Raw genomic sequence first — 55,312 nt, 5'->3', positions numbered from 1 at the left:
ATGCCCAGTTCAAGGACGCCTGGTCGCCCAGACGCGTCGGTCGCCTGGACGATTATGAGATCAAGCTTGCCAAGGCGGAAGGGGCATTCGACTGGCATGCACATGCCGAGGAGGACGAGTTTTTCCTCGTGACGCGCGGCGTTCTGAAAATCGAGATCGAGGGTGAGGATGCGGTCGTGCTGGGGCCGGGCGAGTTCTGCGTCATTCCCAGGGGCGTGCGTCACAGACCGGTCGCACAGACCGAGAAGGTTCACATGATGCTGATCGAGCGCGCCGGCGTCATGAATACCGGTGACAATCCCCCTAGCGATCTGACCAATCCGGTACAGGATCTCTAGCGCGCCGCAGGACCGGCCGCCATTGATATGCGGGCGGCGCACTGCTATCTGGCGAGTCTGCGCACGCTGTAAATTTCGCATGTGAATGAAAGGGGTTTCCATGGCCGCCAGAAATTTCGACGTCATCGTGATCGGCGGCGGCCCCGGCGGTTATGTCGCGGCCATCCGCGCGGCCCAGCTGGGTTTCAAGACGGCGGTTGTCGAGCGCGAGCATCTCGGCGGCATCTGCCTCAACTGGGGCTGTATTCCCACCAAGGCGCTGCTGCGCACGGCCGAGGTCTATCACCTCATGCAGCATGCCAGGGATTTCGGCCTGTCCGCCGACAAGATCGGCTATGACGTCGAGGCCATCGTCAAGCGTTCGCGCGATGTCTCCAAACGCCTGACGAACGGTATCGGCGGGCTGATGAAAAAGCACAAGATCACGGTGATCGAAGGCGAGGCGACGCTGGAAAAGGGCGCAGAGGCGCCGGCCGTCGTGGTGGGCAAGGACAAGTACACGGCCAAGCATGTCATCCTCGCGACCGGCGCACGCGCCCGCACGATTCCCCAGGCCGGTCTGGAACCCGATGGCGACAAGGTGTGGACCTATCGCGAGGCCATGGTGCCCAAGACCATGCCGAAATCCGTCCTGGTCATCGGCTCGGGTGCGATCGGTATCGAATTCGCAAGCTTCTACAACACGATGGGCGCCGATGTGACCGTTGTGGAGATGATGGACCGCGTCCTGCCGGTCGAGGACGAGGAAATCTCCGCCCTTGCCGCCCGGAGCTTCAAGAAGCAGGGCATGAAACTCATCACCTCGGCTCAGGTGGAAAAGCTGGAGAAGTCGGCCAGGTCGGTGAAGGTCCACATCAAGGACGCCAAGGGAAAGACCCAGACCGTCGAGGTGGAAAAGGTAATCCTGGCCGTCGGCATTGTCGGCAATGTGGAGAATCTCGGCCTGGAAGCGCTGGGCGTGAAGATCGATCGCGGGCATGTCGTCAATGACGGGTTCGGCCGTACCAATGTGAAGGGGCTCTACGCGATCGGTGACGTCGCCGGCCCGCCCTGGCTGGCACACAAGGCCAGTCATGAAGGCGTGGTCTGTGTCGAGAAGATCTCCGGCCAGGATGTGCACGCCTTCGAGACCGGCAATATCCCCGGCTGTACCTATTGTCATCCGCAGATCGCCTCCGTGGGCCTGACCGAAGCGAAGGCGAAGGAGGCCGGCCACGAGGTAAAGGTCGGCCGCTTCCCCTTCGTGGGCAATGGCAAGGCCATCGCGCTGGGCGACGATCAGGGCTTGGTGAAAACGGTGTTCGACGCCAAAACGGGCGAATTCTTGGGCGCACACATGGTCGGTGCGGAAGTCACCGAACTGATCCAGGGCTATGCCATCGCGCGCCAGCTCGAAACCACCGAGGCCGAACTGATGCACACCGTTTTCCCGCATCCGACCCTGTCGGAAATGATGCATGAGAGCGTGCTCGACGCCTACGGACGCGTGCTGCACATCTAATCCAGCGGGATTGCATCCAATCGCACGGCGCCGTGCATCATGAGGTCAAAGCCAACCTCGTGAGGACGCCATGCTGAAATCTTCCCTCCTGGCCGCCGGTGCGGCTGTCTTGTTGTCGGCCTGTACCTATAACGTCTCCGGCCAGGGAGAGAACCGGTCGGTGGAGAGCGCCGGACTCGTCGCGTCGCGAAATGTGGATGTTCCCGGCGATGCCGAGTTCTCCGGCATGATGGTCGGCGCGGACGGCGATGTCGGCCGCGATCTGGCCCTGGCAGGCGCCACGGTGCGATCCAATGCCCGCGTCGGCCGGAATTTGACCGCCGAGGGGGGCCGGGTGCGCTTTTCCGGCACGGTCGGCGGCAATGCCGAGATTGCCGCAGGCACAGCCTATATCGATGCCGTTATAGACGGCGATGCCGAGATTGCGGCGGGCCGTGTGACCCTGCGCGGCGAGGTGCGCGGGCGGCTGGAAATGGATGCCGGCCATATGAATCTGCACGCCGATGTGAATGGCCCGGTCGAGATCCGCGGACAGGGCAATCGCGACGGCAATGGCCGGGTGGAGGTATCCGGCCGGCTCGCCCGGGGCGGCACGATCTGTGCGGCCGAAGTGGAATTCCGGCGCGGCTCGCGGATCGAAGGCGACCTTCTGGTAATCTCGGAAAACCGGCCGCGCGGCAACGGTTTCCGCTACGAGCCGCTGGCCGGCCGCGATTGCGACCGGATCTAGCCGGAACAGAACCCGGGGCCCGGAAACCCATACGTCTCCCCAGACGCCGTCGGCCGTCTCCCTCCAGTGCCGAAGGCCCTGTTTCCGGGTTCCGGCCCCTCTGCGGTTTGCCGCTATTCGGCGGGTTCGGGAGCGGGTTTGAGTTCCTCCGCCATCATCGCTTCGACCGTCTTCTGCACCGAACCGTAGTCGGTCTTGCCGGTACCCAGCACCGGAATGCTGCCGACATGGATGATCTTGCGCGGGATGGCGAGTTCGGAAATGCCGTGATTGCGGGCGAAGGCGACAAGGTCGGCGCGGTCGGCCTTGGGATAGTCGGTCAACAGGATGACCTGTTCGCCCTTGCGCTTGTCCGGAATGGCCGCAGCGGCATGCATATTGTCGGGCCATAGCGAGGTGGCGCAATTTTCCACCACGGCCAGCGAGACCATTTCCCCGCCGAGTTTGGCGAAGCGCTTCACCCGGCCGCGGATACGCAGGAAACCGTCCTCGTCGATTGAAACGATGTCGCCGGTATCGTGCCAGCCGTCCTCGGGAGTTTCCAGGACCAGCGGCGCGGAGGGGCGAATATAGCCCTTCATGATGTTGGGGCCCTTGATGTGCAATTGCCCGCCATCCTCGATGCCCTCGACAGGCACCAGCTTTGCCTGGCAGCCCGGCATCAGCTGTCCGACCGTGCCCGGCCGGTTGTTTTCCGGCTGATTGACCGAGAGCACCGGCGCGGCTTCGGTGAGGCCATAGCCCTCGACGATTTCCAGATTGAAGCGCCGTCGCAGCGAAGATCGCGTCTCGTCCTTCACCCGTTCGGCGCCACACACGGCAAAGCGCAGCGAGGAGAGATCGCCTTCGTCGGCCGCTCGGGCATACTGGTTCATGAAGGTGTCGGTGGCGAACAGGATGGTCGCCTTCGTCTCGGCGATGCGCTTGACGATGGTCTTGGCCTGCAGCGGTGTGGGATGACAGATCGCCGGTACGCCTAGCCCGATCGGCACCAGCACGCCGCCCGTGAGGCCGAAACAGTGAAAGGTCGGCAGCGGATTGAACAGCGTATCGGTGGGCAGGATCTTGATGTGGTCGCGCACCTGCTCGACATTGGCAAGGAGATTGGCATGGCTGAGCACCACGCCTTTCGGATCGCCTTCCGTGCCCGAGGTGAAGAGATAGACGGCCGGACTGTCCGGATCCGGATGGGCCCGCACGGCGAAGGGCAGGAGCGTGCCGATCGCCGCAAAGGCCTTGTCCATCAGCGACAGGTTCTCGCGCACATCCTCCAGATAGACCAGCTCGTGATCCTTCTTGAGCTCCGCTTCGAGATCCCGCAGCTCGCCCAGTTCGATGAAACGGTGGGCGGTGACGATCTTCCTTGCCTTGCAGGCGGTGCAGGCGGCCTTGAGGGCACGCTCGCCGGCGGTGAAGTTGAGCATGGCCGGTACGCGGCCATAGGCCGAGATGGCGTAGAATGAGATGATCGCGCCTACGCCCGTGGGCAGCAGCACTCCGACGGCTTCGCCGCGCTCGGTGCCGGCCTTGAGGGCATGACCCAGGGCGAACATGGCCTTCGTCAGATCGTTGAAGGAAACCTCCCGCCCGTCCGCATCGACGGCGGCAATCTTCTTGCCGCCGTACCGGCGTTTCGAGTCGAGCATGGACGCGACGACCGATTTGCGAATGCGGTTCAGATTGAACGGCGCGCCCTCATGAATCGTATCGGATGCGGCCCGGGGGCCGCGGGCCGGGGCATTCCCGGCGGCTGAAAGGTCAGCCATGAAATCCTCCCAACTGCGCCTTCTTGTGCAGGCGCTTGTATTACCGCCGATACTAGCCTTCGCTGACGTATAGGGAAGGGGCGAGTGTAGATCGGGCACCCAAAGCGAGTCGGCCTTCTCGTAAATCAGAAAATATTTATCGAAAAACGAGAAAAATATCTTGATATCGTTTTTCGATAATGTATGGTCATATCCGACGCTGGGGAGCGTAGACCCGATCCTGCAACACGCCGGTGGGCGGCGGGGTCTGTCGTTACGGGAGTATAGAATGACCAAGCTCTGGCTTGCCGCCACCGCCCTGACAGCCTCGCTGGCGACGTCGGGATGTGTCATCGTCGTGGCCGATGATGACAGTGACGGGAAAATGCTGCGCGACCGGCGCGCGTCCGACGGCTATATCGTGCTGGACCGGGACGGGGATTACAGCCGGCTGAGCGGCGATCTCAATCTGCGCGGCCGGGTCGGCGGCGATCTCAGCCTGGTTTCCGGCGATGTCGACATGGACGATCTGAACGTTGGCGGCGAGATGTCGATCGCAGCCGGCGATGTCCGCTTTTCCGGCACGGTATCCGGCGAGGCCTCCATCGCGGGCGGCGACGTTACCTGGAACGGCGAGGCCATGGACGAGCTGGGCATCGCTTCTGGCGATCTGGACGTCTCCGGCCGCATTGCCGGCGAGGCCTCTCTGGCTGCGGGCGAGATGAGGGTGGATGCGACTTTCCTGAACGGCCTTAGTGCGCATGCCGGTTCGATCGTGTTCAACGGCGAAGTGTCCGGCCCCGTGAAGTTCGTGGCCATCAGGGAGATGCGCCGCAATCGCGACTATCGTGGCAATCAGGGCCGTATCGAAATCGGCGGACGGTTGCACAATGGCGGGCAGGTCTGTGCGGTTTCGGTCGTATTCGCGGATACGGCCCGCATCGATGGCCCGCTGGAAGTCTATGCCGAAAGCGAACCGCGAACGGAAAGCGGCGCCCGTGTGCCGGGCCTTGAATATATGCCGCGCAATCGCCGCGACTGCGACGATCTGATCGACGACTAGAGCACATACCCATTATGTACAACGACCTGATTGCCGGGGGGCGCAGGGAGAAGAGAGTTATGACGATCAAACACATGATCATGGCCATGGGGCTGGCCATCTCCATCGCGACCGGGGCTGCCGGAGCCCAGGTCATCGGCGGCGAAGTCGAAATCGACGGCAGCCGCGACGACGTGATTTTCCTGGGCGGCGACATGTCCGTGCGCGGCGAGATCCTGGGCGATATTTCCGCTGTTGCCGGAGACGGGCAGGTCGATGCCAATGTGCACGGCTCAGTGCACTTCTTCGGCGGCGATGTGCGTATCCGCGGCACCGTCGCCGAAGAGGTCGAGATTGCCGGCGGGGATATCGAGATCGATGCCGATGTCGGGGGTGAAGTCAGTGCCGCCGGTGGCGATGTGTCGGTGCGCGGTTCGGTCGGCGGGCAATTGTCCGCAGCCGGCGGCAATGTCGAAATCAGCGCGACGGTGCAGGATCGTGTGCATCTGGCCGGCGGATATGTCGGCGTCTATCCGGAAAGCATGTTCCACAATGGCGCAGAGATCGCCGGCGGCGAAGTCGAACTGCATGGCACGATCGACGGCGAGGTCGAGATCGAGGGCGGCGAGGTCACGCTGGCAGGCACGATCCGCGGCGATGTCGAAGTGCTGGCTGAGGAAGTCTACATCCTGGAGACCGCCCGCATCGAAGGGCGGCTGGATGTGCGGGGCCCGGCCGAGCCGGTCATTGCCGATGGCGCCCAGACCGGCGAGTACAACTATACCTACCAGTCCTTCAATTTCGGCGCCAAGCACTGGGACGATATCCATTTCGATATCGACGGGCCGTGGGAGTTGATCGGCGCGCCGTTCGCCTTCTTCGGCATTGCGGTGCCCGGCGCGGCGCTGCTGCTAGGCCTTCTGGCCGTGCTGATGACGCCGCGCGGCGTGAGCCGCATTGCCCGCACCTTCCGGCGCAAGCCGCTGGTCTCGGGCTTTCTGGGCTTTATCAGTTTCGCGCTTTCGCCTGTGGTTATGGTGATCCTGACTGTCCTGCTGGCGATCACGGTGATCGGAATCGTACTGATTCCCTTCATGTGGGTTCTGTTCTGGCCCTTCCTGCTCCTGTGCCTGGCGCTCGGCGCTTTCGCGGTCGGCGATCTGGTTTTCAACCGCAGGCCCGAAGAGCCGCTGGGACTGGGCATGCGTCTGCTCTCTCTGCTGGTTGTGTTGGCGGTGTCGGTGGCCCTTGGAGCGATCCCCGGCCTGGGCGCTATCCTGGGGCTGGTCCTGGTCTTTATCGGTCTTGGCGCCTGGCTGATGTCGGGTGGCGAGGGCAGGCAGTCCGGCCCCGTTCCCGCCGATACATCCGTGCAGGATGACAATTCCGTAAGCCAGGGGTGACGCCTTTCGTACCGCACGCTAAATCTCTGCCTTCATAAGACCCGACAATTGGGGCGAGGGGTACATAGAGATGCGTCGTTTCAACCTGATCGTTCTGGCGACGGCGGCTGCGGCATTCAATGTCGCAGCCGCGCAGCCTGTCCAGCAGACCACCAATGACTGGCGCGATGCTTTTCGCCAGCTCGAGGACGAGGACTGGCCCTCGCCGAACCGTGAGCGCCGCGCCACGGGCGCTCCCGGTCCGGACTACTGGCAGCAACAGGTCGACTACGACATCGATATCCGTCTCGATGAAGAGGAAAAACACCTCTACGGGACCGAGACGGTCACCTACACCAACAATGCCCCGGACACTCTGGATTTCCTCTGGTTTTTGCTGGACCAGAACCGGTTCCGCGACGATTCCATTGCCGTGATGACCGAGACGGTCGGCGGAGGCGGGCGTTCCTCTTCCCGCACGGGCGGGGCCGATCCCGAAGGTGTGTCGGCGTCCTCCGTGCGGAGGCGCCAGCGCATTGCCCAGGACAGCTACGGATTCAATATCACCGGTGTGACCGATGCCGACGGAAATCCGATGGACTTTACCATCGTCGACACGCTGATGCGCATCGACCTCGATGACATGCTCGAGACGGGCGAGAGCGCTACCTTCACGATCGAATGGGACTACCGCCTGATCGAGACCGGGGCCATTGGCGGGCGCGCCGGCTGGGAGTGTTTTGAGGAAACTACCGATACCGGGGGTGATTGCATCTATCAGATCGCGCAGTGGTTCCCGCGAGCGGCCGTGTTCTCGGACTATGAGGGGTGGCACAACAAGGCCTTCCTGGGCCGCGGTGAATTCGGCCTGGAATTTGGCGATTACGACGTTTCGATCACCGTGCCGCAGGATTTCATCGTTGCGGCCACCGGCGAGCTGCAGAATGCCGGCGAGGTGCTCAACCAGGTCCAGCGCGACCGTCTGGAAGAGGCGCGCACGGCGGACGAGCCGGTTTTTATCGTTACCCCGTCGGAAGCCCGCGCCAATGAGCGCCGGGGCACTCGTTCCGAAGCGACCTGGGAATTCCATGCCCACAATGTCCGCGATTTCGCCTGGGCTGGTTCGCGCAAATTCATCTGGGACGCCCTGGGCGTTGAACAGGACGGGCAGGGCGAAGCCCCCGACCTGATCATGGCGATGTCTTTCTATCCCAATGAAAGCGAGCCCTTGTGGTCGACCTTCTCGACCCGCGCGGTCGAGCACACGCTGGATGTCTATTCCGGCTTCTCCTTCCCCTATCCCTATCCCACCGCACAGTCGATCGCCGGCCCCCAGGGCGGGATGGAGTATCCGATGATCACCTTCAATGGCGGCACCTATGGCCGTCCGGTGGTCGATGACGACGGCAATCTGACCTATTCGCTGACCGCCAAGCGCGGTCTGATCGGCGTGATCATCCACGAGATCGGCCATATCTACTTCCCGATGACCGTGAATTCGGACGAGCGCCAGTGGACCTGGATGGACGAGGGGCTGAACTCCTTCCTGCAATTCCAGGCCGAACGCTTGTGGGAAGAGGATTTCCCGGTCCGCCGAGGCGATCCTCATTCGATCACCTCGTATATGGTGTCGACCAACCAGATGCCGATCATGACGCAGTCGGATTCGATCGTGCAGTTCGGCCCCAACGCCTATTCCAAGCCGACCATCGCCCTGGTTATCCTGCGCGAGACCATTCTGGGCCGCGAACTCTTCGACGACGCCTTCCGTACCTATGCCGAGCGCTGGCGCTTCCGCCGGCCGACGCCCTATGACTTCTTCCGCACGATGGAGGAAGTCTCCGGTGTCGATCTGGACTGGTTCTGGCGCGGCTGGTTCTATTCCACCGACCATGTCGACATCTCGCTCGACCGGGTGATCGAAGGCTCGTTCGACACGGAAAACCCCGAGATCGAGAATGCACGTGAGCGCGCCGAAGAGGCCGAGCGTCCGGAAAGCCTGACCCAGGTGTCCAATCGCGAGGCCGGCATCGCCACCTATGCCGAGCGCAATCCGGAAGTGGTCGAGTTTTATTCGCAGAACGACCGGCACACGATTACCAACCGTCAGCGCGAAACTTACGAGGCCCTGCAGGAGGGGCTCGAAGAGTGGGAAGCGGAGATTCTGGAGAGCGACGAGCGCATCTACTATCTCGACTTCACCAATGAAGGCGGGGTGGTGATGCCGATCATCCTGGAATTCACCTTCGCCGACGGGTCCACGGAAATTGTGCGCATCCCGGCCGAGGTCTGGCGCTACGACCCGCAGCACGTGACCTGGACCTACATGACGGATCGCGAAGTGGTTCAGGTCGAACTCGACCCGCTCTGGGAAACGGCCGATGCCGACCGCACGGACAATTACTATCCGCCGCGCATCGAGCCGACCCGCCTGGAAGTCTACCGCTCTTCCTCGGACAACGATACGATGATGGACGACATGGACCTGCGGGTCACGCGCGATTCGGTCCGTACGCGTCCGCAATAGTTTCGAGGATACACCGCGAATGCCGCGGCTTCGCCCATTCCTGATTGTCCTGGCGGGTCTGCTCCTGACGGCAGCGCCCGCCAGCGCGCACCGTGTGCATGCCGGGGTCACCGAGATCGCCGTCAATCCGCGCACAGGCGAACTGGAAGTGGTTCACCGCGTCTTCGCCCATGACCTCCTCGACGCGCTCGATCGCACCGATGTCGAGGCCGCGGACTTCCTCGCGTCGCAGGAAGGTCTGGAAACCGTTGGCCGCTACACGCTGGCGCGGTTTCGCATGGCCAACGGCGAGGGCGAGCTGATACCGCTCGACTATGTCGGCGCGGAGGTCGAGGGCGAGTTTGCCTGGATCTATTTCGCGGCCCCGGAACCAGATCAGACCAGCGCCTTCATCGTCGACAACGATTTGCTGGCCGGGCATTTCGACGACCAGGTGATGATGACCAATCTGCGTTTCGATTCCCGTGTCCGCACGGCCATGCAGGGGCCCGGACGCCGGGCGCCGGTCCGGGTGAGTTTCGAGCGCTAGACCTTGTGCCGCTCGGCAGGGCAGAGACAGGCGAAACTGCCGGCCAGTTCGCCTTCAGTGGCGGTATAGTCGAATGTAATCTCCTCGCCCGGCTCCAGTGCACGTCGAGCCCTCAGCGCAGGCCGGCCGTCAGGCCGGTAGACGATCTCGCAACTGGGCTCGCAGGCGTGATTGACGAAATGCCCGTAACCGGTCGGTTCCACATGCCGGTCGTCGGCGGTGCGAAAGGAATAGGGGGTCTGGGTGTCGCCGATGGGGCCGCGGATGACCAGCATTTCGCTTCCCTTGGCCACGGTGGCAACTGCGACCGTCCCCCACCCGTGGGTGGGGCTGGGATCGAGCCTGACTGCCGGGGCCTCTTCCAGCACATAGGCAAGGGCCGTGTCATCGCCGGTGCGGACGAGCGAGCCGAGGAAACAGGCCTCGACGTCGGGTGTTTCCGCACTCAGCGTCAGGCGTTCGTGGCAGCCGTCATGCGCGAGGTCGAGAACAAATCCGCCGTCCCTCGACACACCGGTAATCGAATAGCGTTCCGGTTCGCTGCGGCCTGAAATCAGCCGGAGACCTTCTCCGGTCCATGCCTCGCCCGCCGGACTCAATCGCACGCGATCAAAGAACCGGGCGCCATCCGGCGCCGCGAAGAAACCCAGGAAATAACGCACACCCGACAACCCGTTCACACCAATTCCTCAATCCGGCCAATGGTATCGGGACGCAGGTTAGGGGGCTTGTGCTGCAGCGCAAGAAAAACCGTAGCGCGTGGTGCGGATTCTATGAAACCGGTCTAGGCGACAGGCTCGGCCGTTTGGCGCTGATCGCTGCGCACCAGCACATTCCGGCCCGGTGCATCGCGCAGGGGTTTCAGCTGACCGTCACCGGGCTGGCGCGCCGGCACGTCGCCGCCCGCGCGTTCATAGAGCCAATCGCGCCAATCCAGCCACCAGGAGCCGGGATGTTCCGCGGCGCCCTTGAGCCAGTCCTCGACCGTGCCGGGAAGGTCGTCATTGGTCCAGTGCTGGTATTTCCCGGCGTCGGGATGATTGATCACACCGGCGATATGGCCCGAACCCGCCATCAGGAAACGCACCGGTCCGCCGAACAGTCTGGCGCCGCGATAAACCGACGGGTAGGGCGCGATATGGTCCTCGCGGGAGGCTTGCATGTAGACGGGAGTCTTGACCTTTTTCAGGTCGAGCACGTGTCCGTCCAGCTCCAGTTCGCTCTTCGCCAGGCGGTTGTTCCTGTAGAGATTGTCCAGATACCAAAGGTGCAGCGCCTTGGGCATCCGCGTCTGGTCGGCATTCCAGAACAGAAGGTCGAAGGCCTGTGGCTGGCGGCCCAGGAGATAATTGTTCACCACGAAGGACCAGATCAGGTCGTTCGAGCGCAACAGGTTGAACGTGTCGGCCATGGACCGCCCGTCCAGCACGCCGCCCTGGGCGTCCATGATGCGTTCGATTTCCCTGAGCCAGTGCTCGTCGATGAAGAGCAGAAGATCGCCGGCCAGCTTGAAATCGGTCTGGGCAGCGAAGAAGGTCGCCGAGGCGATGCGGTCGGCCTGACCCTCTGCTTCCAGCCAGGCCAGAGCGGATGCCAGCAAGGTGCCGCCGACGCAATAGCCTACGGCGCTGACCGAGGTTTCGCCGGTGGCCGCCTCGATCGCGTGCAGTGCGGCGAACAGGCCTTCGTGCATGTAGTCGGCGAAACTCTTGTCCTTCAGTTCCGGGCCCGGATTGACCCAGGAAATCAGGAAGACAGTGAAACCCTGTTTGACCAGCCAGCGGATCATGGAGTTCTTTTCCCGCAGATCCATGATGTAGAACTTGTTGATCCAGGGCGGCGCGATCAGCAGCGGGCGCTGTTTGACCGTGTCCGTTGCCGGGGCGTACTGGATCAGTTCCATGATCTCGTTTTCGAAGATCACCTTGCCCGGGGTTGTCGCTAGGTCCTTGCCGACTTCGAAACCCTCCATGTCGGTCTGGCGGAGCGCGAGCCGGCCATGTCCCGTTTCCAGGTCCTGCATGAGATTTTGCAGGCCGCGCGTGAGGTTTTCGCCCTTCGATTGCCAGGTTTCGCGGATCACATCCGGATTGGTCATGGCGAAATTGGTCGGCGACAGCGCATCCGTCATCTGCCGGGTGAGGAATTCGACCTTGCGTTTGGTCTTCTCGTCGACGCCCTCGACCGAATTGACCAGCCCCATCAGGAAATGCTGGTTCAAAAGGTAGGACTGCTTGATCGCGTCAAAGACGGGATTGGCGGTCCAGTCCTCGCCCCGCCAGCGCTTGTCGCCCTTTTCCGGCTCGATCGCGGATGCCGTTTCGCCGGCCATGACGCGTCTGGTCGTGTTCGACCAGAGGTCGATATAGCCTTTGAGGAGGTCCGCCTGGGCGCGCATCATCAGTTCTGGCTGATTGACGATCTTGCCCCAGACCTCGCCGAATTCGGGCGCGGAATGGAACGGATCCGCATTGGGGAAGACCGGATCGCCTTCGAGCGCCTTCTGCATCACCTCGGACATCAGCTTCTGCGACTTCAACGAGGCCTGCATGAGATTGCGCGAGATCTGGTCGAGCGCCTCCAGATCCTTTTCGGAGGGCTTTGTCCAGTCACCGGATTGGCCCTCGCCGGTCCCGTCCTTGGATTGCTTCGCCATGGTGCGTCCTTGTGCTTGGCGGGTGACTCTGACACCGATCAGCGTATAGAAAGCGCGACGCGCGTCCAGCGCGAGGAGTTGCCATGCATCGCTTTGTCACGGCCCTTGTCCTGTCTGCGGGCCCCGTCCTGTCCACGGGTTTGAGTGCCTGCGTGTCCGTCGGCATGCCCGATACCGCCCTTGAGCACCCCGACTGGGTCGAGGAGCGGATAGTGACCGGGGATGGACGCGGTGCGCCACCAATGGTACCGGTAACATCGCTCGGGCCGGGGGAAGAGGCGGCGCTGGACATGTCGGCGCATGACCTGCTTGCGCGGCGGGAGCGGCTGAACGCGGAATCCGGCCGGGTCCTGCGGCCACAGGATCAGGCTGCTCCAAGCGACTTTGTCAGTTCGGGTCAGGCCCGGACGACGCCGCCCGAAACCGGGCAACAGGATTGATGACTTTCAGGGCTCCCCGTTCGGGCGGGGCCCGTACCGGAGACAAGAGATGAGCGATACGCGTGCCCTGACCAATCTGGCCCTCCAGGCCGTTCATGCGGCGGAAATGGCAGCAGTGGCCGCATCCGGCTGGATCGGACGCGGGGAGAAGGAAATGGCTGACCAGGCCGCGGTCGACGCGCTGCGCAGCGGTCTCAACGCGATGCCGATGAAGGGCCGTATCGTGATTGGCGAAGGCGAACGCGACGAGGCCCCCATGCTGTATATCGGCGAGAAAGTCGGAACCGGCGAGGGCCCCGAGATCGACATTGCGCTGGACCCGCTGGAAGGCACGTCGCTGACCGCCAAAGGCCAGCCCAATGCCCTGGCCGTCGTCTCCTTCGCCCTGCGGGGCGGCCTGCTGCATGCGCCGGACACTTATATGGACAAGATCGCCGTGGGTCCGGGCCTGCCTGCCGGGGTGATCGATCTGGACGCCAAACCGGACGAGAATGTGCGCAACCTGGCCAAGGCCAAGGGGGTGAATGCGTCCGACATCACCGTCTGCATCCTGGAGCGGGAGCGGCACCAGTATATCGTCGATGCGGTGAAATCCGCCGGTGCGCGGGTCCGCATGATACCGGACGGCGATGTGGCCGGCGCCATGGGCGCGGCCGGACTCGGTACGAATGTCGACATGTATATCGGCCAGGGCGGTGCCCCCGAAGGCGTTCTGGCGGCCTCTGCGCTGCGCTGTATCGGCGGCCAGATGCAGGCCCGGCTCTTCTTCCGCAATGACGACGAGCGCACCCGGGCTGCCCGGGTGGGTGTGACGGATCTCGACCGCAAATATGATCTGTCCGAGCTGGCCGCGAGCCACTGCCTCTTCGTCGCCACCGGGGTCACTGACGGCGATCTTGTTGAGGGCGTTCGCAAAACAGGCGGCCGCATTCACACGCATACGCTTTTGCTCGACTCAGCCGATCATTCCGTGCGCCGCATCCGGTCCGAACGGCCGGCGGGCTAGCACGGAGACGGGATGGTCACGGACACGCTTGCGCCAACCGCTACGGACGCGCTCCTGGGCGTCGAGCGATCGCTGAGCGGCCGCAAATGGCGGCTGCGTCCCGCCGATGACACGGTCGTCGCCATGATCGCGCGCCAGCATGGTCTTCCCGACGCCTTGGCGCGGGTCATCGCTGCCCGCGGCATTCCGGCCGAAGCCGCCGGGCGCTATGTGATGCCGCGTTTGCGTGACGTGTTTCCCGACCCATCCAGCCTGGCCGACATGGACGTGGCGGCGGGGTTGATCTGGGATGCGCTGGAGGCCGGCCGGCAGATCGCGATTTTTGCGGACTACGATGTCGACGGCGCCACCTCAGCGGCACAGCTTCATGGCTGGCTGAAACATTTCGGCTGCGATGCCGAGATCTACATTCCCGACCGTATCGAGGAAGGCTACGGCCCGACGGCAGCGGCATTTTCAACCCTGCGCGAGCGGGGTGCGGAACTGGTCGTCACGCTCGATTGCGGTGCGGCGGCGCACGAGGCCCTCAAGCATGGCGCCGGGATCGGACTGGATATCATAGTCGTCGACCATCATCTGATGGATGCAGATTTCCCGCCCGCCGCCGCACTGGTAAATCCCAATCGGCCCGACGACACTTCCGGCTGCGGCCATCTGGCGGCGGCCGGGGTGACATTCGTTCTGCTGGCGGCGCTCAACCGAGAGGGCCGGCGGCGCGGCGCCGTGACGCCGGGCAACGAGCCCGACCTCCTGCAATGGATCGATCTGGCGGCGCTGGGCACTGTGTGCGATGTCGTCGCCCTGACCGGGCTCAACCGGGCCCTTGTGGCCCAGGGGCTCCGGGCGATGAGCCAATGGGCCCGCACAGGATTGCGGGCACTGGCCGATGTGGCAGGGGTCGATGGCCCGGCCTCGACCTACCATGCCGGCTTCCTCCTTGGCCCGCGAATCAATGCCGGGGGGCGGGTCGGCCGGTCCGATCTGGGCGCGCGCCTGCTAACCACCGATGATACCGGGCTTGCCGCCCGGCTTGCCGCCGAACTCGATGCGCTGAATGCCGAGCGGCGGGCGATCGAGGCGCAGGTCCAGGAGGCGGCCCTGGCCCAGATCGAGCGCCAGGGCGCGGAGCGGGCAGTTCTCGTGGCCTCGGGCGAGGGCTGGCATCCCGGCGTCATCGGTGTGGTGGCCGGACGCCTGAAGGACCGGTTTTCCAAACCGGTCATCGTCATCGGCGTCGACCGGACGGCCGACAGGCCGGTCGGCAAGGGGTCCGGCCGGTCGGTTCCCGGGGTCAATCTGGGTGCGGCCATCGCGGCGGCGCGAAGCGAGGGCCTGCTCGTCGCCGGCGGGGGTCACGCCATGGCCGGCGGGCTGACCGTCGACCCCGACCGCATCAACGAACTCGTCGCCTATCTGGACGATCGTCTGGGCCCCGAACTGGATCGTGCGACGGACGCCATGGCTTTCGAGGCCGACGGCGTGCTGGCTGCGTCCGGTGTGACCGCGGATCTGGCGGAGATGCTGGAACGCGCAGAACCCTACGGCCAGGGCAATCCGGAGCCGCGTTTCGTACTGCCGCGCATGCGGGTGAGCTTCGCCAAGCGCGTCGGCGCCGACCATGTCCGGTTCTCGCTTCAGGACACGTCCGGAGCGACCGTGCAGGGCATCTCCTTTCGCACGGCGGATACGGCGCTGGGCGAGGCGCTGCTGGCGGCGGGCGAGGGACTGTGGCATGTGGCCGGCCGCATCAAGCTGGATACCTGGCAGGGTAGGCGGCGGGTGCAGCTGCAGCTGGACGACCTGGCAACTGCTCATGAGTGATGATTTTGCGAAATTCCCGCTTGCAAGCCCGCTCAGGCTTTTCTATACGACGGCCCTCATCGCCGCGGGCCCTTCGTCTATCGGTTAGGACGCCAGGTTTTCAACCTGGAAAGAGGGGTTCGATTCCCCTAGGGCCTGCCACGCGATCCTTTCCGGCATTAACGGATAGCCATTGCAGAGGCGGGCTTGCATGGCTGACTGGCTGTTCGCCCGGAGCGGACGCACTGTCCCCGCTATTGCCTTCCAGCACCCGATCCGGTTTCGCCCGGATAACGATGCATTTCTAGTGTCTGTCTTACATGATGATTTGCGATGCACGGGCTTGCAGGCTATAGGCGCACTCCCTGTTCATGGCGGGGCATCATCAAGCGTCGGAGTGCCGGGATATGGCCCATCTTTCCACCAAGACCTATGGCAATGAGCGCGGGCTGTCCTGCTGCTCGCGGCAATGGGCGGCGGACAGTCACTGCCACCTCTTGCACGGCTATTCCTTCGGTTTCCGCTTCGTGTTCGCCGCTGAACAGCTCGACAAGCGTGGGTGGGTGATCGATTTCGGCAAGAGCGGGTTCGGGAAGATCCGCGACTGGCTGCACGACATGTTCGACCACACCCTTCTGGTAGCCGAGGACGATCCCGAACGTCCGGCGCTGGAGGCGCTGGGCGAGCGGGGGCTGGCCCAGGTCCGGATCGTGCCGGGGACGAGCTGCGAGTGGATGGCGCAGATGACCTTCGAGAAAGCCGATGAAATCGTGCGCGAAGCGACGGGCGGACGCTGCTGGGTGGAATCCGTAGAGTGTTCCGAGCACGGTGCCAACAGCGCGATCTACCGCTCGACCACGGCGGTTGAGCGGCTGGCCGAAAGCGACCGGCTGCGTGAACAAATCGGTTGATCCGCAAGCGGATTACCGGGTTATCCACAACTCCGTGAGGCGTGCGAGCTCGAATTCGTCCAATTTCGCGCCGTTGGCGAATTTTCGAACAGAATTCACAGACCGGGCACTCGCCTGTGAGGCGAAAAGTTCAGGTTACAGTCCAGTAACAAAATATGCATCCGGTTGCGGAAACACGCACCCGAACCCACAACATATTGCGGGTTCAGCGTTGAGAATTTCTCGCAATAACTATATTTGGAAGTTGGTCGGTTCCGCTGATTGCGCGATTCATCTTCTCTTAATGAATGAATTTGTGTACAAACCTTCACGTGAGGGTTGTTCAAGCGAGCGAAATCATGGTTCTGGCTCACGAAGTCTTTGAAGACACGGAAGTGCTTCAACTGGAGGGCCGCGTTAAGTGGTATGATCCGGCACGCGGCTACGGTTTCATCGACGCGTCCGACGGGCATGGCGACATTCTGCTTCATGCCAGTTGTCTAAGGCGGTTCGGCCAGGGGCCGGCCCTGCCGAATGCCAAAGTGGTCTGCAAGGCGGTCCGTGGTGACAAGGGCCGTCAAGCCATCGAGATCATCGAGATGAGCGGAGGCGATAGCGATGCGGCGGCACGGCCGCGGCGCTTTCATCCCTATGCCGTTTCGAATGCGCCTTTCTGTCAGGCCGTCGTGAAATGGTTCGACCCGCTTCGCGGCTACGGCTTTGTCAATTGCGCCGAGATCGAAGGGGATGTCTTCCTGCATGCCGCCACTCTGCGGCGCGCCGGCCTTGACGATGTGGCTCCCGGCGATTCGCTGGAAGTGCGCTGCGTGGAGGGTCCCAAGGGCGCCTTGGCGGCCGAGATCAAACCCGTCACGGGCGGCTGAGACAGCGATCGCGGCCCGGGCTGCCTGCGCTTGCGCGAAACCGTTGCGCGCGAGAGGCCGGGCGGCTAGCTTCCGCGCCATGCGTAGATTGATCCTTTCTCTTGTTCTCGGCTTGGCCGCTCCCGCCTGGGCGCAGCCGGCCGAAACCGTTCCCGCCGCGCCGGGCGCGACAGTCCAGGATGTGACCGCCCAGAATGCCGTCGTCGAGTTCGGCGGTCCCGATCCGGTTGTCGTCCACACGCAGGACGGCCGGCATGTGTTCACGGCCGAGCTCGCGACGACGCCCGAACAGATGCAGCGCGGCCTGATGTGGCGCGAGAGTCTCGACTCCGATGCAGGCATGCTCTTCCACTACGATCCGCCGCGGCGGGCTGCGATGTGGATGGACAACACGCTGATCGACCTCGATCTTCTCTACATCGATCCAGATGGCCGGATCGCCAAGATCATCGCCCATGCCCAAGCCGGTTCGCGCCGCAGCCTGCCGGCCAATGCGGTCGTCGCGGGCGTGCTGGAGATTCCCGCTGGGCGCGCGATCGAACTGGGCATTCGCCCGGGCGATACCGTGCACCACGCGATTTTCGGGAATGCCGAGGCGGCAGAGGGCGGCATTTCCGCCGGGGATGCCGGCGAACCGGCTGCTGCGGATGCCCCGGAGGACACCCAGTAGGCTTGCCTAATCGCAAGGGCGCTTACATAAGGGCGATAATTCGGGGTGTGGCGCAGCCTGGTAGCGCATCTGGTTTGGGACCAGAGGGTCGCAGGTTCGAATCCTGCCGCCCCGACCACCGGTCCGGTATCGTCCCCGGGGGCGGAACGGCCGAAGGGAATGATTGGGAGAGGCGCATGTTTGCGAAGATCTATCGTCCGGCGCGCAATGCCATGCAGTCCGGCCGCGGCAAGACCAAGAAATGGGTGCTGGAATTCTCGCCGGAAATGGCGAAGAAGCCCGACCCGCTGATGGGCTGGACGTCTTCCGCCGACATGCGCAGCCAGGTCAGGCTGAAATTCGACAGCCAGGACGATGCGGTCGCCTATGCCAAGCGCCAGGGCATTCCCTTCCAGATCGTCGAACCGCACGAGCCCAAGCGCTACGTGAAGTCCTACGCCGACAATTTCGCCGCCGACCGCAAACAGCCCTGGTCGCACTAGGCGCGGCCTCCAGCCTCCGTAGCTCAACCGGATAGAGCGCCCGCCTTCTAAGCGGATGGTTGCAGGTTCGAGTCCTGCCGGGGGCGCCATTTCTTCATGACTTCCGTGGCGCTCGAGCCCGTAACATGCCGCACCTCCGGCGTCGGGGCGGTGCCCGCGTGACGCGCGCTCAGGGCTGCGAAGATCCTTGCCGGCTCAGTCCCGGTCCCGGGACTTGTCCTTCCGGCTCACATCCGCCGAAAAGGTGAAGGAGAAGGCCAGGCCGACGATCAGGGGGACCCAGATCGGCAATTCTCCCAGGCCGGGCGTCTCGAGTGCTGCAGCGATATGGTCGTCGACCAGCCACCAAAGCAGGAAAATCCACATCGTTCGTCTCCCCGGGGATCGGCTCAGCCGACAGCGGCAAAACCTCTTTCCAGATCCGCAATGAGATCCTCCGGCGCTTCCATGCCGACGGCGAAGCGGATCAGGGCCCCGTCATGGGTGCGGGCGCTCTTGGTGCGCTTCAGTTGCGGATCGCAATGGATGGCCAGGCTTTCATATCCGCCCCAGGAAAAGCCCATGCCGATGATCTCCAGCGCATCGAGGAAACGCTCGCTCGTGGGGATGTCCCAGCCGGGAAATTCCACCGAAAACAGGCCACAGCCTCCGGTGAAGTCGCGCTTGTAGAGTGCGTGATCGGGATGGTCGGCATGGGCGGGGTGAAGGATGCGGCCGACTTCTGGGCGGGACTTCAGCCAGTCGGCGACGGTCATGGCCGAGCTGAAGGAGCGTTCCATGCGGATCGCCATGGTGCGCAGGCCGCGCAGGGCGAGATAGGCATCGTCCGGCGCAGTGTGAAAGCCGAAACTGCGTTCGGTCGTACGCAGGCGGTCGAACAGTTTTTCGTCCCGCGCCACCACGGCCCCCATCAGGAGATCGGAGTGTCCGCCGACATATTTCGTCAGCGCCTGGGCCGCATAGTCGACGCCCAGCTGAAGCGGCTTGAGCGTGAGGCCGGCGCTCCAGGTGTCGTCGATGATGGTGATGACGCCCTTTTGGTGCGCGATCTTGGCGATGGCGGGGATGTCCTGGATTTCCATGGTCAGCGAACCGGGCGATTCCAGGAGGATGGCCTGGACGTTGTCATCAATGAGATCGCCTATCTCTGCGCCCATGCGGGGCGCGAAGAACTCTGTCGTCACGCCGTATTTCGGCAAGGTGTTCAAGAGGAAGCTGCGCACCGGGCCGTAGATGCAATCCGCCGCCAGCACTTTCCCGCCCGCCTCGACCGATGTCATCACCGAAAGCGTGTTGGCCATCAGGCCGGACGAGGTGAGGGCACAGCCCGCCCCGCCCTGCAGTCCGCTGACGGCCTCGCGCAGGGATTGCTGGGCTTCCAGACCGACGCGGCCGTAATGCACCCGCCCCGGCGGAAAATCATAGAGCTCCGCCGCCGAAGGCGCGAGCATGGTGGATCCGCGCGCAACGGCCGGATTGACCAGGCCGCGCTCGTCATGCGGCCGTCCGAGGCGGGTGAGCTTGGTGTCGTCCTTCATGAATTCTCAATCCGTCTCTATCGGCGTGTCGGTGCGGCTGCCCCACTCGGCCCAGGATCCGTCATAGACGGCGGCCGTGCGGCCCTGGCGCTCCAGGGCCAAGGCAAGCATGCAGGCGGTCACACCCGAACCGCAAGTGGTGATGACGGGCCTGTCGGCAGACAGGCCAGCCTGTTCGAACGTGCCGGCGTTGCAATCGAGACAGGCCTGCGCGTCGAGCAGGGCGGTAAAGGGCAGGTTCAGTGCCCCGGGCATATGGCCCGAACGCATGCCGGGCCGCGGCTCGGCGCTGTGGCCGGAATACCGGGCGGCCGGGCGGGCGTCGAGGATCTGGTGCGAGCCGGTCTCGATCGCCTTCATCACGCCGGCCCGGTGCATCACCCGGTCGGGTTGGAAGCGGGCGGTGAAATTCCCCTCGGCCCATGTGCTCGCAGGCATTTTTTCCACGGGCCCGCCTTCCGCGATCCAGCGCGGCAGGCCGCCATCGAGCACGCGCACCCGGTCATGCCCCATCGTGCGGAGCATCCACCAGACCCGCGGGGCCGAGAAGAGACCGATCCGGTCGTAGACCACGATCTCGTCATCGTCCGACAGGCCCAGCGCACGGGCATGGCGTTCGAACATGTCCGGTGGCGGCAGCATGTGGGGCAGGGCGGATGACGTGTCCTTCACCGTGTCGATATCGATCGGACGGGCGTCGGGAATATAGCCCTCCACGCGCGGAGCCGGGCCGCCCTCGAACGTCCAGGTCGCGTCCAGAAAGACCGCTGCGCCAAGCCGTTCACGGGCCTGGACAACCGGGATGACGGGATCGCTCATCGTTCCATCCAGGCCGGGTAGGGCAGGCCCTTTTCCTTGAGGAATTCAGGATTGAAGAGTTTGGACTGATAGCGCTGGCCGTGATCGCAGAGTACGGTCACGATGGTGTGGCCCGGTCCCATCTCCTTCGCCATGCGGATGGCGCCGGCGATATTGACCCCGGACGAGCCGCCCAGGCACAGGCCTTCCTCGGTGACGAGATCGAAGATGATCGGCAGGGCTTCCTCGTCGGAAATGCGATAGGCCCTGTCCACCTTGATGCCCTCGATATTGGCCGTCACACGGCTCTGGCCGATACCTTCGGTGATCGAGGTGCCCTCGGCCTTCAACTCACCATGTGCAAAAAAGCCGTAGAGTGCCGCGCCGCCCGGATCGGCGAGGCCGATCTGCACATCCTCGCGCCTGGCCTTGAGCGCGTTGGAGACGCCGCCCAGCGTACCGCCCGAACCGACCGCGCATATGAAGCCGTCCACCCGGCCCCCGGTCTGGTCCCAGATTTCCTGCGCGGTCGTGGCGGCATGGAAGTCGCGATTGGCGACATTGTCGAACTGATTGGCCCAGATTGCCCCGTTGGGTTCGCTCCGGTTCATCTCGTCGGCCAGCGTGCCGGAATAGCGGGCATAGTGATTGGGATTGGCGTAGGGGACCGCATCCACCTCGATCAGTTCGGCACCGAGAAGCCGGATCGCATCGGCCTTTTCCCGCGACTGGGTGCGCGGGAAGACGATCACGACCCGGTACCCCAGGGCGCGCCCGACCATGGCCAGGCCGATCCCGGTATTGCCGGCCGTGCCTTCCACGATGGTGCCGCCGGGCTTCAGCGCGCCGGACTTCTCCGCTGCGCGGATGATACCCAGCGCGGCGCGGTCCTTGATCGAGCCGCCGGGGTTGAGGAATTCCGCCTTGCCCAGGATTTCGCAGCCGGTGGCGTCGGAGGCCTTGTTCAGGCGCAAAAGCGGGGTGTTGCCTATGAGGTCGATAACGGATTTGGCGGCGGACACGGCACACTCCCTGTTGCGTAACGGATAGGCGCCTATGTCGGCCAGCGTGGCGGAAATATCAATGCGGGGACATCCAATTGGCACTGCAATACGTACAAGAAGGCATGCTGATACGTACACTCGCCGTTGTCCTGCTATTGTTTCCGGCGCTCTGGGCCGGTGTCCCGGACGCCAAGGCCAATCCGGCGCGCGACATTGTCTTCGATGTCTATCGCAATGGCAGCGCGTTCGGGGAACATGCGGTGAGTTTCGACGAGGATGCGGATGGCACGCTGCGAGTGCGGACCGACATCGAATTGCGGGTCGGCCTGGGGCCGATCACGGTGTTTCACTATGAGCACGATGCCGTGGAGGTCTGGCGCGACGGCGAGCTGGTCTCTCTGTCGGCCCAGACGGTGAAGGATGGCGAACGCGAGCGCGTGGCCCTGTCCGGGGCCGAACTGCCCGAATTGCCACCGTCCAGCCATTGGCGGGGCTATGACCCGGAAGTCTCCACCATCCTCAACACAGAGACGGGAGAGCCCATGCCTGTGCGCGTTTCCGATCTCGGCCTCGAAACAATAGAAACCGCAGCCGGTCCCGTCGAAGCCCGCCGCATACGCATGGCGGGCACGCTGACCGTGGACCTCTGGTATGACCGTGACGGCCGCTGGGTCGGCTGCGAGTTCGAGGCCCGCGGCCAGACGATCCGCTACGTACTTCGCAACGTCTAGGGGCTGTGGCAAAGCGTGGCCCGATCACCCGGTGGACGGGTTGGGGCGACGGGCCGTGCGAACCTGGCGTCGCCGGGGTTGACCCTTTCCCACGTCTCGAGGCGAACGCTGTCGCCACGTCAGATGGCGGGCAGACGCCCGCATACCCGGGCCGGCCACGGAGCCTAGTCCGGCACCGTTTCCGCCTTCATCGTGCGATAGGCTTCCAGTGCCCGTTCGCGGCCGGTCTTGAGATCGGCCACCGGGCGCGGATAGCTCGTGCCAAGCTGGATTCCGGCCATCGCCAGTTCGCCGGCGGGCGCCGCCCACGGCGCATGGATATCGCGCGGGGCGAGGCCGTTGACCTCCGGCACCCAGCGCCGCACGTAGTGGCCTTCCGGGTCAAACTTCTTGCCCTGCGCCGCCGGATTGAAAATGCGGAAATAGGGCGCCGCGTCGGCGCCGGAACCGGCGACCCACTGCCAGCTGGCCGCATTCACCAGCGGGTCGGCATCGACCAGAGTATCCTCGAACCAGGCCATGCCCTCACGCCAGTGACAGCCGATATGCTTGACCAGGTAGGATGCAACGATCATGCGGACGCGATTGTGCATCCAGCCTGTCGCCCAGAGTTCGCGCATGGCGGCATCCACCATGGGCACGCCGGTACGGCCTGTTGTCCATGCGGCCAATGCCTCGGGGTCGTCACGCCAGGGAAAACGGTCGAAATCGCGGTTGAAATTGGTGTGGCGCAGGTCGCCGAAATGATGGCCGAGATAATAGGCGAAGTCGCGCCAGCCGATTTCGGCGAGAAACTTGTCTGCGTCCTGGAAGTGCCCGCCCCGTTCCGCGTGAAGCTGGACGCGGTGCCAGACCGTGCGCGCGGATATCTCGCCCCATCCCAGATGCGGGGACAGCCGCGACGTGCCGAACCGGTCTGGCCGGTCGCGATGGTTGCGATAATCGGACAGGCTGTCGGCCAGAAAGCGCTCGAGCCGCTTGTGTGCGCCGGCCTCGCCGGGCGCCCAGCGATCGGGAAAGCGGACGGCCCAGTCGGGATTGCGCGGCGTCAGGCACCAGTCGTCCAGCGTGTCGCCGGCCGTTTCCGGGCTGGCGGCAAGGCGGTCCGGTGCGGGCAGGGGTGTGCGCGGGTCCAGATCCTTCAGGGCCGCACGCCAGAAGGCGCTGAACACCTTGTAGGGCGTTCCGGATCCGTTCAGAAGGGCGGGCGGATCGATCAGCGTTGCGATCCGGAAGGCGCGGGCCCGTGCACCATTTGATTTCAGCATGTCGGCGATGCGCCGGTCGCGGGCATCCATCCAGGGCCAGTCGACCCGGTTCCAGAACACTTCGGCGATGCCGTGCCGGCGCACCAGTTCGGGGATCAGGCTTTCCGACCGCCCGCTCAGCAGGGTCAGGTGTCCGCCGCGCACGTCCAGCGCCTGCGACAGGGCGGCAAGGGAATGATGCAGCCACCAGTCCGCTGCCGCGCCGGGCGAGAGCTGAAATGCGGGATCCGCCTCGCGGATATAGACGCAGATCAGCGGACGGCCGCTCTGGACCGCGGCGTAGAGGGCAGGATTGTCCGCCAGACGCAGGTCGCGTCGGAACCAGACGAGTGCAGGCGCTGTGGCCGGGGGAGTTGCCATTGCTGTATTGTCGCTCGATAAGGGCCTTGTCCGACTACGCGGTCAGGCCGATATCGGATCACAACGCAACTGCGATCCCCGAAACCGGGGAGACGGGCGATAGCCCGAAGGAGACCGACACGTGAGCCAGCCCAATTCCGTCATTTCCATTCCGCGTCCCGGCCGCGATCCGATCGAGATCGGCAATGACCGCCGGCTGACCATCATTGCGGGGCCGTGCCAGCTGGAAAGCCGTGAGCACGGGCTGGAAGTCTCACAGCAATTGCGGGAGATTTCCGATCGCCTGAATGTCGGCCTGATTTACAAGACCTCCTACGACAAGGCGAACCGGACCTCGATCTCCTCGGCCCGCGGGCTGGGCCTGGAAGCTTCGCTGCCGGTCTTCGCGGAAATCCGGGAGACCTCCGGCCTGCCGGTGCTGACCGATGTACACACGGCGGAACAGGCGAAGATCGCTGCCGAGGCGGTGGATGTGATCCAGATCCCGGCTTTTCTTTGCCGCCAGACCGACCTTCTGGTCGCGGCGGCCCGGACCGGCAAGGCGATCAATGTCAAGAAGGGTCAGTTCCTGGCGCCCTGGGACATGAAGAATGTCATCGCCAAGATCACCGAGGCCGGCAATGCCAATGTCATGCCCTGCGAGCGGGGTGCCAGCTTCGGCTACAACACGCTGGTCTCCGACATGCGCTCCCTGCCGATCATGGCGAGTTTTGGTGCACCGGTCGTATTCGATGCGACGCACTCGGTGCAACAGCCCGGCGGGCAGGGCGCGACCTCCGGCGGCCAGCGCGAATTCGTGCCGACCCTGGCGCGCGCCGCGGTCGCCGTCGGCGTCGCTGCGGTGTTCATGGAAACCCATCCCGATCCGGACAACGCTCCCTCCGACGGCCCCAACATGGTGCCGCTCAGCGAATTCGAGGGCCTGGTCGCGCGCCTGCTGGAATTCGATGCCCTCGCAAAGGGACTCTAGACCTCTCGGCCCCGGCGCCTCTACCGGTATTCCCGCCGGTCCGGGATCGGCACCACGGGCGCTTCCTCCACCTCTTCCACACGGTCCAGGGGCGGCGCCCAGCGGCGTTCCTCCTGCAGGATCGTGGTCAGCGTGAAGGCGCGGCGGGCGGCATCCAGCCGCAAATCCTCGTAGAAGAGATTGAAGGGCGGAACGCGATATTCCTCCGCCAGACGGCGCGGCCGCCTGAGGTCGGCATAGTCGGGCCGTTCCACGAACAGGAGACCGTCTGCACATTGCGCCCCCGTCTGGCCGGGCACCGGTGCAGGCGTGGTGTCCGGCGGCAAGCCTTCCGCAGCCACACCCCCGCGATGCAGGCGGGCCGAGGCGTATTCGGTGGTGCGGGCAGACAGGATCGGGTTCACGCACAGAAGGCCGCGCCCGTCGACGAAGCCCAGCTCGCCCGCAGGCGTCCACGTCATCGACCGTTCGGTCATGATCCGGATGCGGCGTTCTTCGCTGGGTTGGACATAGGAATAGGCCACGACACAACGTACATCCTCGGCGGTCTCACAGGGGGGGATTTCAGCAAGGGCATGGCTGAACAGGTCCAGCGGCACAGGCGATTCGAGGATATAGGCGGCGATCATGCGCTCGCGCAGACCGGGATTGCCGGCCACCCGGTTGAGCAGCAGGCCCAGCACGTGAAATCCGCCCTGGCCCACGCCGGCGAGCATGATCGGCCGGTCATCGCCGGCGCGGAGCAGGAAGGCGTCGAACGCCCGTTCCACATCCTCATAGGCGAAGCGCCGCGCCAGGATGGAATCTTCGCGATTATTCATGAAGGTGTAGAGCGCGGCCTGGCGGTAGCGGGGGGCGAACAGCACACCGGAATTGGCTAAGGGCGCTGCATAATTGGGCAATACGGTGCGTACCACGGCCGCCACGGCGCTGGCCTTGTCCAGCTGGGCATTCCAGTTCGCCCCGCCGGTATAGGTGGTGGGATGGACAAAAAAGACCGCCGGCTCGTCCTCGTCGGTGAAATCGCCGCTGGCAAACCAGCCGCCGGTGCCGGCGTAATCGGCGCCCGGTGGCGGGGTGTAGGTCTGATACGGTTCGCCGGGATCCTGGAAGGTCTGGTAGATCTGGTCGCGCAACAGCCAGCTGGCCGCCGCAAGCAGCACGATCAGCGCGCCGATACCGGTCAGCACCATCCATCGGGCAATAGAAACGGGACTGGCCATCATCTGGGAAATCGCCTCCTGGAGGTACTGTCCATGGCGCGATTGCGCGCGATTGGCGGTCTCGCAACCATCACGTATTGTGGCCGCGCTGCGGGGGATTTTTCCCAAACGTGCACAGCACGTGATCTCTGAACGGGAGTGCCATGTTTCGCTGGCTTCGCAACTCTTTCCTGACCGGTATCGTGATCGCCACGCCGCTGGGCGTGACCTTCTACCTTATCGTGTCATTCGTCGGCTTCGTCGACAATGTGGTCAAGCCGCTCATCCCGGGACGCTACAATCCCGAGAACTATCTGCCGGGGGACTACACCATTCCCGGACTGGGTGTGCTGATCGCGGTGGTGCTGCTGACCGCGCTCGGCGCGCTGGCCGCGAACATCTTCGGACGCACCCTGATCGGCATCGGCGAGCGTATTGTCACCGGCGTGCCGCTGGTGCGCAATGTCTACGGCGCACTGAAGCAGATCGTCGAGACGGTCTTTTCCGGCAAGAGTAATTCTTTCCAGGAAGTCGTGCTGATCGAATACCCGATGAAGGGACTCTATGTCGTCGCCTTCGTGTCCGCCGGCGGAAACAGCGAGTTGCGCAAGCATATTTCCGAGGATGTGATCGGCCTGTTCGTGCCTACCACGCCGAATCCGACCTCCGGCTTTCTGCTCTACACGCCGCGCGCCAACACCATTCCCATCGACATGTCGGTGGAGGAGGCAGCCAAGCTGATCATCTCCTTTGGTATGGTCACGCCCGACAAGCTGCCCAAGGAAGTGCGCGACGGATTGCCGCCGGACGTGACTAACCCGACCTGAGCATGCGCACACCCTGGTCCTGTTCGAACAGGTAGAGCAGGACCCGCAGGGCATCCCCGTTCGGGCCGGTCAATTCGGGATCGCGATGCACGGCCAGCCGGGCCATGTCGTTTGCCCGGGCGATCAGATCGCCATGGGCTTCGAGGTCGGCGAGCCTGAATTCCGGCAATCCGCTTTGTCTCAGGCCCAGCGGATCGCCGGCTCCGCGCAGGCGCCAGTCTTCCTCGGCGATGAGGAAGCCGTCATCCGTCTCGCGCATGGTTTCCAGCCGGGCCCGCGCGGTTTCGCCCAGCGGTCCCTTGTACATCAACAGGCAGGACGAGGGCTTGTCGCCGCGGCCGACGCGGCCGCGCAACTGATGCAGTTGTGCCAGGCCGAAATTCTCGGCGTGCTCGATGATCATCACCGTGGCGTCCGGCGCATCGACGCCCACCTCGATCACGGTGGTGGCGACCAGAACATCCATCTCGCCTTTGCGGAAAGCCGTGGCGACGGCCTCCTTCTCGGCCGCTTTCATGCGACCGTGCAGAAGACCCACACGCCCGTCACCCAGCGTGGCGCGCAGATGCCGCCAGCGATCCTCGGCGGCGGAGAGTTCGGACTGGTCGCTTTCCTCCACCAGCGGGCAGACCCAGTAGACCCGGTCGCCGCGGGTAATAGCCCGGCGCACACCGTCCACCACCTCGTCGAGACGCTCCATGGAGATCAGCCGGGTTTCCGGCGGAATGCGCCCGGCCGGCTTTTCGTCCAGCCGCGAGACATCCAGATCGCCATAGACGGCCAGGGAGAGGGTGCGCGGAATGGGCGTGGCCGTCATCACCAGCGTGTCCGGCCTTTGGCCCTTGGCGGTCAGGCGCATGCGGTCGGAGACGCCAAAACGGTGCTGCTCGTCTATCACCACGAGGCCGAGATCGGCGAAATCGATTCCTTCCTGGAAGAGAGCATGCGTGCCGCAGACCACATCGACATCGCCGGAACGCATCCGCTGCAGCAGCGCTTCGCGCGTCTTGCCCTTGTCTCTGCCGGTAAGCGCAATGATCGAAAGGCCCGCCGGTTCCAGGAGTTGCGTCAATGTCTTGGCGTGCTGCCTCGCGAGAATTTCTGTGGGCGCCATGATGGCGGTCTGGGTGCCGGCTTCGGCGGCGCGCGCGGCGGCGAGGGCGGCGACGAATGTCTTGCCGGCCCCGACATCGCCGTGCAGCAGGCGGGTCATGCGCTCTCCCGATTCCATGTCCGCCCTGATGGCCTCGAAGGCGCGCGTCTGGGCGCCTGTGGGCGCAAAGGGAGCATGGCCAAGCACTTTCTCCACCAACCGGCCATCGCCCGCCAGCGCCCGGCCGCTCTGCGCCTTGCGGCGCGCGCGCACCAGCTGCAGCGCCAATTGCCGCGCCAGGACTTCGTCGAAGGCGAGGCGCGAGCGGGCCGGATGGTGTGGCCCCAGATCCCCGGCACTCTCAGGGGCATGCAGCATGCCCAGGGCCTGGCGGAAGGCGGGCCAGCCGCTTTCGGTGAGATACGCATCGTCCAGCCATTCGGGCAGGTCCGGGCAGATGGCCAGCGCCCCCCGGACGGCCTTGCGCATGGTCCTGGGCACGATGCCGGCCGTGAGCGGGTAGACCGGTTCCAGGAGCGCGGTCTCCTCGGCTTCCTCCTCGGTCATCACCAGGTCGGGATGCAGGATCTGGATTTCCGAGCCGTAACGATCGCAGCGGCCGGAAACGATACGGACCTCGCCAACCGGCAGCTGTCTTTTCAGATAGTCCGGACGTCCGTGGAAATAGACCAGATGGAGAAAGCCGGTCTCGTCGAACATGCGTACCTTGTAGGGCTGGCCCTGGCGCTGGCCGCGAATATGTTCCTCGACCTTCGCGCGCAGGGTGACGATCTCGCCTTCAGGCGCTTCGGCGATCGTGGTCTGGCGGGTGCGGTCGACAAGGCCGGTGGGTTTGTGAAACAGCACATCCTTCACCCGCGCTCCGGTCAGTTTGGCCAGCAGCGTAGCCAGCCGCGGGCCGATCCCGGGCAGGGTGGTGACATCCTGGAAGAGGGGGAAGAGAATTTCGGGGCGCATACCAGAGCGTGATCAGGTGAAGTGGAAACCGGCTCACCGGTTCGATCACGCGACCGCTAGAGAATCCAGGGCATGATCGCTTCTGCAGGAAACGATCATGCTTCACAGGCACTTTATCGGCAAGTTGCGCCGCTGCCGCCGGTCGACGTGAGCGACCGGGCGGACTATATGCGCCCATCATGACCGATCCCCACGACACTCAGCGCAAGAAGCTGCGCATCCGGGCCTGGCGCCGAGGCTTCAAGGAAGCCGATCTCATCCTCGGCCGTTTCTGCGACGATCATGTCGGCGCGATGACCGCGGACGAGCTGGACATGTTCGAGCGCCTGCTCGACCAGGCCGACCAGGACCTCTATGGCTGGATCATCGAACGCGCGCCGACGCCGGCGGAATTCGAGGGACCGGTGATGGATCGAATCAAGGCTTACCGGCCCCATGCCGACGCCGCCTATGGCGACGGCCCCAAGGCCTGACGACCGGCGGAACGGGAATGTCGGATTTCGAAATGATCGCAAGGGCCCAGGGTGCGGCCACCGTGTGCGGGGCACCGGAAGGACTGGACGCCCTGATTTTTGCCGGGGCGTCGCGCCAGCATGGCGGGCTCAATGTATTCGTTGCGCGCGATGACAGCCGGGCGGCCGCCTTCGTCTCGGCGCTGGAGTTCTTTGCGCCGGATATCGAGGTGCTGCGCCTGCCGGCCTGGGACTGCCAGCCCTATGACCGCATCTCGCCGTCCCCGCGTGTGGCTGCCCGGAGGGCGGCGACACTGGCGCGCCTGGCCTCGGGCGAATTCGGCCGGCCGGCCTTCCTGGTCACCACGGTCAATGCCATGGCCCAGCGCTGTTCGCCGCAGGCGGTTCTGGCCGGTGCCGGGATCGCGGTGAAGCCCGGCGCGAGTGTGGATGTGGAAGTGCTCAAACAGCATTTCGCCGTCAATGGCTATGCCCGCACCGCCACCGTGATGGAGCCGGGCGATTATGCCGTGCGTGGCGGTGTGGTGGATGTCTATCCGCCGGGCGCGCCGGAACCGGTGCGCCTTGACTTCTTCGGCGACACGCTGGAATCGATCCGCGCTTTCGATCCGGAAACTCAGCGTTCGACGCGCCAGATGGATGGTATCGCCTTCACGCCGGTCAGCGAAGTCCTGCTGGACGAAGCCAGCGTCTCGCGCTTCCGTTCGGGCTTTGTAAAGATATTCGGCGCGGTCAAGGACGATCCGGTATACGAACAGGTATCGGCCGGTGCGCGTCCGGCCGGCGTGGAGCACTGGCTGCCGCTCTTCTACGAAGACCTGGCCACGCCCTTCGACTATCTGCCCGGCGACGCGCTCATCTCCATCGACCATCTCGCCGAGGATGCGCTGGACGAGCGGCTGAAACAGGTCGCCGACTATTACCAGTCGCGCATGGCGGCGGGCGAGGCCAAGCATGACAGCGCGCTGTCGGCCCCGACCTATCGCGCCCTGAAGCCCGATGCTCTTTATTTCGGCGAGAACGACTGGACCGCCGCGCTCGAAGGCCGGGCAGTACGCCGCTATACCGCCTTTCGGGAGCCCGGCCCCCAGACGATCGATGCCGGGGGCAAGCAGGGGCGCACGTTCACCGCCGAACGGGCCGCACAGAACACCAACGTGTTCGACGCGGCCGCCGCGCATATCCGCGAACTCGGCCGGGCCGGAAAACGCATCGTGCTGGCCTCCTGGTCGCCGGGGGCTTCGGAACGTCTGGCCGGTGTGCTCGGCGAACACGGGATTTCCGGTATCCGTCCCTGCGAGAGCTGGGCCGAAGTCGACCGGCTGCCCGATATCGCCGTCGCCCGGGTGGTGCTGCCGCTCGAGCGCGGGTTCGAGACCGACATGCTGGCGGTCCTCTCCGAGCAGGACATTCTTGGCGACCGCCTCGCCCGGCCGCGCCGCCGCCGCAAATCTGCCGACATCATCGTCGAGGCGGGCTCACTGTCGCCGGGCGATCTGGTAATCCATGCCGATCACGGGCTGGGCCGTTTCATCGGCCTGAAAACCCTGCCGGTCCAGGAGGCGCCGCACGATTGCATCGAGCTGGAATATGCCGGTGAGGCGAAGCTCTACCTGCCAGTGGAGAATATCGAGCTTCTCTCGCGCTACGGGGCCGACGCGGAAAGCGCCCAGCTGGACAAGCTGGGCGGGGTCGCCTGGCAGGCGCGCAAAGCCAAGGCCAAGAAGCGGCTGCGCGACATGGCCGACCAGCTTATCAAGATTGCCGCGGAACGCATGGCCCGCAAGGCCGACCCGATCGAACCCGCCAGCGGGATTTTCGACGAGTTCTGCGCCGCCTTCCCCTATGCCGAGACCGACGATCAGCTCAACGCCATCGAGGATGTCTTCTCCGACCTGACAAAGGGCCGGCCGATGGACCGGCTGATCTGCGGCGATGTCGGCTTCGGCAAGACCGAAGTCGCCCTGCGTGCGGCCTTTGTGGTGGCCATGAGCGGACGTCAGGTGGCTGTCGTGGCACCGACGACCTTGCTGGCGCGTCAGCATTTCAAGACCTTCCAGGAGCGTTTCCGCAACTGGCCCGTCAAGGTGCGCCAGCTCTCGCGCCTGGTCTCTTCGAAGGAGGCCAAGGCCACGCGCGACGAACTCGCCGCCGGCAAGGCCGAGATCGTCGTCGGCACGCATGCGCTTTTGGCCAAGACGGTGAAATTCTCCGATCTCGGCCTGCTGATCGTCGACGAGGAACAGCATTTCGGCGTGAAGCACAAGGAACGCCTGAAGGAGCTGCGCACCGATGTGCACGTGCTCACCCTCACTGCGACGCCCATTCCGCGCACCCTGCAGCTGGCGCTGACGGGCATTCGCGATCTTTCCATCATCGCCACCCCGCCGGTCGACCGCCTAGCCGTGCGAACCTATGTGGCGCCCTTCGATCCGGTCTCGGTACGCGAGGCGCTGTTGCGCGAAAAATACCGGGGTGGCCAGGCCTTTTTCGTGGTGCCACGGATTTCCGATCTGGAGGAGGCGGTACAGTTCCTGCGCGAGAGCGTGCCGGAAGTCTCCCATGTTACCGCCCACGGACAGATGGCAGCCGGACAGCTGGAAGACATCATGACGGCCTTCTACGAGGGCCGCTACGACGTGCTCCTGTCCACCACGATCGTGGAATCCGGCATCGACATCCCCACCGCCAACACGCTTGTGGTGCACCGGGCCGACCGGTTCGGCCTGTCCCAGCTCTACCAGCTGCGCGGACGAGTGGGGCGGTCCAAGACCCGCGCCTATGCCTATCTCACCACACCGATGCGCCAGAAAATCACCGACGGGGCGGAGAAGCGGCTGAAAGTCATGCAGTCGCTGGACAGTCTGGGCGCCGGTTTCACCCTGGCCTCGCACGATCTTGATCTGCGCGGCGGCGGCAATCTCCTGGGCGAGGAACAGTCCGGCCATATCAAGGATGTCGGCGTGGAGCTCTACCAGTCCATGCTGGAAGAAGCGGTCGCCTCACTGCGCGGCGGGGGCAACGAGGCCGAAGACGGCGACTGGTCGCCGCAGATCAATGCCGGGGGTGCCGTGCTGATTCCGGACCATTATGTTCCGGATCTCGATGTGCGCCTGCAGCTCTACCGCCGTCTCTCATCGCTGGACACCAAGACCGACCGCGAGGCCTTCGCTGCCGAACTGATCGACCGTTTCGGCCCCTTGCCACAGGAAGTGGAAACCCTGATGCGCGTTGTCGCGGTGAAGTCGCTCTGCAAGCATGCCGGGGTGGAAAAGGTCGATGCCGGCCCGAAGGGCGCGGTAATCCATTTCCGCGGCGACAAATTCATCGACCCCGCCGGCCTCGTCGAACACATTTCGAGGAATCAGGCCCTGTTCAAGGTGCGGCCCGACCACAAGCTGGTCCTGCGCGCCGAATGGGATGCGCCGGAAGACCGTCTGCGCGCAATCGAGCGCGCGATGGCGCCGCTGGCAGATATCGCCAGCCGGGCGAAACAGGCCCAGGCCGAGGCGGCCCGGGCCTGATCCGGCCTAGCGCCAGCGGAAGCTGATGAAGAAACAGCCCAGGCTGCCCAGCAGGAAGACCAGGGCCGGGACAAGGAACCAGCGCAGCGGATTGGACAGCGTCACGACCTCGTTCTCATAGAGGTCGAAATACCGGCGTCCGTTTTCCACGTCCTCGTAATAGCCGCTGCCGCGATTGCGGTCGGTGACGACGTCGACCTGGTCGATCCGCTCGCGCAGGGCCCGGATCTCGTTATTACGGGGATCGTCGGCGGGCAGGGTGTGGCGGACCTGGTCGAACAGGCGCGGGCTCTCATCGGCGGCCAGCACGCCTTCGGAGCGGTAGTAGTAGAGCTGGCTGTCCCGCGACAGATCGATCCGCGAAACGCCCAGCGCGCCTCCGCCCAGCATCAGGAAGACGAGGCCGAGCAGCAGCCAGCCGCGGGTCAGGCGCAGGCGGTTGGCCTGGCCGGCAATCACTGCGGCACGCACCTCGCGGATTTCCCTCAGCCGGTCGAGCTCGGCAGCCGATACGCTTTCGCTGAGTTCCGCCGCATCGATGCCCAGCGCCTCGACCAGGCGATCGAAGACATCGTCGGAGGGATAGGAACGCCCGGTCTCCAGTTTGGACAGGTAGGATTGCTCGATATGCGCGCGGGCCGCAGCCTCGGGCTGGGTCCAGCCGCGGTCTTCCCGCTTCTGCCGCAAATAATCGCCGAATTTCATGATGATCCCCTGTTAGCGCCGCGGCACCTCCTGCCCGGCATTCGGGAAAGTCTTCTGAAGTCCTGCCGGAACTGACAGGAGAATATGCGGGACTATTGCGGAAACTGCAGGACTTTATCGAGCGTCGCGATCCGGTCAGGCCTGCGCGACGATCTGGGCCGGGCTTGCCAGGGCCCGCACGGCGCGTTCGATCAAGGCTTCCGCCGTCTCGCCCGGCCGCGATTGCACCGGTGCGGCGCGCACGCTGAGCCGGAAGGGCTGGAGCGGGTCTTCGCTTTCAAAGGCGGTGCATTCCGCGATCGCGGCGACCCGGGCGGCCACGCAATCGATGCCCGGCGTATCGGTAAAGGGCAGAACGGCTAGGAACTTGTCGGTTGAAAAACGTGCGGCGGCGTCCTCGGTACGCAGTAGATGGCGCAGCATGGCCGCAAACTGCCGGCGGGCTTTTTCCGCAGAGATGCTGTCCGGCGCAGCCGTGCCCTCGGGCAGGAGCACCTGCAGCGCCAGGAGAGCGAAGGAGGCCTCGTCGCGGGCGGATGCATTCAGGAGATCCTGGATGTGCGAGGTCAGGAAGCCGGAATTGAACAGGCCCGTATCGATATCCAGAGAACGGGGATCGCGGCAGGATTCCAGGGCTGATTTGGCCTCGCGCCGGCGCCGGCGTTCGTCGGTCAGCGTGAGAATGCGTTCGCGCATTTCCCGATCGTCCGATGTGGCCGGCAGAATGTCCGACACGCCGCGGGCAAAGGCCTCTTCGGATGCCTGGCTGTCGATTGTATCGGTCAGAAGCAAGACCGGCGTGTGATAGAGCCGCGCATTGCGCCGCATGGCCGAGGAAATCGTGAAGGCGATGTCGCGCTTGCCCATGGCGTTGAGAATGACGGCGTCGAAGGGCCGTTCGTGCAGATAGTCGAAGGCGGAATAGGAGGAAAACGCCGCGACGATCTCGGCATTGGCGGCCTCCATCGCATGCCGCAAGGCCATGAAGCGGGGCGAGGCATCGCCGACATACAGGATGGCAGGCGGGCTGTCCTGGCGCTCGAAGACCGGGCGGCGCTGGCCATAAAGGGCGGTCACCTCGGCCCGGCGCCGGGCAACGATTTCCATGGTCTGCAGACGGAAGAGGGCGCGTATGCGTGCGGCGATCTGTACCGCCGGTGCGGGATCGCGCAACCAGGCATCCACGCCGTCGCGCTTGGCCATGCCGGCGGGCCCGACGACGACAACCGGATGTTCGGTCTCCGTAAAGCGGGCAAAGGCTTTAAGCCCGTCATCCACATCGTTTTCGCATTCGGCAAGGATGATGCCGCCGGCCCAGGGGCGCGGCCGCCGGGCAGGCGGGCTGTCGGCACGGACGATCCGGCAATTCAGGGCGAGCCGGCCCAATTGCTCGGCCAGGCTGTCCACGCGCTCGGACAATCCGAAAACCAGGACGTCCAGCGTGCGTCCCATACGTCCCCCTGCCGACTTAATCGTCGTTGCTGTATTTCGCGAGTTTGTCACAAGTGCCACGCTTCTGGAACAGACGAATCAAAGGTTGGCGACATGAAACCTCAAGGTCCTCTAAAAGGCGTTAAAGTGCTGGAGTTTGTCGGACTGGGTCCGGCACCTTTCTGCGGCATGATGCTGTCCGACATGGGGGCGGATGTGGTGCGGATCGACCGGCCCGGCGCCCAGGGCGGGGGCGCAGCGGACGTTCTCGCGCGTGGCCGGCGCTCAATCGCCCTTGATCTCAAGGACGCGCGCGAACTGTCGCTGTGCCGCGATCTCATCGCCAAATGCGACATTCTCCTGGAAGGCTATCGTCCCGGCGTGATGGAGCGCCTGGGTCTGGGCCCCGACGTGGCGCTGAAGGGCAATCCGGCGCTGGTCTACGGCCGCATGACAGGATGGGGACAGTATGGACCGCTGGCCCATGCCGCCGGTCATGACATCAACTATATCGCGCTGGCTGGTGCCCTGGGCGCGATCGGCGACGAGGGCAGGCCCGCGGTTCCGCTCAATCTCGTCGGCGATTTCGGGGGCGGGGCGATGTATCTTGGCTTCGGTGTCCTGGCGGCGCTGCATCATGCACGCGCGACGGGCGAGGGGCAGGTGGTCGATGCTGCCATCGTCGACGGCGCGGTCTCGCTGATGGCGTCCCAGCACCAGCTGGCGGCCCTGGGCCTGTGGTCGACGCGGCGCGGCGCCAACCTGCTGGACGGCGCGGCGCATTTCTACACCGTCTACGAATGTGCCGACGGGAAGCATGTGTCCGTGGGGCCGCTGGAACCGGAATTCTATGCCCTTTTGTGTGAGAAGCTCGGCGTGGACCCCGGTGCGTATCCGGCCGACTGGGCCGGGCGCAATTGGGCCGAGGCGAAAACCCATTTCGCGATGCTCTTCAAGAAGAGAACGCGGGATGAATGGTGCGAACTCCTGGAAGGCACCGATGCCTGTTTCGCGCCCGTGCTTGATTACGCGGAATCGGCGGAGCATCCGCATATGGTGGAACGCGGGAGCTATGCCGAACTGGACGGTGTGCGCCAGCCGGCGCCGGCGCCGCGCTTTTCCCGCACGCCCGGTGCGATTCAGGGTGCAGCGCCGGTTCCCGGTGCCGACCGGGAGGCCGTGCTCTCCGACTGGGCAGTTAAGGGCTGAATTCAGTCCTCGAACACGCGTTCGGCCTGAGAGTTGTTCAGGTCCGCCCGTTCGCGCGCGGGTCCGTCGATCCGGGCATAGTCCAGGACCGCACCGGTCAGACGGGCCCCCGTGAGGTCGGCCATGCGCAGATCGGCATAGCGCAGCCGCGCGCCTTCCAGATTGACCGGCACAACACGTCCACCCGCCAGGCTCAGCGGGGTCAGGCGGGCGCCGCGCAGATCGGTGTGCTGCAGGAGGGCGCCGGCAAGGTCTGCGCCGCGCAGGTCCGCTTCGCGCAGATCGCAGCCGCGCAAGTCGGATCCGGCCAGGCGGGCGCCCTGAAGGTGAGCCCGCCGGAGATCGAGCCCGGACAGGTTCGAGCCTGCTGCCCGCAAGGCCGTGAGAGCGGCCCCCGCAAGAGGCGCCGCACCGGTGAGGTCCAGTCCGGACAGATCGGCCTCGTCCCCCGCGCGGCTCTCGACACGTGCGATATGCGCTGCAAAGAGGTCGTCGGCTGCCCGGTCCGGCGCACGCGTGGCCGGGGGAGCGGGCCGGTCGGGATGGGGGCCGGTCAACACGCCGTCGGTCACAGCCATCTCCATGCGGGCGCGGCTGTGGTCCGAACTGCGCAGATCGGTCTTGACCAGGCGCGAGCCGGCAAAGTCCGTGCCATCAAGGCGGGCTTCACACAGGCTGGCACCGTCCAGATCGGCGCGGTTCAACCGGGCGCGGGCGAGATCGGCATCGTCGAATACGGTCTTGCGGGCCGAACAGCCCGCCAGACGCGCACCGGCCAGGTTGGCGCCCGAAAGATCCGCCCCGTCCAGCACGGTTGCGCGGACGGACGCTGCACCTTCACTGCCTGGCCGCGCCAGTTCCCGAAAATCCGCACTTTGCAGGTGCGCGCCAACAAGCACCGCCGCCGCCAGCCGTGCACCGCGAAAGTCGGCCGCCTCCAGCACGGTCCCGATCAGGCGGGCGCCGCCCAGGTCGGCACCGGCAAATATGGCAGCGGTACAGTCGGCCCGGTCGAACCGGCAGCCGGAGAGGTCGGCATCGCGGAAATCGGCATCGCGCAGGTCGCGTCCGGAAAGGTCCAGTTTCGCCAGCCTGGCTCCTGCGAACTCCGCGCGTGCCCCCTGTTTCTGTCCGGCCAGGAAGCGCCCATGACGCTCGCAAGCCTGGTCGAGCGCTGCCTGGGTCCAGACCATGTCCGTGCGTGCATTCACCGGGTTAACCTGTGGCGGAAAGGAATGATTGCGATACCCAAGCCCGGGCATGCTGGCAAGGCGGGTATTGCGGGCAGGGCGAAAACTTCGTTCAGCTTTCCGTTCATGTCGGGTTCAGAGCGGATTTGGCACTGTCATGCTCGAGATCGGCGAACACCCTGTAGTCCCTCGCTCGTTGGCCGGTCTCGATATCGATTTAGATAGCCCTGAAACGCCGGTTGCCCCCAACAACCGGCGTTTCTTTTTCGCCGCATACAGGGGTGACAGGTTTTGTCGCGCGAACCTGTCAGAGTGATTTCCATCGACGGACACGAACCTGATGGAGAGCCTCATGGCCATCGCGATCAATGCCTATGTGGAGGGCGCCGGCGGCGCGCTGCGCAACATGGTCCCGCACCGTTTCCGGGACGGCTTCTACCGCATGCAGCGCCCGGGCGACACGATCGACTGCCTGCATGTGGAAGACCTGCGCTCGGTCTGCCGCTATCTGGCCAAGGGTTACCAGCTGGCGATGAGCTTGGCCGACGGTCATTCCATGCCCTCCTGGCTGCCGGCTGAACAGGTTCGCATCGCGGTTCGCTGAGCGGTCTTTTCGGGAGAAGCCGGCTGTATTGCATGAATACTATTCACCGCTATGGATAGATGGCGCGGGATGAAACAAAACGCCGAGGTCTGCCATGTCCACGACAATCATCTACCTGGTATCGAGTTTGTCTGTATCGGTCTGCCCGTCCGCCGGATACGTGCCCGGCAGCCCCATGACGATCGCCCCGAGCGAGGCCAGTATTGACGGTCTCGAGGTTGAAGGACGGATCCGGGCGCGGGGTGTTGCGGGCCTGGTCAGTGTTCCGGGCACATTGTCCTTCCGTGACGGTGCGCTGGTCTGGGCCGCCCAGGACACGATCGATTGCAGCGCCTACAATCTCACCCCGGCGGAGGATGGTTATCATTTTGTCGCGGAATACCGGATCGAGAACGACGAGCATGTGAGCTGGTCCGGCTGGACGGACGGGCAGGCCGTCCGTGATGTAACGGCCGTCTGGACGCGGGTCGAAGGCGATTTCATCCACGACCTTCTCCTGCCCGAACAGGTCACACTGCATTTCAGGCCGGACGACTAGGATTGCGCCACTAGGGCAGGCCCGGGAAGTCGCTGCGGCGGTAACCCTTCACGAGATCTGCGAGGGCCGGGGGTTCGAGAACGTCCACCTGGTCTCCCCAGGCATAGAGATGCCAGCACATTTCCAGGAGGCCGGAGGCCGTGAACCGCACGACCAGCGATCCGTCCTCAAGCGTTTCGCTGGTCTGCAGCGGGTGAAAGCGGAAGCGGGCGGCGTGGGGCGCGGCCCTGGGCGTGAATTTCCATACCACTTCGCCGTATTCGGCCTCGCTCTGGAAGACGCCGAAGGCGCGGTTGGCATAGGCATCGAGGTCGAAATCCTCGTCGCGGGCAAACCAGTCGTCGGTGACCTGCGCGGTTTCGATGTCCTCGACGCGGTAGTGACGCATCACCTTGTCGCCGCGGGCCACATCGCGCCCCACCAGATAGCGGCGTGCCCCCAGGAGCAGTCCGTAGGGCTCGATCCGGCGGATCTTGGCCTCGGAATCCTGGCGGCCGCGATAGGCGATTTCCAGGACGAAGGGCCCCTTGAGCGCCTGTGCGATAGCGCCGTCGATGCGCGGGTCGGAGACGGGTTGCGGACCGGGGCGAGCGGCATGACCCATGGCTTCCAGCAGTGCTTCCTCATCGGCTTCCAGCCCCGGCCGGCGCTTGTCGGGCAGAAGCATGTTGATGGTCTCCCGCAGCGAGCGCAGCTGGCCGGCCTCCCGGGTCAGACCCTGGCGCTCCAGCGCGGTTCCTGCCAGTTCCAGGGCGGCCACTTCGTCGGCCGTCGGGGCGAAGAATTCCGCCACCTTGCGCCGCGGCACGCGCCAGCGCTTGTGGTTTTCGCCGTCCATATAGTCCTCGGTGTCGGGAAAGACCCGCACCAGCGCCTCGGTCATGCGCTGGGCCGTGCGCCGCACACAGCCGAATTCGCGCTCGATCTCGGAAAGCGAGACGCCGGCATAGCCGGAGGCCATGCGAGCCAGTTGCAGCAATTCCACTGCCTTGGAGAAGGACATGGGGCTATCCTAGTCTGAAGAGCCGGACTATGTCCGGCCGGTATCGATTCCAGCACGGGCGGGAGCAGGGGGCCCCGGGACGGACGGATGATCAAGTCTCTGAATAAATCCGGTCTCAGATCGCACCCGGTCTTCGTCTTCCTGTCGATCTTCGTGGCCGCCGTCAGCCGGTCGATGGCGCGGGATGTCATGCTGTTTGCCGGCGGGGCATCCTATTTCGGCATGCTGGCCCTGTTCCCTGCCATGGCGCTGGGCATGTCGGTCTATGGCCTGGCCTACTCGATCGAGGATGCCGAGGCGCAGTTCGCCCGTTTTGCCGGGATCATGCCGGCCGGAGCGGAGGATTTCGTGCTGGAGCAGATGGGACGGCTGGCCAACGCGCCGATCTCGGCGCTGTCGGTCAACGGTGCCATTGCCCTGGCCATCGCGCTGTTCGCCGCCTCGCGCGGGGTGAAGGCGGTGATAGCCGGGCTCAATCATCTCGCCGAAGACCAGGACATCCGCAATGTCATCCATTTCAACATCCTGGCGATGGGCTCGGTGCTCATTGGCGGGGCGTTGCTGACTGCAGCCAACCTGGCCGTGCTCGTCGTGCCGGTCGTGCTGCGCCAGGTCTTTGAATTCCTGGGCCTGGAACCGCTCGATTTCGGCGGACTTATCAATGAGTGGACGGCGGCTGCAGCCTTCATGTTCGTGGCGCTGGAGCTGCTCTACCGCATGACCATGCGCCGCAGGTCGGAAGCGGTGACCTGGCGCGCCTCCACCTTCGCTGCTTTTGTCGTGACCCTGTTGTGGCTGGGCCTGTCGAAAGGCTTTTCGGCCTATGTGGCGCAACTGGTGGACTTCTCGGTCTATGGCTCGCTGGGTGCCCTTGTGGTCTTCCTGCTGTGGATTTATTGGTCGGCCTATGCGGTGTTCTTCGGCGGTGCCCTGGCGATCGAGATCGATTCCCGCCACCGCGCCAGACAGGCCGAATCCGGGGCAGAAAACCAGTCCGGCTAGCTTTTTGCTGCGGCTGCGATATAAAACATGAACCGAATATCAACTTCACACAGAGGTCTGCATGAAAAAGGTATATCCTGACGCCAAGGCCGCCCTGGACGGCCTGGTGTTTGACGGAATGACGATCATGGCCGGAGGGTTCGGTTTGTGCGGCATTCCCGAAAACGCCATCGCGGCCCTGCACGCCACGGGCGTGAAGGATCTGACCGTGATCTCGAACAATTGCGGGGTCGACGGGTTCGGTCTCGGTGTCCTGCTGGACAACAAGCAGATCCGGAAAATGGTCTCCTCCTATGTCGGCGAGAACAAGGAGTTCGAGCGCCAGTTCCTGTCCGGCGAGCTGGAGCTCGAATTCAATCCCCAGGGCACGCTGGCCGAGCGCATCCGCGCTGGCGGTGCGGGCATTCCCGGGTTCTTCACCAAGACCGGTGTCGGCACGATGATCGCAGAAGGCAAGGAACACCGCGAATTCGACGGCGAGACCTATATCATGGAGACGGGGCTCACTGCCGACCTCTCCATCGTCAAGGCCTGGAAGGCGGATCCGGAAGGCAATCTGGTCTTCCGCAAGACGGCCCGCAATTTCAATCCGATGATGGCCACGGCCGGCAAGGTCACCGTCGCCGAGGTCGAGGAAATCGTCGGCCTGGGCGAACTGGATCCGGACAGCATCCACACACCGGGCATTTTCGTGCAGCGCATCGTCAAGGGCGCGTTTGAAAAACGTATCGAACAGCGCACCGTTCGCGAAAGGGAGAGCGCATAATGGCCTGGACACGCGATGAAATGGCGGCCCGCGCCGCCCAGGAACTGGAAGACGGTTTCTACGTCAATCTCGGTATCGGCATTCCCACCCTGGTGGCCAACCACATCGCCGAGGATATCGACGTTACCCTGCAGTCGGAGAACGGAATGCTGGGCATGGGGCCCTTCCCCTACGAGGACCAGGTCGACCCGGACCTGATCAATGCCGGCAAGCAGACCATTACCGAGCTGCGGCGCACTTCCTATTTCTCCTCCGCCGACAGTTTCGCCATGATCCGCGGCGGACATATCGACATCTCCATTCTCGGTGCGATGGAAGTGTCCGAGACCGGCGATATCGCCAACTGGATGATCCCCGGCAAGCTGGTGAAGGGGATGGGCGGCGCCATGGACCTTGTCGCCGGCGTCAAGCGCGTTGTGGTGATCATGGATCATGCCAACAAGGCCGGCGAACCCAAACTGCTCAAGGAGTGCACCCTGCCGCTGACGGGCAAGGCGTGTATCGACCGCATCATCACCACGCTCGGCGTGTTCGATGTAAAGGGCGACCATCTCGAACTGATCGAGCTGGCCCCGGGCGCGACCCTGGAGGAAATCGCCGGGAAGACCGAGGCCAAGTACACCGTGTCCGACGCTCTGGTCGAACACGAAGCGGCTTGATCCGGTTTGACAGTCCAGACATGAGAAAGGCGGCTCCGACAGGGCCGCCTTTTTGTCTTTGAACTGGATATTGCCGTTGTATCAATGAAACACCTCGCTGTCTGAAACCCGCGCGTCCTGGTTAATCCCGTTGGTTTGGATCAAATTTGGTCGGTGTTTCTCTGAATTCCCGCTTGAGTCTCGTTCTCGATTATCGTGCTGCCTGCGACTGCGAACTGTCCCGAGACAATATTTAAAACCCGGCCGCCGACTGAGGTACCGCCAATCATAGAGAGGCCGATCGAGAGTGACTTGGTGAGGAGTGTCCAAACGCCAACGACGAACAAACCAAAAAGTAAAATGCCGCCCGCGAGATGGGTCATGACTCCGACAAACGACAATCCCATTCCCGGCTTGAACACCTCTTCCCCGGAAGCGTTCGAAGCGACAATCTTGCATTATTTGCCAAGGGTTTCGAAAGGGCTGGGTTGATGCGGTGGCCCATCAACACGCCACCACATTCACCGCCAATCCGCCCTGGCTGGTTTCCTTGTACTTCTCCTGCATGTCCACACCGGTCTGGCGCATGGTCTCTATGACCTGGTCGAGGGAGACCTTCATGTCCGCGGATGTGGCCTTGAGGGCCAGGCGGGCGGCGTCGATCGCCTTGATGGCGCCGATGGCATTGCGCTCGATACAGGGGATCTGCACCAGGCCGCCGACCGGGTCGCAGGTCAGGCCCAGATTGTGTTCCATGCCGATCTCGGCGGCATCCTCGATCTGGTTATTGTCCGCCCCCATGGCGGCCGCCAGCGCCGCGGCAGCCATGGAACAGGCAACCCCCACTTCGCCCTGGCAGCCGGCCTCGGCACCGGAGATGGAGGCGTTCTTCTTGTACAGCGAACCGATCGCCGCTGCGGTCAGGAAGAAGCGCTGCAGCGCCTCCTCATCGTCGGGATCGCGGTGATACTTGTCGAAATAGCGCGCCACGGCCGGGATGACGCCGGCCGCGCCATTGGTCGGCGCGGTCACGACCCGGCCGCCGGCAGCGTTTTCCTCGTTCACCGCCATCGCCCAGAGATTGATCCAGTCCATCGCGGCGAGGGGGTCCTCGTCCGGGCTTACCGGATTGGCGAGGATGTCGCGGTGAAGCTTGGGCGCGCGGCGTTTCACATTCAGCCCGCCCGGCAGGACGCCGTCTTCGGTCAGCCCCCGGTCGATACAATCCTCCATCGCCCGCCAGAGGCTTTCTATGCCCGCGCGGATCGTGTCCTCGGGCAGGAAGGTGCGTTCATTGGCCAGCATGATGCGGTGGATCGACAGGCCCTCGCGCTCGCCGGTCTCCAGGAGTTCGGCGGCCGAGTTGAAGGGGAAGGGCTCGCCCTCCTTCACATCGGCGGCGGAATTCTTGCCGGCCTCGGCCTCGTCGATGACGAAACCGCCGCCGATGGAATACCAGATCTCCTCGCGGATCACGCTCTCGCCTTCGCCATAGGCCTTGAACTTCAAGGCATTGGGGTGGAAGGGCAGGCGCACATCGCCGCGGAAATCCAGATCGCGCTTTTCTTCAAAGGGGATCTCGCTCCCGTTGGCGAGCTTCAGCGTCTTGTCGGCGCGGATACGGGCCAGCCGGTTCTGGATCGTGTCCGGATCGATGCGTGCGGGATCATTGCCCTCCAGGCCCAGAAGGACGGCGGTATCGGTGCCATGGCCCAGTCCCGTCAGGGCGAGCGAGCCGTAGAGCTCGGTCTCGAGGCGCAGGATGGGCGCTCCCCCGGCATCGGCCAGGGCCCGTTCGACGAAGAGTTTCGCCGCCTTCATGGGACCTACCGTGTGCGAGGAGGAGGGGCCGATACCGATCTTGAAGAGGTCGAAGACGCCGAAATGCATGGGGTTCACCGGGCTTGTGCGGGCGGGACACTAATACGTCTGCCCGCAAACGCGAAACGATCCTAAGGGGTTGGGGCGGAATTTCGCCAGTGCGGCAATACCGCAAATCCGATCAGGTCACCGCCGCGCGCACGCTGAAACGCGGTTCGCGCCATTCCCCGCTTTCCATGATCGACTGCAGGATCCCGGCCGCCCGGAACACGTCCTCATGACTGGTGTAGAGCGGGGTGAAGCCGAAACGCAGGATGTCCGGATCTCGGAAATCCCCGATCACGCCGCGTGCGATCAGCGCCTGCATGACCGGATAGCCGTTTTCGTGATGGAAGGAGACCTGGCTGCCCCGGATCGCCGGGTCGCGGGGGCTGGCAAGCCGGAATCCCATTTCGCCGACCCGCGCCTCGACCTGCTCGATAAAGAGCTCGGTCAGCGCAACCGACTTCGTGCGGACCGCCGCCATGTCGGCCGCGGCATGAATGTCCAGCCCGCATTCCAGGGCCGCCATGCCCAGGATGCTGGGCGAGGAGCACTTGAACCGGTCGATTCCCCCGGCCGGCACGTAGTCGTCGGAAAAGTCGAAGGGGCGGGCATGGCCCAGCCAGCCGGAGAGGACCGGCATGATCCGGTTCTGGTGCCGTTCGGCGACGAAAATGAAGGCCGGCGCCCCCGGTCCGCCATGGAGATATTTATAGCCGCAGCCGACGGCCATATCGGCATTGCAGGCGTGAAGATCGATCTCCAGCGCGCCTGCGGAATGGCACAGATCCCAGATCACCACGATGCCCTTGGCCTGCGCCGCCGCGGTGATGGCCTGCATGTCGTGCAGATATCCGGTCTTGTAGTGGGCCTGGGTGATCAGGAGTGCGGCGACATTGTTGTCGAAATGTGATTCCAGTTCGCTCGTGTCCACGAGTCGGTGCTCGATCGCGCCTGCGCTGTGCGCACTGAGGCCCTGCATCATGTACACATTGGTGGGGAAATTGCCCCGTTCCGACAGGATAACGGGACGGTCAGGGTTAAGTTGAAGAGCGGCCGACAACGCCTTGAAAATGTTGATAGAGGTCGAATCGGCGACGACGACTTCGTCCGGCCTGGCGCCGATCAGCGGCGCGATCTTGGCGCCCAGGCGGCGTGGATAGCCGATCCAGTCATGCCGGTTCCAGGACCGGATAAGGTCTTGTCCCCACTCAGTCTTCACGACCTGCGCCATGCGTTCCGGCGCCGATTTCGGCATCACGCCCAGCGAATTTCCGTCAAGATAGATCACCCCGTCGGGCAGTTCGAACCGGTTGCGGAAATCCGCCAGTGGATCCGCGGCGTCGAGAGATCGTATTTCTTCGATTGTTTTCATTGGTCAGCCGCCATCAAAGCGAGGTCCGCACGGTCCAGATTTCCGGGAAGAAACGCAGATCCAGCGCCTTGACCAGATAGGACACGCCGGATGTTCCCCCGGTACCTTTCCGATAGCCGATAATACGCTCGACCGTCTTCATGTGATTGAACCGCCACTGCTGGAATTTATGTTCCAGATCGACCAGCTTCTCGCCCAGCTCATAGGCTTCCCAATGCGTGTCGCTGCCGCGGTAGATGGTCTGCCAGACATCTTCCACGGCCGCGGAAGGTTCGTAGGGCTCGCGCCAGTCGCGTTCGACCCGGCTGGCCGGTATAGCATAACCCCGCCGCGCCAGCAGGCGCAGGGTTTCATCCCACAGGCTGGGCAGTTCCAGCGCCCGTGTCACCATCTGATGCGCTGGCGGATTGTCCTTGTGGACCCGGGCCAGCGCAGCGTTCTTGTTCCCCAGCCTGTATTCCAGCGTACGATACTGGAACGACTGGAAGCCCGAGCTCTGACCCAGCGCTTCGCGAAAGGCGAGATAGTCGGCCGGGGTCATCGTCGACAGCACGTCCCACGCATGGATCAGCTGTTCCTGGATGCGCGAGACCCGGGCGAACATTTTCAGCGCCGGCCCGACCTCGTCCTTCCGCAAGTGTGAGATTCCGCCTTCGACCTCGTGCAGAACCAGTTTCATCCACAGCTCGCCGACCTGGTGGATAACGATGAACAGCATTTCGTCATGTTCGCGGGTAAGCGGTTTCTGCGCACCCAGCAGCCTGTCGAGGCCGAGATAACCGCCATAGGACATTGCATCCTTGAAATCCCAGTGAATGTCCTCACCGGACACATCCACCCGGGATGTGAACTGGTCGCTCATGGCGCAACTCCCGTGGTTTGGCCGACTCATTGACGTCCGGCTTCGTGATTAGGGTTTAACGCGATGCGCGGCCGACCGCGAGCGGCGCTTGAAGCGGGAGCGGGGGGCGAATAGCGTTCCTGCGCCTTAAACGAGGGGGACGCGATGCTGGAAGCCGCCGAACAGACGGTCTGGGACATTGTCTGGCTGTACCTGCAATTGGGGTATACGCATATCCTGCCCAAGGGGCTGGATCACATCCTGTTCGTGCTGGCGCTCTTTTTCGCCTCCACACGGCTGGGACCGCTGGTCTGGCAGATTTCGGCCTTCACGGTCGCGCATACGATCACACTGGGTCTGGCCACGCTGGGCGTGGTCAATCTGCCGGCCTCCATCGTTGAACCGATCATCGCCCTCTCGATCGCATTCGTGGCCGTGGAGAATATTGTCTTCAGGGACATGACACGCTGGCGCCCGGCCATTGTCTTCATCTTCGGCCTTTTCCACGGGCTGGGCTTTGCCGGTGTGCTGGCCGAACTCGGCCTTCCCACCGGCCAGCTTGTGCCGGCGCTGTTGAGTTTCAATGCGGGTGTCGAAGTGGGCCAGCTGACCGTCATCGCGGCCTGCTGGCTGGCCCTGCGCTGGTTCCGCGAAGCCCCTTGGCATCCATGGCTGGTACGGATCGTGTCCGGCGCCATTGCCCTGATCGCGCTGTGGTGGGCCTTCGAACGGGTCTTCCTGGGGGGATAGGCCAGTATGAAAAAGGCGGCCGCAAGGGCCGCCTTTTCCGTTTCATGTGACGCAGTCTACCAGCCGCAATTGCGGTCCTGGTTTTCCTCCTGCAGGCGCTCCATGAGCGGCTGGAAGTAGGCGATGATCGCCGAACCGTCCATTTGCCGCGTGCCGGTGAAGGCTTCCAGAGCGTCCGGCCAGGGCTGGGCCGCCCCCATTTCCATCATGGCATTGAAGCGCTCGCCGACTTCCTCGTTGCCGTAGATCGAGCAGCGGTGGAGCGGGCCTTCCCAGCCCGCCATCTCGCAGGCCGCCTCGTGGAACTGGAACTGCAGGATGTGGCTCAGGAAATAGCGCAGATAGGGAACGTTGTTGGCAATGTGATACTTCGACCCCGGATCGAAGGCATCGGCCGGACGGTCGACCGGCGGCGTGATCCCCTGATAGCTGTTGCGCAGCTCCCACCAGGCCTCGTTGTAGTTCTCCGGCTGGATCTCGCCGCGCAGCACCTGCCAGCGCCACTGATCCATCATCACTGCGAACGGCAGGAAGGCGATCTTGTCGAGCGCCGTATCCATCAGCAGGCCGAGATCGGCATCGGCGCCGGGCATGTCGGATTCGTCGAGCAGGCCGATCTGGACCAGGTATTCCGGTGTCACCGACAGGGCGATGAAATCGCCGATGGCTTCGTGGAAACCGTCATGGGCACCGTTCTGGAACAGAAAGTCCTGATGGTTGTAGGCGCGCTGGTAGAAATTATGGCCCAGCTCGTGGTGCACGGTGACGAAATCGTCCGCATTGACGCGCGTGCACATCTTGATGCGCAAATCATCCTCGCTGTCGAGATTCCAGGCCGAGGCATGGCAGGCGACCTGCCGGTCGCGCGGCTGGGTGATCAGAGAGCGTTCCCAGAAGGTTTCCGGCAGTTCTGCCATGCCCAGCGAGGTGAAGAAGGTCTCGGCCGTTTCCACCATCTGGACCGGCGTGTAGCCGGCCCCTTCGAGGAGTTCGGTCAGATTGTAGGCCGGCTCGCTGTCGCCCACCGACGCCACGTCGGAGAGTGAGGACCAGCCCTGCGCCCACATATTGCCCAGCAGATCGGCCCGGATCGGACCTTCGGCCGGCTGGACCTCATCGCCGTAAAGCTCGTTCAGATTGGCGCGGACATGGCAGTGCAGCTCTTCATAGAAGGGCGCAACCTGGCCCCAGAGACGCTCCACCTCGGCTTCCATCTCGTCGGCCGGCATGTCGTAATTGGACAGCCACATCTGGGCGAGATTGTCGAAGCCCAGATCGCGCGCACCCTGATTGGCGATATCGACCATTTCAGCGTAATCAGACGACATCTGTGCGGGATCGTAGGCCCGGCGCCAGCCATTCCAGACATGGGCCAGGAATTCCGGATCCCGGCTCGTGCGCATGATGTTCTCGAGCTCGTTGTGATCGACCTGTTCGCCGTCGATCTCCATCGTGCCAGCCGAATAGGCCGTGCCCATGCGTGTGGTCAGTTCGGACAGGCGCGCGGCCGCCGCGGAATCGTTCGGCGCGGGCAGGGTGATGCCGGCCCGCAGCACACCCATCTTGCGCTCGGCATCCCCGGGCAGGTCGAGATCGGTGTATCGGGCCGTCTCGGTGGCCAGGCGCACGGCCATTTCCGTGGACTGGGTCGACATGCGCTCCAGCAGCCAGTTGGTGTCATAGGTGATGAAATTATTCTGCACCCATGCCGTGCGGGCCCCGAACTCGCTGAATTCGCGCAGCTCCGTTTCGGCATCGGCGAGGAACTGTTCGGCATCGTCGACGGTCGGTTCCGACGTGACCGCGGCGTCGGTCCCGGCGGCGGGATTGCCGACATCGGTGCCACTGTCCATGCCCTTGTAGACATAAAGGCCGCCGGCCACGAGCAGGGCGCCGATCGCGACGCCGCCCAGAAGTGCTTTCATGGTTTACTCTCCCCGTGCCCGCCTTGAGGCGGGCTCTGCTTACCCGGCGCCCATCCTCGACGGAACGGCGTTGCCGTCAAGCGCGTCGCGCCGAGGCGGCTTGCCGCATCACGCGTTCCATCCCGTCGAGAAAGGCGGAGCGGTCCTTCGGGCCGAAGGGTTTGGCGCCACCGGTCACCGTGCCCGCTTCGCGCAGATCGCTCATCAGGTTCCGTGTTGCCAGCGACGCGCCGATATTGTCGGCCGTCCACAGCTTGCCGCGCGGATCTATGCCCATGGCACCGGCCTTGATGCAGCGGTCGGCAAGGGGAATGTCCGCCGTCACGAACACGTCGCCCGGCGCGACATGTTCGGCGATCCAGTCGTCGGCCGCATCCAGCCCGCCCTCGACGATCACCAGCCGGGCCCATTGCGAGTTCGGCCGCCGCAGACCGCCATCGCACACGAACAGCATCTCGGTCCGGTGGCGTTCACCGACCCGGATGATCTCGTCCTTCACCGGACAGGCATCGGCATCGACATAGATGGTCACCGCAGCCGGCCCATCACGGCCAGCATGGCATCGAGATTGGCCGCGCCGAGCTTGCGGCAGCGCTCCGGCGACCAGCCGTGCACCGGATCGGGCAGATCCGCATTGTCCTTGAAGGGCATTTCCAGCGTCATCGCCAGGCAGCGGAATTCGTTGGCCAGGTAATTGGTGCAGATCGCAAGGTTTGCGCTTCCGGGGGCATCGACGGCATAGCCGTGCCCGGTCTGGAAGTCGGGGCTGGCGGTCTTGAGAGCGGTCTTGTAGCCGTCCAGCAGCTCCTGGCCCCTGGCATCGAAATTCGGAGCGCCTTCGCCGCCGGCGATGAAGTTGTAGGGCAGGGCCTCGTCACCATGGACGTCCAGGGCGAGATCGATCCCGGTTTCGCGCATACGCTCGAGGACATGAAAGACTTCCGGCGAGTTTTCCAGACTGGCCTTGTCCCACTCGCGGTTGAGATTGACGCCCCTGGCATTGGTGCGCAGATGCCCGCGTTTGCTGCCATCGGGGTTCATGTTCGGCACGATGTGGAAAACCGCCTTCTCGCGGAGTGTGCGCGCGACCGGATCCTCGTCATCCAGAAGGCGGGCCAGAAAACCCTCCATCCACCATTCGGCCATCGTCTCGCCGGGGTGCTGGCGGGCGGTGACCCATACCGTGCGCTTGCCTGTTCCGGGGGTACCGACCGTGAGGCAGTCCATCGTCTGGCCGTCCAGCGTTTCGCCGATCACCTCGAGATCGACCGCGCTGTGTAATTGAGCCCAGGCGAGCAGGTCCTGGTGGCGCTCCATGGAGTAGGGGGCGAAATAGGCAAACCAGACCGTGTCGCATTCCGGCGTGTGATGCAGGGTCAAAACGCCGTTCTCGTAGGATGTGTCGATGCGGAACCAGGTCTCGCGATCATAGGACGCGCAGGCCCGGTAGCCCGGCCAGCCTTCCAGATAGGCAGCACCGCCGGCATTCTCGATCGCCATGGTCAGCGGTGCGCCCAGGGCGCCGGTCACACGGAAGTGGAACCATTGGTAGAAGTCCGATCCGTTGTCCTTGCGGATCTCCAGCCGGATCCGGGAGGGATCGGCGGCATCGAGCACCTCGATATTGCCACTGTCAAAACGGTCGGTGATGTGCAGGCTCATGCGGCGGCTCCCGATTGCTCGCGAAAGGGTGACTGGTGCGAGACGCTGATAGACCATAATTGCGGGCACGAACATGGGCCGGGTGATGACCGGCCCGGGCTCTTGAATGGAGACAGATATGCGCAAGTGGGGTTCCCGGATCGTGTCGATCGGGCTGCCGCTTTTCGTCAGTGCGGTCTTTCTCGACTCGCTGCGTTACAAGTTCACCGGCGCGCCTGAGACGCAGGAAATCTTCGGCCGGCTCGACGATTGGGCGGCCAGCTGGGGAGCGCCGGGTCTGTTCGACCACACGGGGCTCTTCAGCCAATACGTTATCGGATCGGCAGAACTGTTTGCTTCGACGTTGCTATTGATTGGATTTATACCCGTTTTGCGTCGTCTTCAGGTGCTGGGAAGCCTGCTCGGCCTGGCGATCATGACGGGCGCGGTGAGCTTCCACCTCTTCACCCCGCTGGGCATCGATCCGAACCAGGATGGCGGCGGCCTGTTCCTGGCGGCGTGCCTGGTCTGGCTGTCTTGCCTGACCCTTTTGATCCTGAAGCGTCAGGATGCGACGGGCCTGGCGTGCGATCTCCTGCGCGCAGTGCGCACCAGCCGGTAGCCCAGCAGGACGGCGAGAATACCGCCATGGATCCAGGGCATCGGCTGATTGCCCTTTTCCATGAAGCCGTGATGCAGGACAGCCAGGATCGCCAGCGGGTAGATGGCCCAGTGCACCTGCTGCCAAAGCCTGGGTCCGAGAAGCCGGATCGTGGCGTTGAACGATGTCGCGGCCAGAGGGATCAGCAGCAGGAAGGCTGCCATGCCGAGCGTGATATAGACGCGTTCGGCCACATCCTCCCAGAGGCCGGCCAGCATGCCGGCCAGACTCATCCCCGCAGCGATGAAGAGGTCGAGGCCGAGATAGGCGGCAATGTGGAGAAAGGCGTACCAGAAGGCCGCCAGGCCGATGCGCCGGCGCACCTTCATGATCGGCAGCCAGCGCGTCAGGTCCCTGAACGGAGTTACTGCCAGTGTGATCAGGAGGATGCGCAGCGCCGTATCGCCCAGGAAGCGGTGTGTCGTCTCGATCGGGTTGAACCCCAGATCGTGCGGCATTGCGGTCAGAAGCAACGTCCACTGCCAGCCCAGCCACAGGCCGGGCAGGGCCAGCAGCCAGAATGTCAGCGGTTTCAGCCAGTGCTGGCCGAAAACCCTCAGAAAGGCGTTGCGCGCCATGATCAGTGGTTCTCGATCAGGTCCATGCCGGTATAGAGGTGCGCGACCTGATCCCCATACCCGTTGAACATTTCCGTGTCGCGCCGGGCGAACAGATCGCCGCCGATGACGCGTTCGGTGCGCTGGCTCCAGCGCGGATGCGCCCGGTTCGGATTGACGTTGGAATAGAAGCCGTACTCGTTCGGGGCAGCGATATTCCACGAGGTGGGCGGCTGTTCCGGAACGAAGCGGATCTTCACGATCGACTTGATGGACTTGTATCCATACTTCCAGGGCACGACGAGGCGCACGGGCGCGCCGTTCTGATTGGGCAGGAGGTCGCCGTACAGGCCGACTGCCAGGAAGGCGAGCTCGTTCATCGCCTCGTCCATGCGCAGGCCCTCCACATAGGGCCAGTCGAGAACCGGAAACCGGGTGCCGCGCATTTCCTGGCGGTTGAGATAGGTCTCGAAGGCGACATAGCGCGCGTCCGCCGTCGGCTCGAACTGTTGCAGCACGGACGCCAGCGGAACGCCGATCCAGGGGATCACCATCGACCAGGCCTCGACACAGCGAAGACGGTAGATACGCTCTTCCAGTGCGTTGAAATCGACTACATCCTCAAGCGCAAAGCGCCCGGTGCGGGCCGCGTGCCCTTCGACCTCGATCGACCAGGGATCTACGGTCATTCGGTGGGCGTAGCGGGCGGGATCTTCCTTGGCGACACCGAACTCGTAGAAATTGTTGTAGCCGGAAACCGCATCGATCGGGGTCAGGGCATCGGACACGGAATAGTCTGTGCTCGTGTAGTTGAGGCCGCCATCGGCCGGCGCGTGCGGCGATGCCGGCCGGGCAGCGGCGGACGTGGGGGAATCGGCCTGCGTTTCCGATCCGTTGCAGCCGACAAGACCGGTGAGGGCGAGCGCGCCCCCCGCCGTCATGATGCGCCGCCGGTCGAGATAGAGCGATTTCGGTGTGACATCGGCTTGTCGGCCCTGCCAGGGTTTTCGCGGTCGGAACAACATGGGAAAGGGTCCTGATATGACTTCCGTATCGATAATAGGACAGATTTTCGCTGCGTCTTCCCGGGCAACGGATTTGTGAACGCGCATTGGTGCCATCAGCCGCATCGATTTTCTGGTGCCGGCGCAACAATCCGACGGTGTCAGCTGATCTTCGGCGCTCGCCGCTTGACGGCGGGCGGGACATGACAAACTGCTAGGTGAAGCAGTCTTACGGAACCGTCATGCCCCGCCAAGCCTCCCGTCCCGCCCTGCAAGTGCGCAATGCCGAACTGGCCGATATCCCCGGTGTCGTCGCCCTGAGCGGCAAGGTCTATACCGAGATGGGCCCATACTCGGACAGCATGATCCAGGGCCAGATCATCAATTTTCCCGAAGGCCAGGTCGTCGTCGAATACGAGGGCGAGATCGTGGGCTATGCCGCCTCCTTCATCATCGACGAGGAGGCCGCGCTGGCCCGCCATACCTGGGCCGAGATTACCGGAAACGGCTATGCCTCGCGGCACAATCCCAATGGCGACTGGCTCTACGGTATGGAGATCTGTGTCGACCCGGACCGGCGGCGCCTGCGCATCGGCCAGCGGCTCTACGATGCCCGCAAGGAACTCGCCGAGCGTTTCGAACTGAAGGGCGTCGTGTTCGGCGGGCGGATGCCGAACTGGAAGCGGCGGCGCAAGCAGTATCCCTCCGCCAAGGCCTATCTGGCCGCGGTGATCGCCCAGGAAGTCAACGATCCGGTGATCCGCTTCCAGACGCGGATGGGTTATGAGCCGATCGGCGTCCTGCGCGGCTATATGCCCGAAGACCGGGCCTCGGGCGGCTATGCCACCCACATGGTCTGGCGCAACCCCTACGCCGTGGAGCAGCGCAAGAGCGAAAGCGCCCCGCCCGGAGCCAAGGGTGCGGTGCGTGTGGCGACGGTGCAGTTCCAGCAGCGCCGCGTGTCGAGTTTCGAGGAGTTCATTTCCAACATCGAGTACTTCGTCGACGTGACCTCGGACTACCGGTCCGACTTCGTGGTATTCCCTGAATTGTTCACCCTGGCGCTCCTGTCGCTGGAAGAGACCCGGCTGACCCACGCCCAGTCGATCGAGCGGCTGACCGAATACACGCCGCACTTCATCGAAGCGATGCGCCAGCTGGCGATCGGGTACAACATCAATATCATCGGCGGATCCCACCCCACACGCACCGATGATGGCGACATCCAGAACGTGGCCTATGTCTTCCTGCGCGACGGATCGGTACACGCCCAGGAAAAGATCCATCCCACCCCGTCCGAACGCCACTGGTGGAACATCAAGGGCGGCGATCATATCGCGACGATCCAGACCGATTGCGGTCCGATCGGCATTCTTATCTGCTATGACGCGGAGTTCCCGGAACTGGCCCGCAAGCTGATCGATGCCGGCGCCAAACTCCTGTTCGTTCCGTTCTGTACGGATAACCGGCAGGGATATATGCGCGTGCGCTATTGTGCCCAGGCGCGCGCCATCGAGAATCAATGCTATGTCGTGATGTCCGGGAATGTGGGAAATCTGCCGGGTGTGGAAAACATGGACATCCAGTACGCCAAATCCTGCATTCTCACACCCTGCGACTTCGCCTTCGCCCGCGACGGGATCGCCGAGGAATGCTCGGAAAACGTGGAAACCGTGTCGATCGCCGATCTCGATCTGACCGATCTGGACTGGGCGCGCCAGGAAGGCACCGTCCGCAATCTGCGCGATCGCCGCTTCGACCTCTACGCCATTCGATGGAAGCGGTAGCCGTCCGCGAAGCCGGTCCGGGCGACCTTCCGGCTATCGACGCGATCGAAGCCGCCAGCTTCGACCGTGACCGCTTTCCGCGTCGCAATCTTGCCCGGATGCTGAAGGGCGGCCGGACCCGTTTTTTCCTGGCGGACGAAGGCGCCGGATACCTGGCGCTGAGCCTGCGGCGCGGCGGCCGCACCGGGCGGATTTATTCGCTGGCAGTCCATCCCGACGCGCGCGGACGAGGGGCGGCGAGCGCCCTGATCGCCGCCGCGCGCAAGCTGGCTCTGTGTGAAAGACTGCGTGCACTGCGCCTTGAGGTCAGGGAGAGCAATCTGGCTGCACGCCGGCTCTATGAGCGCGAAGGATTTTGCTTGCGTGAGCGGCGTCCGGCCTATTACGAGGACGGCGAAGCGGCCCTGCAACTCGAAGCGCTCCTTGATTCCCAG

At 64.1% G+C, this 55,312-nt stretch carries 52 protein-coding genes and 3 tRNA genes (1 of these 55 cut by a window edge); 32 read left to right on the top strand and 23 right to left on the bottom strand.

Annotated elements, in window-relative coordinates; genetic code table 11:
• From Q1U94_RS02695 to Q1U94_RS02685, 3 genes are all read left to right on the top strand, one after another.
• Nucleotides 1-338 carry the 3' portion of a cupin domain-containing protein gene (locus tag Q1U94_RS02695; protein ID WP_300541678.1) on the top strand. 34 nt of this gene lie to the left of the window's left edge, so only the last 338 of its 372 coding nucleotides appear in the window; the start codon falls outside the window, past its left edge; it ends in the stop codon at nt 336-338.
• Nucleotides 339-438: 100 nt separating this feature from the next.
• Nucleotides 439-1,839 carry a dihydrolipoyl dehydrogenase gene (lpdA, locus tag Q1U94_RS02690; protein ID WP_300541675.1) on the top strand — a complete coding sequence of 467 codons (1,401 nt, stop codon included), beginning with the start codon at nt 439-441 and terminating at the stop codon, nt 1,837-1,839.
• Nucleotides 1,840-1,909: 70 nt separating this feature from the next.
• Nucleotides 1,910-2,569 (top strand): hypothetical protein, encoded by a 660-nt coding sequence (locus Q1U94_RS02685; RefSeq protein WP_300541673.1) that lies wholly within the window; start codon nt 1,910-1,912, stop codon nt 2,567-2,569.
• Between the two features lie 113 nt (nt 2,570-2,682).
• Here the strand turns inward: Q1U94_RS02685 and Q1U94_RS02680 are convergent, their stop codons facing one another.
• On the bottom strand, nt 2,683-4,335 hold the full coding sequence (locus tag Q1U94_RS02680; RefSeq protein ID WP_300541671.1) for an AMP-binding protein: 1,653 nt from the start codon (nt 4,333-4,335) through the stop codon (nt 2,683-2,685).
• A 268-nt stretch (nt 4,336-4,603) separates the two neighbouring features.
• Between Q1U94_RS02680 and Q1U94_RS02675 the strand changes: the two genes are divergently transcribed.
• The 4 genes from Q1U94_RS02675 (at nt 4,604) to Q1U94_RS02660 (ending at nt 9,794) form a co-directional block, all read left to right on the top strand.
• Nucleotides 4,604-5,377 carry a hypothetical protein gene (locus Q1U94_RS02675; RefSeq protein ID WP_300541669.1) on the top strand — a complete coding sequence of 258 codons (774 nt, stop codon included), beginning with the start codon at nt 4,604-4,606 and terminating at the stop codon, nt 5,375-5,377.
• A 59-nt stretch (nt 5,378-5,436) separates the two neighbouring features.
• Nucleotides 5,437-6,759 carry a hypothetical protein gene (locus Q1U94_RS02670; RefSeq protein WP_300541667.1) on the top strand — a complete coding sequence of 441 codons (1,323 nt, stop codon included), beginning with the start codon at nt 5,437-5,439 and terminating at the stop codon, nt 6,757-6,759.
• Nucleotides 6,760-6,829: 70 nt separating this feature from the next.
• A complete protein-coding gene (locus tag Q1U94_RS02665) occupies nt 6,830-9,265 on the top strand; it encodes a M1 family metallopeptidase (protein WP_300541665.1) in 2,436 nt (811 codons plus the stop codon).
• A gap of 19 nt (nt 9,266-9,284) precedes the next feature.
• On the top strand, nt 9,285-9,794 hold the full coding sequence (locus Q1U94_RS02660; protein WP_300541663.1) for a DUF6702 family protein: 510 nt from the start codon (nt 9,285-9,287) through the stop codon (nt 9,792-9,794).
• Here the strand turns inward: Q1U94_RS02660 and Q1U94_RS02655 are convergent.
• Together Q1U94_RS02655 and phaC are read right to left on the bottom strand one after the other, a co-directional pair.
• Nucleotides 9,791-10,474 (bottom strand): SET domain-containing protein-lysine N-methyltransferase, encoded by a 684-nt coding sequence (locus Q1U94_RS02655; protein WP_300541661.1) that lies wholly within the window; start codon nt 10,472-10,474, stop codon nt 9,791-9,793. The two genes, Q1U94_RS02660 and Q1U94_RS02655, sit on opposite strands and share 4 nt — an antisense overlap.
• Nucleotides 10,475-10,578: 104 nt before the next feature.
• Nucleotides 10,579-12,450, bottom strand: a complete 1,872-nt coding sequence (gene phaC, locus Q1U94_RS02650) for a class I poly(R)-hydroxyalkanoic acid synthase (protein ID WP_300541659.1) — start codon at nt 12,448-12,450, stop codon at nt 10,579-10,581.
• A gap of 83 nt (nt 12,451-12,533) precedes the next feature.
• On the opposite strand from phaC, the gene Q1U94_RS02645 reads away from it, so the two are divergent.
• The 10 genes from Q1U94_RS02645 (at nt 12,534) to Q1U94_RS02600 (ending at nt 18,711) form a co-directional block, all read left to right on the top strand.
• Nucleotides 12,534-12,890, top strand: coding sequence for a hypothetical protein (locus Q1U94_RS02645; RefSeq protein ID WP_300541657.1), 357 nt, complete (start codon nt 12,534-12,536; stop codon nt 12,888-12,890).
• A gap of 49 nt (nt 12,891-12,939) precedes the next feature.
• Entirely contained in the window at nt 12,940-13,896 is a 957-nt protein-coding gene (gene glpX / locus Q1U94_RS02640) for a class II fructose-bisphosphatase (protein ID WP_300541655.1), read from the top strand.
• Nucleotides 13,897-13,908: 12 nt separating this feature from the next.
• Complete coding sequence (gene recJ, locus Q1U94_RS02635; RefSeq protein ID WP_300541653.1) at nt 13,909-15,717, top strand: single-stranded-DNA-specific exonuclease RecJ; 1,809 nt, start codon at nt 13,909-13,911, stop codon at nt 15,715-15,717.
• 66 nt (nt 15,718-15,783) lie between these two features.
• Nucleotides 15,784-15,858 (top strand) — tRNA-Glu (locus tag Q1U94_RS02630).
• Between the two features lie 245 nt (nt 15,859-16,103).
• Nucleotides 16,104-16,607 (top strand): 6-carboxytetrahydropterin synthase, encoded by a 504-nt coding sequence (locus Q1U94_RS02625; RefSeq protein WP_300541651.1) that lies wholly within the window; start codon nt 16,104-16,106, stop codon nt 16,605-16,607.
• A 338-nt stretch (nt 16,608-16,945) separates the two neighbouring features.
• A complete protein-coding gene (locus Q1U94_RS02620) occupies nt 16,946-17,470 on the top strand; it encodes a cold-shock protein (RefSeq protein WP_300541649.1) in 525 nt (174 codons plus the stop codon).
• Between the two features lie 79 nt (nt 17,471-17,549).
• A complete protein-coding gene (locus Q1U94_RS02615) occupies nt 17,550-18,140 on the top strand; it encodes a DUF192 domain-containing protein (RefSeq protein ID WP_300541647.1) in 591 nt (196 codons plus the stop codon).
• 41 nt (nt 18,141-18,181) lie between these two features.
• Nucleotides 18,182-18,258 (top strand) — tRNA-Pro (locus tag Q1U94_RS02610).
• A 58-nt stretch (nt 18,259-18,316) separates the two neighbouring features.
• The gene (locus Q1U94_RS02605; protein ID WP_300541645.1) at nt 18,317-18,622 is read left to right on the top strand and encodes an ETC complex I subunit; all 306 of its coding nucleotides are present in this window, start codon (nt 18,317-18,319) and stop codon (nt 18,620-18,622) included.
• Between the two features lie 12 nt (nt 18,623-18,634).
• Nucleotides 18,635-18,711, top strand: a tRNA-Arg gene (locus Q1U94_RS02600).
• Nucleotides 18,712-18,817: 106 nt separating this feature from the next.
• On the opposite strand, the gene Q1U94_RS02595 is transcribed toward Q1U94_RS02600, so the two are convergent.
• From Q1U94_RS02595 to Q1U94_RS02580, 4 genes are read right to left on the bottom strand one after another with little or no spacing between them, the layout of a single operon-like run.
• Entirely contained in the window at nt 18,818-18,988 is a 171-nt protein-coding gene (locus Q1U94_RS02595; protein ID WP_300541643.1) for a hypothetical protein, read from the bottom strand.
• A 23-nt stretch (nt 18,989-19,011) separates the two neighbouring features.
• Nucleotides 19,012-20,160: a cystathionine beta-lyase gene (metC, locus tag Q1U94_RS02590; RefSeq protein ID WP_300541641.1), complete on the bottom strand. Its 1,149-nt coding sequence runs from the start codon at nt 20,158-20,160 to the stop codon at nt 19,012-19,014.
• 6 nt (nt 20,161-20,166) lie between these two features.
• Nucleotides 20,167-20,979, bottom strand: a complete 813-nt coding sequence (locus tag Q1U94_RS02585; RefSeq protein WP_300541639.1) for a sulfurtransferase — start codon at nt 20,977-20,979, stop codon at nt 20,167-20,169.
• Nucleotides 20,976-21,980: a cysteine synthase A gene (locus Q1U94_RS02580; RefSeq protein WP_300541637.1), complete on the bottom strand. Its 1,005-nt coding sequence runs from the start codon at nt 21,978-21,980 to the stop codon at nt 20,976-20,978. Before Q1U94_RS02580 ends, Q1U94_RS02585 begins: the two co-directional genes overlap by 4 nt.
• Nucleotides 21,981-22,084: 104 nt before the next feature.
• Here Q1U94_RS02580 and Q1U94_RS02575 point away from each other — a divergent pair, with 104 nt between their 5' ends.
• Nucleotides 22,085-22,693 (top strand): DUF6134 family protein, encoded by a 609-nt coding sequence (locus Q1U94_RS02575; protein WP_300541635.1) that lies wholly within the window; start codon nt 22,085-22,087, stop codon nt 22,691-22,693.
• 164 nt (nt 22,694-22,857) lie between these two features.
• Here the strand turns inward: Q1U94_RS02575 and Q1U94_RS02570 are convergent, their stop codons facing one another.
• A complete protein-coding gene (locus Q1U94_RS02570; RefSeq protein ID WP_300541633.1) occupies nt 22,858-24,321 on the bottom strand; it encodes a deoxyribodipyrimidine photo-lyase in 1,464 nt (487 codons plus the stop codon).
• 121 nt (nt 24,322-24,442) lie between these two features.
• Here Q1U94_RS02570 and kdsA point away from each other — a divergent pair, with 121 nt between their 5' ends.
• Nucleotides 24,443-25,291 (top strand): 3-deoxy-8-phosphooctulonate synthase, encoded by an 849-nt coding sequence (gene kdsA / locus Q1U94_RS02565; RefSeq protein ID WP_300541631.1) that lies wholly within the window; start codon nt 24,443-24,445, stop codon nt 25,289-25,291.
• Nucleotides 25,292-25,311: 20 nt separating this feature from the next.
• Here kdsA and Q1U94_RS02560 read toward each other — a convergent pair whose 3' ends face one another.
• A complete protein-coding gene (locus Q1U94_RS02560; protein ID WP_300541629.1) occupies nt 25,312-26,517 on the bottom strand; it encodes a DUF3089 domain-containing protein in 1,206 nt (401 codons plus the stop codon).
• A gap of 140 nt (nt 26,518-26,657) precedes the next feature.
• Here Q1U94_RS02560 and Q1U94_RS02555 point away from each other — a divergent pair, with 140 nt between their 5' ends.
• Entirely contained in the window at nt 26,658-27,320 is a 663-nt protein-coding gene (locus Q1U94_RS02555) for a DUF502 domain-containing protein (protein ID WP_300541627.1), read from the top strand.
• Here the strand turns inward: Q1U94_RS02555 and recG are convergent.
• Nucleotides 27,307-29,391, bottom strand: coding sequence for an ATP-dependent DNA helicase RecG (recG, locus tag Q1U94_RS02550; RefSeq protein ID WP_300541625.1), 2,085 nt, complete (start codon nt 29,389-29,391; stop codon nt 27,307-27,309). The two genes, Q1U94_RS02555 and recG, sit on opposite strands and share 14 nt — an antisense overlap.
• Nucleotides 29,392-29,570: 179 nt before the next feature.
• Between recG and Q1U94_RS02545 the strand changes: the two genes are divergently transcribed.
• Together Q1U94_RS02545 and mfd are read left to right on the top strand one after the other, a co-directional pair.
• Nucleotides 29,571-29,864, top strand: coding sequence for a succinate dehydrogenase assembly factor 2 (locus Q1U94_RS02545; RefSeq protein WP_300541623.1), 294 nt, complete (start codon nt 29,571-29,573; stop codon nt 29,862-29,864).
• 17 nt (nt 29,865-29,881) lie between these two features.
• A complete protein-coding gene (gene mfd / locus Q1U94_RS02540; RefSeq protein WP_300541621.1) occupies nt 29,882-33,388 on the top strand; it encodes a transcription-repair coupling factor in 3,507 nt (1,168 codons plus the stop codon).
• A 6-nt stretch (nt 33,389-33,394) separates the two neighbouring features.
• On the opposite strand, the gene Q1U94_RS02535 is transcribed toward mfd, so the two are convergent.
• Both Q1U94_RS02535 and Q1U94_RS02530 read right to left on the bottom strand, forming a co-directional pair.
• Nucleotides 33,395-34,093, bottom strand: coding sequence for a helix-turn-helix transcriptional regulator (locus Q1U94_RS02535; protein WP_300541619.1), 699 nt, complete (start codon nt 34,091-34,093; stop codon nt 33,395-33,397).
• 135 nt (nt 34,094-34,228) lie between these two features.
• Nucleotides 34,229-35,545: a diguanylate cyclase gene (locus Q1U94_RS02530; RefSeq protein WP_300541617.1), complete on the bottom strand. Its 1,317-nt coding sequence runs from the start codon at nt 35,543-35,545 to the stop codon at nt 34,229-34,231.
• A gap of 93 nt (nt 35,546-35,638) precedes the next feature.
• On the opposite strand from Q1U94_RS02530, the gene Q1U94_RS02525 reads away from it, so the two are divergent.
• Nucleotides 35,639-36,733, top strand: a complete 1,095-nt coding sequence (locus tag Q1U94_RS02525; RefSeq protein WP_300541615.1) for a CaiB/BaiF CoA-transferase family protein — start codon at nt 35,639-35,641, stop codon at nt 36,731-36,733.
• Between the two features lie 2 nt (nt 36,734-36,735).
• On the opposite strand, the gene Q1U94_RS02520 is transcribed toward Q1U94_RS02525, so the two are convergent.
• Nucleotides 36,736-37,944, bottom strand: a complete 1,209-nt coding sequence (locus tag Q1U94_RS02520; RefSeq protein WP_300541613.1) for a pentapeptide repeat-containing protein — start codon at nt 37,942-37,944, stop codon at nt 36,736-36,738.
• A gap of 331 nt (nt 37,945-38,275) precedes the next feature.
• Here Q1U94_RS02520 and Q1U94_RS02515 point away from each other — a divergent pair, with 331 nt between their 5' ends.
• The gene (locus tag Q1U94_RS02515; protein ID WP_300541611.1) at nt 38,276-38,527 is read left to right on the top strand and encodes a hypothetical protein; all 252 of its coding nucleotides are present in this window, start codon (nt 38,276-38,278) and stop codon (nt 38,525-38,527) included.
• 94 nt (nt 38,528-38,621) lie between these two features.
• The gene (locus Q1U94_RS02510) at nt 38,622-39,065 is read left to right on the top strand and encodes a hypothetical protein (RefSeq protein ID WP_300541609.1); all 444 of its coding nucleotides are present in this window, start codon (nt 38,622-38,624) and stop codon (nt 39,063-39,065) included.
• Between the two features lie 10 nt (nt 39,066-39,075).
• Here the strand turns inward: Q1U94_RS02510 and Q1U94_RS02505 are convergent, their stop codons facing one another.
• Nucleotides 39,076-40,068 (bottom strand): WYL domain-containing protein, encoded by a 993-nt coding sequence (locus Q1U94_RS02505; RefSeq protein ID WP_300541607.1) that lies wholly within the window; start codon nt 40,066-40,068, stop codon nt 39,076-39,078.
• Nucleotides 40,069-40,155: 87 nt separating this feature from the next.
• Between Q1U94_RS02505 and Q1U94_RS02500 the strand changes: the two genes are divergently transcribed.
• The 3 genes from Q1U94_RS02500 to Q1U94_RS02490 all read left to right on the top strand — a co-directional run bounded on the left by Q1U94_RS02500 (nt 40,156) and on the right by Q1U94_RS02490 (nt 42,495).
• Nucleotides 40,156-41,070, top strand: a complete 915-nt coding sequence (locus Q1U94_RS02500) for a YihY/virulence factor BrkB family protein (RefSeq protein WP_300541605.1) — start codon at nt 40,156-40,158, stop codon at nt 41,068-41,070.
• A 61-nt stretch (nt 41,071-41,131) separates the two neighbouring features.
• Nucleotides 41,132-41,836 (top strand): CoA transferase subunit A, encoded by a 705-nt coding sequence (locus Q1U94_RS02495; RefSeq protein ID WP_300541603.1) that lies wholly within the window; start codon nt 41,132-41,134, stop codon nt 41,834-41,836.
• Nucleotides 41,836-42,495 (top strand): CoA transferase subunit B, encoded by a 660-nt coding sequence (locus Q1U94_RS02490; protein ID WP_300541601.1) that lies wholly within the window; start codon nt 41,836-41,838, stop codon nt 42,493-42,495. The genes Q1U94_RS02495 and Q1U94_RS02490 overlap by 1 nt, the downstream gene beginning before the upstream one ends.
• A gap of 140 nt (nt 42,496-42,635) precedes the next feature.
• Here the strand turns inward: Q1U94_RS02490 and Q1U94_RS02485 are convergent, their stop codons facing one another.
• The 4 genes from Q1U94_RS02485 to kynA form a co-directional block, all read right to left on the bottom strand.
• Entirely contained in the window at nt 42,636-42,857 is a 222-nt protein-coding gene (locus Q1U94_RS02485) for a hypothetical protein (protein ID WP_300541599.1), read from the bottom strand.
• Nucleotides 42,858-42,978: 121 nt separating this feature from the next.
• Complete coding sequence (locus Q1U94_RS02480; RefSeq protein WP_300541597.1) at nt 42,979-44,364, bottom strand: L-serine ammonia-lyase; 1,386 nt, start codon at nt 44,362-44,364, stop codon at nt 42,979-42,981.
• Nucleotides 44,365-44,476: 112 nt separating this feature from the next.
• A complete protein-coding gene (gene kynU / locus Q1U94_RS02475) occupies nt 44,477-45,712 on the bottom strand; it encodes a kynureninase (protein ID WP_300541595.1) in 1,236 nt (411 codons plus the stop codon).
• 13 nt (nt 45,713-45,725) lie between these two features.
• Nucleotides 45,726-46,574 carry a tryptophan 2,3-dioxygenase gene (gene kynA, locus Q1U94_RS02470; RefSeq protein WP_300541593.1) on the bottom strand — a complete coding sequence of 283 codons (849 nt, stop codon included), beginning with the start codon at nt 46,572-46,574 and terminating at the stop codon, nt 45,726-45,728.
• Nucleotides 46,575-46,718: 144 nt separating this feature from the next.
• Here kynA and Q1U94_RS02465 point away from each other — a divergent pair, with 144 nt between their 5' ends.
• On the top strand, nt 46,719-47,303 hold the full coding sequence (locus tag Q1U94_RS02465; protein ID WP_300541591.1) for a HupE/UreJ family protein: 585 nt from the start codon (nt 46,719-46,721) through the stop codon (nt 47,301-47,303).
• Between the two features lie 56 nt (nt 47,304-47,359).
• Here the strand turns inward: Q1U94_RS02465 and Q1U94_RS02460 are convergent, their stop codons facing one another.
• The 3 genes from Q1U94_RS02460 to Q1U94_RS02450 form a co-directional block, all read right to left on the bottom strand.
• The gene (locus Q1U94_RS02460; protein WP_300541589.1) at nt 47,360-49,228 is read right to left on the bottom strand and encodes a M2 family metallopeptidase; all 1,869 of its coding nucleotides are present in this window, start codon (nt 49,226-49,228) and stop codon (nt 47,360-47,362) included.
• A gap of 76 nt (nt 49,229-49,304) precedes the next feature.
• The gene (locus Q1U94_RS02455) at nt 49,305-49,760 is read right to left on the bottom strand and encodes a YaiI/YqxD family protein (RefSeq protein ID WP_300541587.1); all 456 of its coding nucleotides are present in this window, start codon (nt 49,758-49,760) and stop codon (nt 49,305-49,307) included.
• On the bottom strand, nt 49,757-50,884 hold the full coding sequence (locus Q1U94_RS02450; RefSeq protein ID WP_366917245.1) for a M14-type cytosolic carboxypeptidase: 1,128 nt from the start codon (nt 50,882-50,884) through the stop codon (nt 49,757-49,759). Before Q1U94_RS02450 ends, Q1U94_RS02455 begins: the two co-directional genes overlap by 4 nt.
• 124 nt (nt 50,885-51,008) lie before the next feature.
• On the opposite strand from Q1U94_RS02450, the gene Q1U94_RS02445 reads away from it, so the two are divergent.
• On the top strand, nt 51,009-51,491 hold the full coding sequence (locus Q1U94_RS02445) for a hypothetical protein (protein ID WP_300541583.1): 483 nt from the start codon (nt 51,009-51,011) through the stop codon (nt 51,489-51,491).
• Here the strand turns inward: Q1U94_RS02445 and Q1U94_RS02440 are convergent.
• Both Q1U94_RS02440 and msrP read right to left on the bottom strand, forming a co-directional pair.
• Nucleotides 51,434-52,108 carry a protein-methionine-sulfoxide reductase heme-binding subunit MsrQ gene (locus Q1U94_RS02440; protein WP_300541581.1) on the bottom strand — a complete coding sequence of 225 codons (675 nt, stop codon included), beginning with the start codon at nt 52,106-52,108 and terminating at the stop codon, nt 51,434-51,436. The two genes, Q1U94_RS02445 and Q1U94_RS02440, sit on opposite strands and share 58 nt — an antisense overlap.
• A 2-nt stretch (nt 52,109-52,110) precedes the next feature.
• Nucleotides 52,111-53,112 carry a protein-methionine-sulfoxide reductase catalytic subunit MsrP gene (msrP, locus tag Q1U94_RS02435; protein WP_300541579.1) on the bottom strand — a complete coding sequence of 334 codons (1,002 nt, stop codon included), beginning with the start codon at nt 53,110-53,112 and terminating at the stop codon, nt 52,111-52,113.
• Nucleotides 53,113-53,333: 221 nt separating this feature from the next.
• Here msrP and Q1U94_RS02430 point away from each other — a divergent pair, with 221 nt between their 5' ends.
• Together Q1U94_RS02430 and Q1U94_RS02425 are read left to right on the top strand one after the other, a co-directional pair.
• Nucleotides 53,334-54,878, top strand: a complete 1,545-nt coding sequence (locus Q1U94_RS02430; protein ID WP_300541578.1) for a GNAT family N-acetyltransferase — start codon at nt 53,334-53,336, stop codon at nt 54,876-54,878.
• The coding region (locus Q1U94_RS02425) for a GNAT family N-acetyltransferase (protein WP_300541576.1) at nt 54,866-55,312 on the top strand (447 nt) is incomplete at its 3' end. The genes Q1U94_RS02430 and Q1U94_RS02425, both read left to right, overlap by 13 nt.

It is taken from the genome of Maricaulis sp., assembly GCF_030149515.1.
Classification (GTDB): domain Bacteria; phylum Pseudomonadota; class Alphaproteobacteria; order Caulobacterales; family Maricaulaceae; genus Maricaulis.
The sequence above is the reverse complement of the archived record's forward strand: the minus strand, read 5'-3'. Positions and strand labels throughout refer to the sequence as shown.

Bases quoted from the DNA above. Each gene is read 5' to 3' on its own strand.
- Q1U94_RS02465 (WP_300541591.1), top strand. From the start codon at position 46,719: ATGCTGGAAGCCGCCGAACAGACGGTCTGGGACATTGTCTGGCTGTAC.
- Q1U94_RS02535 (WP_300541619.1), bottom strand. From the start codon at position 34,093: ATGAAATTCGGCGATTATTTGCGGCAGAAGCGGGAAGACCGCGGCTGG.
- Q1U94_RS02615 (WP_300541647.1), top strand. From the start codon at position 17,550: ATGCGTAGATTGATCCTTTCTCTTGTTCTCGGCTTGGCCGCTCCCGCC.
- Q1U94_RS02560 (WP_300541629.1), bottom strand. From the start codon at position 26,517: ATGATGGCCAGTCCCGTTTCTATTGCCCGATGGATGGTGCTGACCGGT.
- Q1U94_RS02595 (WP_300541643.1), bottom strand. From the start codon at position 18,988: ATGTGGATTTTCCTGCTTTGGTGGCTGGTCGACGACCATATCGCTGCA.
- Q1U94_RS02430 (WP_300541578.1), top strand. From the start codon at position 53,334: ATGCCCCGCCAAGCCTCCCGTCCCGCCCTGCAAGTGCGCAATGCCGAA.
- Q1U94_RS02620 (WP_300541649.1), top strand. From the start codon at position 16,946: ATGGTTCTGGCTCACGAAGTCTTTGAAGACACGGAAGTGCTTCAACTG.
- metC (WP_300541641.1), bottom strand. From the start codon at position 20,160: ATGAAGGACGACACCAAGCTCACCCGCCTCGGACGGCCGCATGACGAG.
- phaC (WP_300541659.1), bottom strand. From the start codon at position 12,450: ATGGCGAAGCAATCCAAGGACGGGACCGGCGAGGGCCAATCCGGTGAC.
- Q1U94_RS02445 (WP_300541583.1), top strand. From the start codon at position 51,009: ATGCGCAAGTGGGGTTCCCGGATCGTGTCGATCGGGCTGCCGCTTTTC.
- Q1U94_RS02585 (WP_300541639.1), bottom strand. From the start codon at position 20,979: ATGAGCGATCCCGTCATCCCGGTTGTCCAGGCCCGTGAACGGCTTGGC.
- Q1U94_RS02500 (WP_300541605.1), top strand. From the start codon at position 40,156: ATGATCAAGTCTCTGAATAAATCCGGTCTCAGATCGCACCCGGTCTTC.
- Q1U94_RS02645 (WP_300541657.1), top strand. From the start codon at position 12,534: ATGCATCGCTTTGTCACGGCCCTTGTCCTGTCTGCGGGCCCCGTCCTG.
- Q1U94_RS02460 (WP_300541589.1), bottom strand. From the start codon at position 49,228: ATGAAAGCACTTCTGGGCGGCGTCGCGATCGGCGCCCTGCTCGTGGCC.
- recJ (WP_300541653.1), top strand. From the start codon at position 13,909: ATGGTCACGGACACGCTTGCGCCAACCGCTACGGACGCGCTCCTGGGC.
- Q1U94_RS02485 (WP_300541599.1), bottom strand. From the start codon at position 42,857: ATGACCCATCTCGCGGGCGGCATTTTACTTTTTGGTTTGTTCGTCGTT.
- Q1U94_RS02625 (WP_300541651.1), top strand. From the start codon at position 16,104: ATGGCCCATCTTTCCACCAAGACCTATGGCAATGAGCGCGGGCTGTCC.
- glpX (WP_300541655.1), top strand. From the start codon at position 12,940: ATGAGCGATACGCGTGCCCTGACCAATCTGGCCCTCCAGGCCGTTCAT.
- Q1U94_RS02495 (WP_300541603.1), top strand. From the start codon at position 41,132: ATGAAAAAGGTATATCCTGACGCCAAGGCCGCCCTGGACGGCCTGGTG.
- Q1U94_RS02685 (WP_300541673.1), top strand. From the start codon at position 1,910: ATGCTGAAATCTTCCCTCCTGGCCGCCGGTGCGGCTGTCTTGTTGTCG.
- Q1U94_RS02555 (WP_300541627.1), top strand. From the start codon at position 26,658: ATGTTTCGCTGGCTTCGCAACTCTTTCCTGACCGGTATCGTGATCGCC.
- Q1U94_RS02525 (WP_300541615.1), top strand. From the start codon at position 35,639: ATGAAACCTCAAGGTCCTCTAAAAGGCGTTAAAGTGCTGGAGTTTGTC.
- Q1U94_RS02545 (WP_300541623.1), top strand. From the start codon at position 29,571: ATGACCGATCCCCACGACACTCAGCGCAAGAAGCTGCGCATCCGGGCC.
- recG (WP_300541625.1), bottom strand. From the start codon at position 29,391: ATGCGCCCCGAAATTCTCTTCCCCCTCTTCCAGGATGTCACCACCCTG.
- Q1U94_RS02515 (WP_300541611.1), top strand. From the start codon at position 38,276: ATGGCCATCGCGATCAATGCCTATGTGGAGGGCGCCGGCGGCGCGCTG.
- Q1U94_RS02530 (WP_300541617.1), bottom strand. From the start codon at position 35,545: ATGGGACGCACGCTGGACGTCCTGGTTTTCGGATTGTCCGAGCGCGTG.
- Q1U94_RS02680 (WP_300541671.1), bottom strand. From the start codon at position 4,335: ATGGCTGACCTTTCAGCCGCCGGGAATGCCCCGGCCCGCGGCCCCCGG.
- Q1U94_RS02665 (WP_300541665.1), top strand. From the start codon at position 6,830: ATGCGTCGTTTCAACCTGATCGTTCTGGCGACGGCGGCTGCGGCATTC.
- lpdA (WP_300541675.1), top strand. From the start codon at position 439: ATGGCCGCCAGAAATTTCGACGTCATCGTGATCGGCGGCGGCCCCGGC.
- Q1U94_RS02605 (WP_300541645.1), top strand. From the start codon at position 18,317: ATGTTTGCGAAGATCTATCGTCCGGCGCGCAATGCCATGCAGTCCGGC.
- Q1U94_RS02510 (WP_300541609.1), top strand. From the start codon at position 38,622: ATGTCCACGACAATCATCTACCTGGTATCGAGTTTGTCTGTATCGGTC.
- Q1U94_RS02490 (WP_300541601.1), top strand. From the start codon at position 41,836: ATGGCCTGGACACGCGATGAAATGGCGGCCCGCGCCGCCCAGGAACTG.
- Q1U94_RS02480 (WP_300541597.1), bottom strand. From the start codon at position 44,364: ATGCATTTCGGCGTCTTCGACCTCTTCAAGATCGGTATCGGCCCCTCC.
- Q1U94_RS02660 (WP_300541663.1), top strand. From the start codon at position 9,285: ATGCCGCGGCTTCGCCCATTCCTGATTGTCCTGGCGGGTCTGCTCCTG.
- Q1U94_RS02570 (WP_300541633.1), bottom strand. From the start codon at position 24,321: ATGGCAACTCCCCCGGCCACAGCGCCTGCACTCGTCTGGTTCCGACGC.
- kynU (WP_300541595.1), bottom strand. From the start codon at position 45,712: ATGAAAACAATCGAAGAAATACGATCTCTCGACGCCGCGGATCCACTG.
- Q1U94_RS02670 (WP_300541667.1), top strand. From the start codon at position 5,437: ATGACGATCAAACACATGATCATGGCCATGGGGCTGGCCATCTCCATC.
- mfd (WP_300541621.1), top strand. From the start codon at position 29,882: ATGTCGGATTTCGAAATGATCGCAAGGGCCCAGGGTGCGGCCACCGTG.
- Q1U94_RS02575 (WP_300541635.1), top strand. From the start codon at position 22,085: ATGCTGATACGTACACTCGCCGTTGTCCTGCTATTGTTTCCGGCGCTC.
- msrP (WP_300541579.1), bottom strand. From the start codon at position 53,112: ATGTTGTTCCGACCGCGAAAACCCTGGCAGGGCCGACAAGCCGATGTC.
- Q1U94_RS02440 (WP_300541581.1), bottom strand. From the start codon at position 52,108: ATGGCGCGCAACGCCTTTCTGAGGGTTTTCGGCCAGCACTGGCTGAAA.
- Q1U94_RS02675 (WP_300541669.1), top strand. From the start codon at position 4,604: ATGACCAAGCTCTGGCTTGCCGCCACCGCCCTGACAGCCTCGCTGGCG.
- kynA (WP_300541593.1), bottom strand. From the start codon at position 46,574: ATGAGCGACCAGTTCACATCCCGGGTGGATGTGTCCGGTGAGGACATT.
- Q1U94_RS02505 (WP_300541607.1), bottom strand. From the start codon at position 40,068: ATGTCCTTCTCCAAGGCAGTGGAATTGCTGCAACTGGCTCGCATGGCC.